We start from the raw sequence: 57,073 nt of genomic DNA, 5'->3' as shown, positions 1-57,073 counted from the left end.
GCAGGCAGGGAAAGACGATTCGTGAGGTAGCGCTGAAGACAGCGCGGGGACGGCGCAGGGGCGCGGGGATAGAACGCCCGGAGAGAGCTACAAGGAGCTCGGGGCGAGTAGATCCAGCGCGTCAGCCACCACGGCGGCGCGGCGGATCCAGTGGTCCAGCTCGGCGAGGTCAGTGCTCGTGAGGACGCGGGCACGGACCTCGGGGGGAATGGACAAGCCGCGGGATTCAAGGATGGCGATCACGTCCTGCGCCCTGCCCTGCAGGATGCCCTCGCGAAGGCCCTGCTGAAGGCCCTGCTGAAGGCCCTGCTGAAGGCCCTGCTGAAGGCCCTGCTGACGACCCTGTTGAAGACCCTCTTCGAGGCCCTTCTTCACCCAGTTACCGACCAGCTCGGTCTGGTACACGTATCCGCCTTTCATCATCGCTTCCAGGCTCCTCCGTGCGGCTTCGTTGAGGAAGGCTACCACCAGATCCGCGTAGATGGAGGAGCGCTCTGGGTCGATGCCGTCGAGGTCGACGATGGCGGCGGCGGTCAGGAAGGCTTTGCCAATGGCTTCGCCGGCATCGCTCTGGCCGTGCGCCATGGCCGAGAGCACGGCGAGCTCGGGCAAGGTGCGCGCCAGTTCGACGTCGGCGACGATGGGCACGACTTCCGGGCGGAGGACCAGGGGGGTCAGGGTGTGTCCCGGGTGTCCCAGGTCGATGGGCGTGGCGCACCAGGCGGCGGTGGCGGGATCGATGGTCACGACCAGGAGCAAGGCAGGACACCGGTAGCGGGCACGCACGCCAGCGACGTACACAGGCCACGAGTACCGCTTGGCGGGGTCGCGGTGGAGCTGCGCTTCGATGACGACGGCGAGCGAGGCGCCTTCGTGATGGAACAGGATGACGAGATCCGAGCGGTGCTCGGCAGGGGTCACCTCGGTCAGATCGGCGGAGACGATCTGGGCTCCCGAGAAGGAAGGGAGTGGCAGGTGGAAAACGTCGCGCAGGAGCTCTGCAGCGAGCGTGGGACGGTTGCGGAAGAGAAGCAGCAAAGCTTCGTGGAGCATCGACGGCACGGGACCTCTCCTTGGCTCGGAGATGCGCCCAGGCAGCAGGAGTGCCAGCGACGAAGGTGTCAAAACCCAGGGATTTTGGGGGGGTGTGCGCGGGCTCGTGCCTGGCGGCGCCATGGCGGGCGCCAGGGCGGAAAAGGCGGACCGGGGGCGCGGGGGGGGCCGCTGGGAGAGGCGCGCGCGCTCCGCGAGGACTGAGCGAGGCGCACGCGCTCAGCGAGGCAGGGGGCGCAGACCAGGAGGCGCGGGAGGCGCGGGAGGCGCGGGGGACGTGGGGTCTTCCGGCGCCTTCAAGGCCTTGAGGGTCTCGGCGCGGACGATGTCGCGGATCTTGTCGTGGGGGGCGAAGACGCGGCGCATGTCGTCGGGGCGCCAGGCGATGTTTTCGAGGATCACCAGGGTCCGGCGCAGGCGGGGGTAGAAGGTCATGGTCGCGATGTAGCCGGGGAGGTAGCCGGTGTGGGCGATCTCGGTGAGGCCGTCTTGCGCGGAGAGGCGGACGCCGAAGCCGCCGCCGAGCTCTCCCCAGCGGTTCGGGAAGGTGGTCGAGGGCGTGGTCATGGCGGTGTAGCTCGCGGGAGACAGGATGCGGCCGCCGTGCAAGCAGAGGTTCCAGCGCACCAGATCGCTGGCGGAGGAGACCATGCCTCCGGAGGGGAGGTGCTCGCTCATGTCGAGGGGAGGCTCGCGCACGAGGGTGCCGTCCGGCTGTTCCGAGTAGCCAGGCACCAGGCCAGAGGGGGCGGGGGTGCCGAGGGCTCCGGTGTCGGTCATGCCGCAGGCCTCGAAGAGCCGCGCCGCGGCGTCGGGGAAGGGTCGCGCGGCGAGGCGGGCGAGGAGGGTGCCGAGGAGGTCGTAGCCGAGGTTGGAGTAGGCGTAGGTGGCGCCAGGCTCGGTGCGCAGGGGGGCGTCGAGGGCGGTGATGCCGGAGGTGTGGTTGAGGAGGTGGCGGACCTTGACCCGGGGCGCCCAGGGGGCGTCGAGGCTCAGGGCGGAGGCGAGGGAGGTGTCGAGGTCGAGCTTGCCCTGGTCGACGTGCTGCAGGATCAGCGCGGCCGTCATCTGCTTGGTGAGGGAGGCGATGACGAAGCGGTGCGCGAGGGTCATGGGCACGGAGCGCTCGCGGTCGGCGAAGCCGGAGACCCGGGTGGAGATGGGCCGGGGGCCGTCGGCGATGAGGACGACGCCGTTGAAAGGGCGCTCGGTGGCGTCGATGACGAGGGCCTGGTCGAGCGGGTGGCGAGGGTCCGCGGGCGGGGAGGCGCGCTCGCCGGGGCGCGGGTCCGGGGGCGAGGCAGCAGGAGGGAGGGGCGCTTCTGCCCGAGGGGTGCTGTCCGGGGCCGCAGCACAGGCGACGAGCGCGAGGAGCACGGGCGGGAGGACAGCCGGGAGGACAGCCGGGAGCCGCGCAGAGATGGGGGAGAGGGACATCGCGCGCGGTGAGCTACCACGGATGGGAGCTGCTTGGCGCGCAGGCGGGTCAGTCGCAGCCGGTGGGTGCGGGCACGGCAGGCTCGATCTCCGAGCCGGTGTAGGACTTGAACCTGCGGGAGTAGAGGGTGCTGTCGGGATCGGAGGTCCAGGTCTCGATGCGGTCGACGGTGGCGGGGAGGATGCGCGTGGCCCACATGCGGCCCGCTTCGCACTCCGAGACAGGGCTGCCGATCATGACGCCGGTGAGCTTGTGCGCGGTCGTGAACACGGTGCCCGAGGGGGTGGAGATCGCCTTCAGGTAGCTGTGGAAGACCGGGGAGCCGCTCTGGCCGCCCTCGCCGTCGTTGTCCACGTAGAGAACGCCGCTCAGGTAGTTGTCGGTGGGGTTGAGCCAGCGCCCCAGGAAGCTCTTGTTGCCCGTGTCCCACATGCTGCCGAGGCTCTTCGAGCCCGGGTAACCGATGGACCGGGACGTGGCCGACTGGAGGGTGGTCCACTCCGAGAAGCCGTACTCCATGGCCTGGGCGCCCACGGGAGAGGCGTTGAGCTTCACGACGGCGTAGTCCCAGGACTTGTTGGCCACCGTGGAGTTCTCGGTGCCGTACTCTCCAGGGAGGGTCACGCTGCTGACGTACTGCGCGCCATAGGGTTGCCAGCACTCGGCGTTGCCCGTGCGGGCGAGCGAGAAGCTGATGGGGCCCGCGCGGAAGGCGCTGCCGTAGAAGCAGTGGGCCGCGGTGAGGACGGTGTTGGGGCCGATGAGGGTGCCGGTGCAGCCGGAGCTGAAGCGGCCCACGTAGCGGTAGGGCGCCACGGTCTCGGCAGAGTCGTTTCTCTTGGTGCGATCGTCGCAACCGATGATCATCGTGTGGGCGTCGCAGACGCTGGTGCAGAGGGCAGATTCGGCGGTCGAGAACGTCTCGCCTTCTGCCTCGCTCTCGTCGGCGTACAGCTCGTCGTCGGTGAAGGGCGCTGGCTCCGATCGCGCGGTGTCGTCAAACTCCGCGGGATCGAGGCCGCCGCAGGCAGCGAGCAGGAGCGAGGGGAGCAGGAGCGAGGAGAGCAGGAGCGAACGTGCAGTGCGTGAAGCCATGAATCCTCCGGAGCGCGCCGAGACCCACACGGGGCGCAGGGATGCGGCGGCGCGGTGCATGTCCTCCGCGTCGTCATCCGGGTCGCGCTGCGGGAGGGCATTGCAGCGCGTGTGCCGGGCGATGCACGAGCGACGCAGCGGGCATGAAATCACGGTGAGTCGGGGAGATCTGGGGGGGGTGGTGAGGTGCGACGGTCCCGCTGTCACGGGCGCGTACCAGTTGGCGGGCTGGCAAGCGCGCGGTTGTCATGGGTGCGTGACACCGGCTGTCGCGCGCGCATGACAGCGAGGCGGCGCGAGGGACTCTGGATGATGGAGGGACCAGGGGGGTGGATCGGTGGGGCCCCACTCTGCGGTGGGTGCACGGGTGTAAGCGCCTGAAACAGCTCACTTTTGCTGCGGCACGGAGGTTGCGTTGTGCGCACGCTGGATCGGTGGCCGCTGCGCCGTCGGGCGCTGGACTGCTGCGGAGAAGCCATGCTGAATCACGGACCGCTGGTGGCGGGGGGAGCAAATGACGCGGACACGAATCGCGCGGAGGCGCTGATCGGTCGCGTGCTCTCCAACCGTTACCGCGTCGATGCGCTGCTCGCGCTGGGTGGGCTCGGGGCGGTGTACGCCGGCGAGCACGTGCACATGCACAAGCGGGTGGCGATCAAGGTGCTGCACGCGAGCGCGCAGCAGAACCCGGAGATGGTGCGGCGCTTCGAGCGCGAGGCGGTGGCGGGGGCGCACGTGCAGCACCCCAACGTGGCGGCGGCGACGGACTTCGGGGAGCTGGGAGGCGGGGCGCACTTCCTGGTGCTGGAGTACATCCAGGGGACGAGCCTCTCGGAGATGATGGGGCGGGGGCCGATGCCGGTGCCGCGGGCGCTGCACATCGCGCGGCAGATCGCGTCGGCGCTGGAGGCGGTGCACGCGATGGGGATCGTCCACCGCGACGTGAAGCCGCTCAATGTGATGGTGGCCGAGGGTCAGGGGGACCTGGTGAAGCTCATCGACTTCGGCTTCGCGAAGGTGCCGGTGGACCGGCTGGCTTCGGCGGGCGGGGCGCGGCGGGCAGAGGCGCCGAAGCCGCTGACGCGGGCAGGGGTCGTGTTCGGGACGCTGTCGTACCTGGCGCCGGAGGCGGCGGAGGGGATGGACGCCATCGATGCGCCGGCAGACCTCTATGCGCTGGGGTTGATGCTGTACGAGATGGTGGCGGGGAAGCCGCCGTTCGAGTCGGAGGACGCGCTGGAGCTGTTCGAGCAGCAGCGGTTCGCGCCACCTCCGATGATCGCGCAGCGGACGCCGGGCGTGGACGTGCCGATGGCGGTGGAGCTCTTGATCCTGCGGCTGCTCGCGAAGGAGCCGCGGCGGCGGCACGCGGACGCGACGGCGGTGATCGCGGCCATCGACGAGGTGGCCGCCGGGATGGGTCTGGATCTGGCGGGAGGCGCGCGGTCGTCGCGGCTGCCAGGGCGGGGGGGGTCGTCGATCCCGCCGTCGGGGAGGAGCCTGTTCGGGGTGCAGCCTCCGTCCATTCCGCCAGGGCCCACGGTGATGTCGGTGCCGCCGCCGTCGATGGCGGCGAAGGGGGCCCACGGGGCTCGAGGGCTCGGGGCGCTCCGGCAAGCGCTCCAGCAGAAGCGATGGCTCGGGGCGGCGACAGGTGGGGCAGCGCTCGCGCTGGGAGCGCTCGTGGTGGCGCTGCGGCTCGGGGGCGCAGGCGGGAGCGCGGTGGGCGTGAGCGCGGTGGGCGTGCATGCCGCAGACGGCGTGATGACGGCGATGCCGATCCGGTCACTGCCCGAGGTGAAGGTGGAGGCGCCGGCGGAGGCCTCCGCGGAGCCGACGGGGCCGGCGCGGGCCGAGCGGGCAGCGCTGCTCGATGCGGTGGGGCAGCTCGATCCGGTGGTGGGGGCCGAGGCGATCCTGGCGCTGATCGAGCGGGAGCCGGCGGCGCTGGGAGAGCGGGCCCTTTCGGCAGCGGCGCGGGAGTGCGCAGTGGCCATCGGGCGGGTGGGCGGCGAGATGGCCGATCAGGTCTTCGAGGCGCTGGCGCGCCGGGGCGGGAGCGAGGGGCTGGACGTGCTCTACGACGTGCTGGCGAGCCGCGGGGGGACGGAGCCTGCAAGGCGCGCGGCGGCGCTCCTCGGCGATCACCAGGTGGCGATGCGGGCGACGCCGGCGATGCAGGTGGCGTTCGAGCTGCGGGCAGCGAGCTGCAAGAAGAAGCTCACGCTGCTGGAGCGGGCGGTGGAGGAGGGAGACCGCCGGGCGCTGCTCGCGCTGGAGAGCAACGTGCGGTTCTGCTTCCAGGGTCACCCCGACGTGCTCACGGCGACGCAGCGGCTGAGAGACCGGCTGTACCGGCACTGACACGCGCGGCAGGGTCCGGGGGCCGTCCTTCGCTGGCCAAGGGCCTATCCCGGTGGGGCTCCGATCTGCGATAGACGGGAGCTGGTCCTGCGTACGGCAACTCAGGGACCTTCGGTCCCTACGCTCCCGATGGTCGCTACCCCCGTGACTTCGCTCGAACGCCGAACCGAGGACCCGGGACGAACCTGGGAAATGGGGTACTAGCCACCGCTCCATGCCTCTGCGTTGCCGCCTTGCCCTGCTGTCCGTCGCCCTGTGCGCGCCGCTCGTCGCGCGCACCGTGTGGGCCGATGTTCCCGCCCCCTCCACGGCTCGCGCTGCTCCCGCTGCTCCCGCCGTCTCCGCTGCTCCCACCGCCCGGATGACGTCCGCGCCGCCGGTGCGCGGGGAGCCGCTGCGCTTGCTGTCTGCGGCAGGGGGTGCGGTGTACGCGCAACTGGCGGACAAGACGGTGGTCGGCCTCTCCTCAGGGGAGGTGGTGGTCGATGCGCGCGCCCGCAGCGAGGCGCGCACGGTGGTGGGGCGGGTGCTCTGCGCCGCAGGGACCCACCCGCCGGCGCCGCGCGCGCTGGCGCCGGTGGTCGCGGCGGCGGTGCCGGGTCTTTCACCGCCGCCGCCGCCGCCGCCGCCGCCGCGCATCGTGTGCCTGCGCGCGGCGACGGTGGGGGGCGCGGGGGACGAGCCGACGCGGCGAACGCTCATGCTGCTCGATAGTGCGGGGGTGCGGCGGGAGGTGGCCTCGGGCTCGGAGGAGGGCTACCGGGTGGTGCCGCTCGGGATCCACCTCGACGCGCAGGGCAAGCTGCGCTTCGCGTACGCGGAGACGGGCGTGGCAGAGGGGCAGGCGGCGACGCGGTTCCACGTGGTGGAAGGGAGCCAGCGGAGGGAGATTGCGCTGACGCCGGAGGGCTTGCTGCCCGAGGGGTCCGAGGAAGGGGCGGAGGGGGAGGGGCGGGCCGAGGGAGAGGTGGAGCCCGTGATCCAGATGGTGGAGCTTGGAGGGCAGGCCTGGCTCGTCCACCGCGAAGGAAGCGCGCTCGTGGCGCGCCCGCCCGACGAGGAGCCCGTCGAGGTGGCGTCGAGTGCGTCTGGTGCGTTCCGCGCCGTGGTGGGGCCGGATGGATGGCTCTACGTGGTGCACCACGATCCGGCCAGCGGGACGGCGCGCGTGTCGTCGAGCAGGGATGGGCGGGCCTGGAGCCTGGCGACGATCGACGGCAGGGAGAGCGGGGAGGCGCTCGACGCGGCTGCGGGGAGCGACGCGGTGTACGTGGTGTTCTCGTCGACGCGGGGGTCACCAGGGGGAGGGCTGCGGGCGGCGACGCTGCGTGAAGGCAGGGTGGAGGAGGCGCCGATCACCGTGCACAGGGTCAGGGAGGGAGAGGACCTCCCGCGTCCGCTGCTCGGCATCGATGGCAAGGGCTTCACGTGGCTGACGTACCGGGATCTGGCAGGCGCGAAGGGCGGCGCGAAGGGCGAGGCGAAGAAGCAGGTGTGGTCGCGGTTCGGGCGCCCGGAGGAGCTGCTCGGCAGCGCGGGCGCCGCGGAGGAGCGCGGCATGGGCGGGAGGGGGAGCTACTTCCTGCTGACCGGCGCGGGTGCGCTCCCGACCTTCTGGCACCTCGCGAGCCTCACGCCTTCGCTGGAGGGCGCCGACGGGGTGCTCGTGGAGTCGCCGGAGACCAACGTGGGCTTCTCGCTGCTGCTGTCGGCGAACGTCGAGGCGCGGTGGAGGTCGGTCAACTTCGGGCTGAGCTACGCGCAGGGGATCGTGGACGAGGCGGCGGAGAGCATCGAGGACGCGGCAGGAGTCCTGAGCGGGTTCGTGCAGGCCGATGACGTGCTCTGGGGGCACGATCTCAGGCTGAGCGTGCTCTGGGGGCGCTACCGGGGGTCGACCACCGCGTTCGTGGCGAGCGGCGAGGGCGGGGAGATGGAGATCCGGTCGAGCTACATCGACACCCAGCTCCTCGCGCGCAACCGCTGGAACATCAAGTACGGCCTCGGATACACGCACCTGAACCTGCCGACGCTGGTGCACACCTGGACCTCCACGAAGGCCTCGGTGGAGTACGGATTCTCGGGGAGCTTTCTGCGCGACGTGAGCTTCAACAACCTGGCGCTGGTGCTCGGCTACGCGAACGTCGATCACGCTGCGGGATACACGTCACGCTACAATGGGCCCCTCGTGGACGGCCTGCTGGGAGGAGGGGTGGCGTTCTACGGGCACGAGCCGATCACCACGGACGGGGGCGGCACGCTGGAGAACGAGGTGACGTTCCACCTGCGGGGCAACGTGATGGTCGGGTGGCTGTACTTCCGCCGCTGGGCGTCGCTCGGGGGCTTCGGGCTGTACGTGCGGCCGTCCTACACGGCGGAGGTGGGGTTCACCGGGCTGCCCACCGAGCCTTCAGCGCGCGACGAGTCCAAGGGGATCGACACGCAGGGGGAGGTCTCTCTGCTCTGGGTGCGGCACGGCCCTTCACTCGACGTGGGCGCCGTGTGGTGAGGGGGTGTCCCGGTCGCGATCGGCGCGCGGCTGGTAGATCACCTCGAAGCAGGTCACCTTGCCGCCGTCCCGCTTGGGGCGCCGGGCCATCAGCAGCGTCGGGCGGGGCCGCTCGGCGCTGAAGCCGTCGCACACGCCGGTGATGGTGCCCTCTTCCAGGTGACACGGGTACAGGGTGCTGCTCTCGATCACCATCCTGCCCGGCTTGGACTCCAGGACCCGCCAGCCGCCGATCAGGGCAACCGGCGCATCATGATGCGCTGCGCTGAAGGCCGGGCCGAGGCCGATCATGGCGTCCGTGACGCTGCGGACCGAGGCAGGCCAGGGCATGGTGGCGTAGATCTGGCGCCCCACCTTGAACAGCGTGGCAGGCCCCACCTCTTCCTGGATGAGGTAGAAGGCGGCGAGAAGCTTCCACTGAGGCCAGGGCTCACCTTCCTCGTAGCCGAGGCGCACGAAGAGGCGCTCAAGGAAGGGCTTGAGCATGGTGAAGGCACGACGCAGGACCGTCGTGTTCAGGGGGGACGCCGTGAGACCACGGGGGAGCCGCTCACGGATCTGGGGAGGCAAGATCCCCCAGAGCATGGGGTCGATGGCCTCGATCTCTTCCCTGGTCACGAAGATGCTCATGACGGCTGCCTCCCGGGCTCACACTGCGCGAATTCTTCAACCTGCCGGTCGTCGTAGCTCCTACATGAACCACCCACAGGGAATAGTCTGAGTATAGCAGAATCTAACTCCCTGCACGGCGACCCCCCCGGATCCAGACCGCCGCGTCATGCGGTTGCTGGTGGCACTTCCTCGAAGACTTTCATCCCGTACTTTTCAAGACACCAGAGCACGCCGATCAGCAGGCTGCGGCGGTCGTCGACGAAGGACGGCTTCTTGCCCTCGAAGGCGTGCCCGACGAACTGGAATCCCCAGCCCACGGTGAACATCCCTGCAGCGAGCGGCAGACCGATGAGGGTCGCGCCCACCGGAAAGCTGCCGACGATGAGAGGGATGCCGATCTGGTGACAGAACTGGTTGCGTGGGTCCTGGTGGTCGTCCTTGTACCGGCGGAGCACCTCGCTCCAGTCGGCGTTCAACGGGATCTTGCCCATGACGTTTCCTCTGATGCTTCGACCAACCACTTGCGCTCGCTCCAGCACGAGATCTCGCACGGTTGGCAGCGCGGCGTATGGCCCGTCACTCAGCGCGCGTCCAGCATGACCTCGGCGAGGGCGTCGTAGGTGGCGGGGCGCGCTCTGCGGATGGCGTCGGTGGCGCGGGTGGGGTGTACGCGGTTCGTCAGGAGAACACCGACGAAGCGGGCGTCGGGATCGATCCACAGGCTGGTGCCGGTGAAGCCGAGGTGGCCGAAGGTGGAGGGGCCGAGGCGGCTGCCCGAGCTGGGTGAGGGGCCGCTGCGGCTGTCGAAGCCCGCGCGGTGAGAGCCGCCAGGGCGCGCGCGGAGCACGGGTACGAGGTCCGAGGGTGAGAGCCAGGTGGGCCGCTCACCGGCGAGGGCTTCGAGGATGGCCACGCCGAGGAGGGTGACGGCGAGCGCGTCTCCGAAGAGGCCCGCGTGGCCCGCGGAGGCGTCGGCAGTGAGGGCCCAGGCGTTCTCGTCGTGCACGGCGCCGCGCACCACGCCTCCCCGGAAGGCGACGCCCTCGGTCGGCGCCACGCGGTCGTCCCAGCGGGGCTCGACGGTGCGGAAGGCGCGGGCCGAGGCGATGGCAGGGGCGAGGTCGGCGGCGGCGGGGGCGAGGCCGAGGGGCGCGGTGATCTCGCGGGTGATCAGGGCGTCGAGGTCGAGGCCCGCGCGGCGCGCGAGGGCTTCGCCGAGGAGCAGGTATCCGAGGTCGCTGTACACCGGCGGGAAGCCCTCCTCGGGGGGCGCGCCCGCGCAGTCGTCGCGGCGGGCATCGGCGGCGATGGCGAGCGCTTCGCCGAAGACGGGGCGGCGACCTTCGAGCAGGGGCGCATAGAGCGGCCGGTGGCCATCGAGGCCGGCGCGGTGGGAGGCGAGGAGGTCGAGGGGGACCTCGGCGGAGCGGGAGGTGGCGAGCTCCGGCAGGAAGGCGCGGAGAGGCTCGTCCCCCCGCAGGGCGCCAGCGCGCTCCAGGCGCGCCAGGGTGAGCGCGGTGAGGGGCTTGGTGACCGAGGCGAGGTCGTAGACGGTGCCAGAGGTGACGGGGGGCGGCGCTGCGGGGGTGGAGCGGGGCGGGGAGGCCGGGAACCAGAGCTTTCCGGCAGCGCCGAGGCCCAGCGCCAGGGTGCCCTCGCGGAGAACGGCGGCGCCGACGCAGGCGCCCGGTGCGGCCCGGTGCTCGTCGACCGCGAGCGCTGCGCACCGCGACAGATCCTGGATGTCCTCCCGTGCCGGTCCCGCGGCGGTCTTGCGCGTCATGCAGGGGAGCATGCCAGGAGCGGCGGGTCCGGCGGTAGCGCGGTAGCGCGGTAGCGGGGTAGCGCCGTAGCCAGGGAAGCTCTCCATGGCGGGAGATCTTTCCGGATTGTCGCGCTGTGGCGGGTACGGGCGCCAGGCACGGAAGAACGGAAGGGCACGATCGAGGGTCAAGTTTTTGACCCTGCGGGCCGAGGACACCTATCCTGGCACCACCGGGCGACGCGGGTCCGCCGCGCCCAGGGAAAGGAACTGGAAAAGGGGTATGGCAGAGTTCGTTTGGGAAGCGCGAGGGCGGGGCGGGGAGGTCCGAAAGGGCACGATGGACGCCGAGAGCGAGGCCGCGGTGCTCAACCGCCTGCGCGCCCAGCAGCTCAGCCCCACGCGCGTGAAGAAGAAGGGCGCAGGGCTGAACCTGAAGCTCTCCTTCGGATCCGGCGTCGAGGCGAAGGATCTCGTCAAGTTCATCCGCCAGTTCGCCACCATGATCGACGCGGGCCTGCCGCTCGTGCAGTGCCTGGAGATCCTCTCGAACCAGGAGCCCAACAAGATCTTCCAGGCGGCGCTGAAGGACATCAAGAACACCGTCGAGCAGGGCGCGACCTTCAGCGATGCGCTGCGGCGTCACCCGAAGATTTTCGACGATCTCTTCGTGAACCTGGTCCAGGCCGGCGAGGTGGGCGGCATCCTCGACAGCATCCTGAACCGGCTGGCGATCTACATCGAGAAGAACGTGAAGCTCGCGCGGCAGGTGCGCGGCGCGCTCGCATACCCCACCGCGGTCATCTGCATCCTGATCATCGTGATGGTCGTGCTGCTGACCTTCGTCATCCCCTCGTTCGAGACGATGTTCGCGGAGTTCGGCGCGAAGGACGCGCTGCCAGGCCTGACGAAGATGGTCATCGCGCTCTCGAAGAGCTTCGTGACCTACCTGCCGCTGACGACGCTGGGCACGATCGCGGCCGTCACCGGGTTCGTCTACTTCTACCGGACGACGTCCGGCAAGCGCACCGTCCACCGGATCTTGCTCAAGCTGCCGATCATGGGGCCGGTGCTCCAGAAGATCGCGGTGGCCAGGTTCACCCGGACCCTCGGCACCCTGCTCGGGTCCGGCGTGCCCATCCTCGACGCGCTCGACATCGTCGCCAAGACGGCGGGCAACGTCATCGTCGAGGACGGGCTGGTGTACGCCAGGCAGAAGATCTCCGAGGGGAAGAACATGGCCGATCCGCTCTCGGAGGTGCGGGTCTTCCCCGGCATGGTGGTGCAGATGATCGCCGTCGGTGAGCAGACCGGCGCGCTCGATACCATGCTCAACAAGATCGCCGACTTCTACGAGGAGGAGGTGGACGTCGCCGTCGCTGCGCTGACCTCGCTGCTCGAGCCGATCCTCATGGTGGTGGTGGGTGGCGTCGTCGGCGTGGTGCTGATCTCGATGTACCTGCCCATCTTCGACCTCGCCGGCAAGATCAAGTCCGAGTGACCATGGAGCGAGAGCGCGCGGCGTACGAGGGGGCGCCGCTCGCCGCGCGTCTCACGTGGCTGACGGCGCTGCGCCTGCTCGTCCTCACCATCTTCCTCGTGGTGGCGGCGTTCACGTACCTGGGCGGCTTCACGAGCGGCGGCTTCTCCAGCCTGGTCGCGCTCACCACGGTCGCCGCCGCCTACGGCGTCGCGGGGATCTACGCAGCATTCCTCCGCATCAGGCGGGCGCTGCCCTCGATCGCGCGCGCGCAGCTCGTCACCGATCAGATCACCTGGACCGCGATCGCGTACATCACGGGCGGGGCCACGAGCGGGGCGACCTCGCTCTACGGGCTCACCTGCCTCACGGGCGCGATCCTGCTCGGCCTGCGGGGCGCGGCGGTGGCGGGCGCGGCGGGCGCGGCGGCGTACGCGGCGATGTGCGCGGCCTTCGTGCTCCGGTGGATCCCCGTCCCCCCCGACCAGCCCTTCGACGCCTACGAGACGCAGGGGAGCGATCTGCTCTACCCGCTGTTCGTCAACGTGATGGCCATCGTGGTGGTCACGCTGCTCGCGGCGTACCTGGCGGAGCGGCTCCGGACCACCGGGGGGCGGCTCGTGCAGGCCACGGCGCGCGCGGAGCAAGCCGAGCGCCTCGCCGCGCTGGGGAGGCTCGCGGCGGGGCTCGCCCACGAGATCAGGAACCCGCTCGGGGCCATCGCGGGCTCCATCGAGCTGCTCCGCACGGGGGGCACGCTCGCGCAGGAGGACCAGCAGCTCTGCGAGATCATCGAGCGGGAGACGAAGCGCTTGAACGAGCTGGTGAGCGACATGCTGGAGCTGTCTCGCCCGCGGGTGCCGGCCATGGAGCCCATGGACCTGGCGGCGACGATCCGCGAGGTGGTGGTGCTCGCCAGCCACTCGGGGCGAGGCGGGGACGTGGACGTGCGCTACGAGGGGCCAGCTACCGCGGTGGTGGTCGCCGATCCGGGGCAGCTCCGGCAGGTGGTCTGGAACCTGGTGCGCAACGCGGTGCAGGCCAGCTCCGCGGGGATGGCGGTGGTGGTGGGGCTCGCGCGCGAGGAGGGCCAGGGATACGCCCTCGAGGTGCGCGACCAGGGGCGCGGGATCGCGCGCGAGGCGCGGGACCGGCTGTTCGACGCTTTCTTCACCACCCGCTCGCACGGGATCGGGATCGGCCTTGCGGTGGTGAAGCGCATCCTCGACGACCACGGCTTCTCGGTGAGCGTCGACAGCGTCGAGGGTCAGGGGACCACGTTCCGGGTGCTCCTGCCCGAGCGCGTGGCCCAGCTCGACGCGGCCGCGAGCCTCCCGGTCTCCGAGCGTCTACCGCGGTCCCGCGCGACGCTTTGAGTCTCCACCCGTCGAGCCGGGCGCCGCGTCGTGCGCGCCGGCGTCACCGAAGCCCTCGGGGAGATCGAGCCTGAGGGACGAGTCTGGCAAGAGCTTCACGCCGTCCGGATCGAGCAGGATCTTGGGGCCATCGGGGCCCGCGTCGCCCAGGGAGAAGCTCGGGACCGGGGGCAGGAGCGGCGCCGAGGGAGGTGGCAGATCGGGCGGCGGCGCGCTCGGACGGCCGGCGACGAGCAGGCCGAGGCCGAAGGAGGCGAGGGCGAGCGCGGCGGCCCCGAGAGCGAGGCGGGTCCTCTGGGAGGGGGCCATCGGGCCTCGTGTTGTACCTCGGGCGGCCTCGGCCCGGGAGCACGAGCGCGCGGTGGGCGAAAGGGTACGGCGCGGGGAGCAGGGCAGGTGTATCGCCGGGTTCACGATCCACCGCAGGAGGGCTTGAATAAGGGTGCTCCCCTCCCCGTCTCTCTGAAGGCCGACGGATTGCATCTCTGGACACCGATTGCGCGACCCGAGGGGCGGCACTATCAAACCCGAGCCCCGGGTCGGAACGACGAGAGTCGATAGAAGGAAGGGAGAACCCCGACGTGACACGCAGCAAGGTCAAGCTCTTCGCAGTGGTGCTTTCGCTCTGCACCATGACGTTCGCAGGCGCCGCCTTCGCAGGAGAGGCGACGGACCTCGTCAAGGCGAAGCAGACGACGCTGTTCCAGGTCATGAAGCAGGACAAGGCGGCCAACAGCCCGAAGGTCTCTGCGCTCTTCGACGAGATGCTCGACTACAAGGCGCTCGCCGAGGCGTCGCTGGGGAGCGAGTGGGCCGGACGCACCGACGCGGAGAGGGCCGAGTTCAGCGAGTTGCTCAAGCAGCTCGTGCGCAGGTCTTACGAGAAGAACCTCCGCAAGACGCTGGACTTCGACATCCAGTACGTGGGCGAGAAGGCGACCGGGGAGACGGTCATCGTCGAGACGAAGGCGGTGCCCAAGTCGAAGACCGGGACGAGCGCCCGCAGGCCCACCGACGACGTGATCATCGCTTACAAGATGGTCAAGAAGGACGGCGCCTGGCGCGTGCGGGACATCGTGACCGACGACGTGAGCCTGGTGTCGAGCTACCGCTCGCAGTTCACGAAGATCGTCAAGAAGGACGGCTTCCCGGTCCTCATCAAGAAGATGAAGGACAAGATCGCGAAGGGCGAGAGCTGAAGCAGGACCGCGCGGACCCTCCGGCAGAGACAGGTCGGAGGTGGCGCGGGGAGCATGGCACGGCACACCTACATTGACCCCGAAACTCGCCCCTCCTGGTCCAGGGTTGGTAGCCTCGGCATGAATGGCGGCCGATCACAGGCGCGGGACAGGGGCGAGGGCGCTCGAAAGGGCGCCCAACCTGCGCGCGCCCGCGGTCGGGCCCAGGCGTCCCCCGTCCGAGCCTGACAGGCCCAGAGGCGACCGTCCCCTCCTGCGGCTGGCGCTGAACCGCGGGGCGCTGGCGCTGGAGCTGGCGGAGCCGTTCCAGCTCGGGCCGTTCTCGCTGACCGAGCTGGTGGTCCGGATCCCGGGCCTGCGCTTCCCCCTCGATCTGTCGGGTGGCGTGACCCGCTTCAGGCACCGGCGCGGGGAGCTGGAGCGGCTCGTGGTCGAGATCCGCGGCGGGGATCTCTCGACCTGGGCGATGCCCCGGATGCGGGGGCTGCTCGGGACAGGGCCTGTCGATCTGCTGATCGCACCGCTCCGCGGAGATGAGGGAGAGGGAGGCCGAGGAGAGGGAGGCCGAGGAGAGGGAGGCCGAGGAGAGGGAGGCCGGGGAGGGTCGGCCCCGCGGCCGGGGCTCCCGGGCTCTCCGGCGAGCGGGACGCGCACGCCAGGGGTGCTGGTGGCGCTGCGGGTGGGAGAGGCGGCGCTGGCCTTCGATGTGATCATCGCTCCCGGAGAGAGAGACCTGCGGCTCATTCCCGAGCGGGCGCGGGGCGTGGGGCTGGGGGCGCCGCCCCAGGCGCTGGCCCTGAGGGCGCTGCTCGCGGGAGCCGGGCCGGGGGCGCAGATCCTGGGTGGCGCCGTGGTGCTGCCCGACGCGGTGGCCCGGGTGGTGCGGGACGCGATGCCCGCTGCCGGAGCGAGGGCTCCCGCGGTCGATGCGGTCCGCTGGGCGGGGTTCACGGTGAGCGGGACGGCGCTCCGGTTCGAGGCGACCGCGCACGCGCCTCCACCTGCGCTGGCGGATCGGGCGCTGAGCGCGCTGGAGGCGGCCGAGATCGCAGGCGAGGGAGACCGCGCCGCGCTCGCAGGGGACCTGGACGCGGCGAGGCTCGCCTACCTGTCGGCGCTGGAGCGGGCGCCGAGGCACCGGGAAGTGGCGACGCGCGTGGCGTGGATCGACTGCGTGGTGGGAGAGCGCGCCGAGGCGGCGCTGGCGACGCTGGTGGAGGCGATGCCCGCGGTGGACGCGGGGCTCCTGGGCGCGGAGCTGCTGGAGGCCGTGGGGGACAGGGAGGCCGCGCTGGCGGCGCTGGAGCGGGCAGCGCACGACGAGCCGTACGGGCCACTCTCGGCGCTGGGATGGCTGCGGGCCGCGCGGCTGTGCGAGGAGCCCTGGGCGCGGCTGCGGGCGCTGGACGAGGGGGTGACGCGGGCGCCGCTGCTGGCCGAGCTGCGGTGGGCGCGGCTCGAAGCGCGCCTCGACGTGGCCGATGCGCGGGGCGCGCTCGCCGACGCGGAGCACCTGGAAGCGGCGACGCGGGGGGCGGAGGCGCGGCACGCGGTGTGGCGGCGCGCGGCGGAGGCGTACCTGTCGCGGGGGCACACGGCGGAGGCCCGGCGGCTGTTCGAGCGCGCGCTGCGGTATGCGCCCGACAGCCCGGAGGCGGCGCTGGGGCTGGGGCGATCGCTGCGCGCGGCCGGCGAGGGGCGGCGGGCGCTCGATCTGCTGGCCAGGGCGCGGGCGCTGGCAGAGCGGCGGGGGCGCGCGGTGGGGGCGCTGGATCTGGAGCTGGCGCGGGGTCTGGCCGAGATCGCGGGGGACCGTCCGGCGGCCATCGCGCGGGTGCACGGGATCCCGGCCGAGGCGGCGGAGGCGCTGGAGGCGCGCCTGCTGGAGGGGCGCTGGCGGGCGGAGCTGGGCGATCCGGAGGGTGCGTCGCTGTGCCTGAGCCGCCTGCGCGCGGCCGTGGAGGTGGGGAGCGCCGGGATGAGCGCGGGGCCCGAGGCGACGCGGGTCGCGGCGATGCTCGTGGAGGCTGCGGAGATCGAGGAGCGTGAGCGGGGAGATCTGCTCGCGGCGCAGCGGCACCTCGGGCTCGCGATGCGCCTTTCGCCCAGGAACCGCGCGTTCACGGCGGAGTTCCGGCGGGTGACGGCGGAGCTGAAGCGCCCCGCACCCGTGCCCGCGTCCGCACCCGTGCCGGAAGCCGGCGCCTCGTACGCCGGCAAAGCGTCCCACGTCGACGAGGAGCCCCAGGTCGACGACGAAGACCTGCACCAGGAAGAGCCCTCCTCGGACCGCGCCTCACAGCCCGTCGGCGCGACCCTGGGAGATCCCGCGCCGCTGCCTGCAGGCTGGTGGTCGCAGGCCGAGGAAGCACCGGCGCTCCCCGAAGAGGCGAGCGCCGAGGACGAGCAGCAGGTGGAGCGTCTCACGGATCGCCTCCGGGCCAATCCCCACGATCAGGAGACCACGCTCGCGCTGGCTGCCTTGCTCGCAAAGCTCGGCCGCGACCTCGATCTGCTGGCGCTCCTGTCTGCCCGCATCGAGGAAGGCGACGATGCCGTCCGCGAGGAACTCACCCCCTTGCGGCACGAGGTGCTGCTGCGCCTGGCCGCGCAGGCCAGGGCTGCCGGGCGGCACTCGGAGGCGGAGCTGTACGAGATGATGCGCGACATGCCCTGAGCGGCGAGCCCTGACGCGCGCTTGGCCCGCCGCAGCATCTCGTGATACGCGCGATGAAGAGCCCGCGGGGGCGGCCGGGAAGTCTCCGGCGCATCACCGCGCCGGCTGCAGCAGAGGTGGACCGTGGCCGAGCACGCTTCGAACCGGGGGCGCCCCATCGTCGTCCAGAAGTACGGGGGCTCCTCGATGGCCGACGTCGAGAAGATCGGCCGGGTCGCCGATCGCGTGGTCGCCACCCAGCAGGCCGGTAGCGACGTGGTCGTGGTGGTGAGCGCCATGGGCAAGACCACCGACGGCCTGCTCTCCCTGGCGCGCCAGGTGGCCGCCAGCGCAGGCGGCAGCGCCGAGCCGCCGCGGCGCGAGCTGGACATGCTGGTCTCCACCGGCGAGCGGGTGGCGATGTCGCTGCTCTCCATCGCCATCCACGCCCGCGGTCTCCAGGCGATCTCCTTCACGGGGTCGCAGTCCGGCATCCTCACCAACGACCGTCACTTCGACGCCCGTATCATCGAGGTGCGCCCCCACCGCATCGAGGACGAGCTGGCGCGCGGGAAGGTGGTCATCGTCGCTGGCTACCAGGGGATGAGCTACCGCCGGGAGATCACCACCCTCGGCCGCGGCGGCTCCGACACCACGGCGGTGGCCCTGGCGGCCGCCCTCACCGCGGACCGCTGCGAGATCTACAGCGACGTCGACGGGGTCTACTCGGCCGACCCGCGCGCGGTCCCCGACGCACAGCACCTGCCCGAGCTGGACCACGCGGTGCTCCAGGAGATGGCCGAGTGCGGAGCCAAGGTGATCTGCGCGCAGGCCGTGGAGTGGGCGCGGCGGGCCGGGATCGCGATCTACGCGCGCTCCACCTTCGATCCCGTGGGCAGCGACGGCCCGCGGGAGACCACGATCCGCAAGTACGCGCCCGGCGATGCGCCGCGGGCCCGCGCGGTGGTGGCGGAGTCGGGCGTGGTCCTGGCGCGCGCAGAGGGCGGCGCGCGGCTCGACGAGGTGCTCCACGCGGCCTCGACGCTCGGCCTTGCCTTCAAGGACCTCTCGCTCGGCCAGAGCGGCGGCGCGTTCCTCATTCCCCTGCTCAACGTCCCTGACTGGCAGGCAGCGCGGCGGCAGCTCACGGCCGCGCTCCCGACGCTGGAGCTCACCGAGGGGGTCGCGGCGGTGAGCGTGGTCGGCGATGGCCTCGCCGCCACCGCGGAGCCCCTGGCGCGGTTCACGGCGGTGCTGCGGGAGGAGGGCCTCGCCCCGAAGCTCACGGTGGCGGGGCCGCTGCGCTTGAGCGCCATCATCGACGCGGAGCACGTGGCGGCGGCGCAGCGCGCGCTGCACCGCGCCTTCGTGGAGGCCTGAGCCTCGGCGAGAGGACAGCGCCGGCCCGGGTCACCCCTCAGAACGCCGCATCGAACACCACCTCCCCGGTGACCCCCACCTGGTAGGCCGACGGGCGCCGCTCGAAGAAGTTCGTCACCTCCTGCACGTCCTGCAGGTCCATGAACGAGAACGGGTTCCGCGCGTGGTAGCGCTTCCGCAGCCCCAGGGTGACGAGGCGCTGGTCGGCGCAGTACTCCAGGTAGGTCCGCACGTCGCGCGCCGACATGCCCACCACCCCGCCGCCGAGGATGTCGGCCGCGAACTGCGCCTCGCAGGCGATCGCCTCGTCGAGCATCTCGCTCACCGACCGCTCCAGCGCCGCGTCGAACAGCTCCGGCTCCTCCTGGCGCACGGTCTTCACCACCTCGAAGGCGAACGCCATGTGCGCGCTCTCGTCGCGGAAGACCCAGCTCGTCCCGGCCGAGAGCCCGTGGAGCAGCCCGCGTGACCTGAGGAAGTACACGTAGGCGAACGCCCCGAAGAAGAAGAGCCCCTCCACGCAGGCCGCGAAGCAGATCAGGTTGAGCAGGAACTGCCGGCGCTGCGCCCGCGTCGCGAGCCGCCCGAGGTCCTGGATGGAGTCCATCCAGCGCATGCAGAACTCGGCCTTCGCCCGGATGGACGGGATGTTCTCGACCGCCGCGAAAGCCCGGTGCCGCTCCGCAGGATCAGGCACGTACGTGTCGAGCAGCGTCAGGTAGAACTGCACGTGCAGCGCCTCCTCGTAGAGCTGTCGCGACAGGTACATCCGCGCCTCCGGCGCATTGAGGTGCCGGTACAGGTTGAGGACCAGGTTGTTGGCCACGATGGAATCGCCGGTCGCGAAGAACGCGACCAGCCGCTGCACGAGGTGCCGCTCGGCAGGCGTCATCTTCTGCTGGAGGTCTCCGACGTCCGTCGAGAAGTCGACCTCCTCCACCGTCCAGGTGTTCTTGATGGCGTCCCGGTACATCTCGAAGAATGCCGGATAGGCCATGGGCCGGAGCGTCAGGCACAGGCCCGGGTCGAGCAGGCGCGCGGGTCGGCTGACGAGGCTCACTGGCAGGCCTCGCAGTTCTCGGGGTTCTCCAGCGAGCACGACACGTCGGCCGCATCCGACTGGGCCGCCGCGGGGGGCGCCTCCACGGTCGCCTTGGCGATGCGCGTCGCCGGCCGCGAGCGCAGGTAGTACGTCGTCTTCAGCCCCTTCTTCCAGGCGTGGAAGTACATGCTGGAGAGCTGACCGATGTTCGGGTTCTCGATGAACAGGTTCAGCGACTGGCTCTGATCGATGTACGCCCCCCGCTCGGCGGCCATGTCGATGAGCGACCGCATCGGGATCTCCCAGGCCGTGCGGAACACCGCGCGCAGCTCCTCGGGCAGCTCTTCCATCCCCTGCACCGACCCCTCCGCAAGCTTCAGCCGCGCGCGGAGCGACTCGGTCCACAGCCCCCGCTCCTTGAGCGCCGTCACCAGGTAGCGGTTCACCTGGAGGAAGTCGCCGGACAGGGTCTCCCGCTTGAAGAGGTTCGAGATCTGCGGCTCGATGCACTCGTAGCACCCGGCGATGGAGGCGATGGTCGCCGTCGGCGCGATGGCCACGAGCAGCGAGTTCCGCAGCCCGTCCCGCGTCACGCGCTCCCGGAGCGCCGCCCACCGCGCCCCCTCCTCGGGCTCCTCGGGCACCACCCCCCAGGCGTCGAACTGCAGCTCCCCCCGCGCCGCGCGCGTCTCCTCGAACGCCGGGTGCCGCCCCTTCTCCACCGCCAGATCGGCCGACGTGGACAGCGCGTGGAAGTACACCTCCTCCGAGATGCGCCTGGAGAGGGCGCGCGCCTCCGCGCTGTCGAACGGCAGCCGCATCTGGAAGAACACGTCCTGCAGCCCCATCAGCCCGATCCCCACCGGCCTCCAGCGCAGGTTCGACGCGCGCGTCGAGGGGATCGGGTAGAAGTTGCGGTCGATGACGCCATCGAGCTGGCGCACCGCGGTCCGCACCGTGCGCCCGAGCTTCTCGAAGTCGAACACCACCGCGCCGTCCTCCCGGCCGACCGTGTGGCGCGACAGGTTCACCGAGCCCAGGTTGCAGACGGCCGACTCCTCCTTCGAGGTCACCTCCAGGATCTCCGTGCACAGGTTCGACAGGTGCACCGTGCGCCCCGGGAGCCCCGTCTGGTTGCACGCCCGGTTCGACTTGTCCTTGAACGTCATCCACCCGTTGCCGGTCTGCGCCAGGGTCCGCATCATCCGCGCGTAAAGCTCCCTGGCCTTCACCACCCTCTTCGCGAGCCCTGCCTGCTCGGCCTCGGCATAGCGGCGCTCGAAGTCTTCCCCGTACAGGTCCGGCAGATCGCGCACGTCCTTCGGATCGAACAGGCTCCACGACCCATCCGCCTCCACCCGCCTCATGAACAGGTCGGGCACCCAGTTCGCCAGGTTCAGGTTGTGGGTACGGCTCGCCTCGTCCCCCGTGTTGTCGCGCAGCGCGAGGAAGTCCTCGATGTCCGCGTGCCAGCTCTCCAGGTACACGCAGCAAGCCCCCTTGCGCTTGCCGCCCTGGTTCACCGCGGCCACCGAGGCGTCCAGCGTCTTCAGCCAGGGGATGATGCCGTTCGAGTGCCCGTTGGTGCTCTCGATGAGCGACCCCCGCGAGCGCACCCGGTGGTACGCGAGCCCGATGCCGCCCGAGAACTTCGAGAGCATCGCCACGTCCGTGTACCGCTGGTAGATCCCGCGCAGGTGGTCCTCGGGTGAGTCCAGCAGAAAGCAGCTCGAGAGCTGCTCGTGCTTCGTGCCCGTGTTGAACAGCGTCGGCGAGCTGGGGAGGTAATCGAGCGACGAGAACAGGCCGTACAGCTCGATGGCCTCCGCGGCCGTCTCCGTCAGCGCGCACGCGATGCGCAGGAAGAACTGCTGGGGCGTCTCCAGGACCAGCCGCGTCTGCGGGTGCCTCAGGAGGTAACGGTCCTGGATGGTCCGCAGCCCGAAGTACTCGAACTCCCGGTCGCGCTCGGGCCGGATGGCGTCGTTCAGCTTGCGCGCGTTGCTGCTGACGAAGTCCTGCAGCCTGTCGTTGATCAGGCCCAGCTTGTGGCCCGCCGCCACCGACTGCGAGAAGGCGTGGATCTCCTGGTTGCGGACCTCCTTGTCGATGTAGGTCGCGAGCAGGCGCGCCGCGAGCTTCGCGTAGTGAGGCTCCTCCACGATCAGGGCCGCCGCCGTCTGGATGGACAGGAGGTCGAGCTCTCGCGTCGTCGCCCCGTCGTACAGCCCGCTGATGGTCCGGGTCGCGATCCGCAGCGCGTCCACGTCGGCGAGGCCGACGCAGCACCGGCTCACGGCCCGCACGATCTTGTCGAGGTTCACCGGCTCCGTCGCGCCGTTGCGCTTCTTCACCCGCATCGACGTCTGCGGGTAGGTCTCCTCGGGGAGGGCGCTCTTCGGGGTGGACGCGCGCAACGGCGCCACGCCGTTGCCCTTCGGCATCGTCTCGCTCAACATGGACGTCTTCTCCGCTCATCGCGCGGAGCGATGCCTGATCGCTCCGCATTGCATGCAGCGGGACCGAGAACGTCAGCCGATGCGCGCGCACGCGCCAGACCCGGGACATTGGGCCCTCGGACCGACCTCTCGCCCCCGCGGGCGACTGGAAACGACGCGGGGACGGGTCAGGGCCGAGGTGAGCACGGGAGAGGCCGCGCCAGCTCGAAACCTACCCGCCTCCCTCGAGGCTTCCAGGTCGAACCCGGCGCCAGATGTCTCCTGGCGCCAGGTGCTGGCAGGTCTTCGGGCTCACGAGCACGCCGGCGCGCCGGGTTCCTACTGTCCACCGCTTCCCAGCCCCCGAAGGGACCAGTGCCTGAGGTGAAGGTCGTTCTCGCTTACCGCTGCGGGGCAGCCCCGGAATCTCACCGGGTTCCCTTTTGAGCCCCTGGCCTTTGCCAGGAGCACCAGCATGGGCCCAACCTATTGGGGTGCCTGGTCCTCTGTCAACCAGATGTCGGGGTTATGCCCGCGCGTCCCCGTGCTGGTGCCGGGATCCGCGCTGCATGTTCCTCCTCAGTGCTCCGGCTTCGGCGCGACCGCCAGGAGCCCGAGCTGGCACGCGATCCATGCCACCTCGCGCCCCGCGTCCCACGCCAGCGCTGCCGCCCCGAACCCGAGATCCTCGTCCTCCTCGCTCTGCCGCGCCTCCCCCAGCGCCGCGATCCGCGTCGGCGCGCCTGACTCGGGCACCTTCACCAGCTCCGCGTGCGCCTCACCTTCCCGCGCGCACAGCGCGAGGAGCGGCGCGGAGGCTTCCTCCCCGGCGAACGCGAGCGCCACCACCCGGCCGAGCCCCCCCACCACCTGGAACGAGGTCCCCCCGTCGCGCGACACGCAGAGCACCTCCGCCCCTCCCAGGGCCAGCGCCCGCCCTTGCGCCCCCGCGGCGATCAGCGCACCGCGCACGGACGCCACGTGCAGCGCCGCGCCCGACAGCGCGATGTCCACCGGCAGCTCATCGTCTCCGCGCACCCGCATCAACTGCGCGGTCCCCTTCCCCTGCCACAGGGCGAGCAGCGCCCCTCCGCTGGCGGCGATCCCCGTGATCCCGCCCTCCCGGCTCGCCGCGATTGCCGGCGCGACCGCGCCTGCGCCCTCCGACAGCGACCACAGCGTCCCCTCCGACGCGATCCAGAGCCGCCCTGGCGTCGTCGCCAGCATCGCCGACGTGCCCCCGGTCGTGCGCCACCCGCCCAGAGGCGACGCCGAGACCCCCTGATCCTCGCTGCGCAGCAACCTCCCGCGCTGCGTCGCCACCACGATCGCGCCGTCCGCGCCGTCCGCCACTGCCACCGCCGACGCCATCGCGTCGAGCCCTGGCCGGCGCGCCACCTGCTCCCCGGCGGGCACCACCAGCAGCACGCTTCCCCCTGCCACCACCTGCGCGCCGGTCACCGCGAGCGCGCAGCACGGCACCTCCGCGCCCGCGCCCGCCACCGTGGCCCAGGGCGATGGGTCCCATGCGGGCGGCGGATCGTCGGGCAGGTCCGGCAGCTCCCCCAGCAGATCCTTCCCCTCGTAGTTCCCCTCGTCGTCCGCATCGAGCGCCGGCAGCTCGCCCTCGTCCACCGCATCCTCGGGCGCCTCTCCGGTCCCCTCGGCGCCGCCATCGTCCTCGCCCGCGTCCACGTCGTCGATGTCGTCGCCGTGCTGCCCGCCCTCCTGCTCGTCGCCCGCCCAGCCCCCATCCTCCTCGTCGAGCGACATCCCCTCGTCGAGCGGGCCGACGTCGATCTCCTTTTCGTCCTCGCTGCCCCCCTCGGTCCCCTCCGCAGGATCGACGTCGAGCTCGACCACGTCGAGGTCACGCGCCTCCGTGTCGTCGAAGGGGTCCCCCTCGTCCCCTGGCGTGTCCAGCAGGTCCGCCAGGTCGTCCTCGCGCGCCTCCGGTTCTTCGTCCATGTCGAGCGGCGGCAGCTCCAGCGGAGCCTCCTCCTCGTCACCCGCGCGGTCCTCGCGGCCGGGACGGTCTGGAGAGGCATGGAGCGCGACGCCGCGCGACAGCGCAGCGCGGGCGGGTGGGCAGCGGAGGTCACGAGACATCGGGGACGAGTCTAGCGCGCCGCACCCCTCCGGAGGCGTTCACGTCTTCACGGTCGAGGCAAGACCCTTCCACCACGTGCGGTGACCACGCCGGCGGAACCGACCGACCGTGGTGCACGGCCCTCACACGCAGCGCCCACGCAGGGCCGAAAAACGCGCCTTCACCGCCTTGCCGACGCCGCGTTCGCCGCGCGCCAGCAGAGGCGATGGGTAGATCTCTGGATCCCTCCATCGAGCAGTGCTTAGCTTGCGCGCCTCATGACGATGGGGCTCGAACGCAGCGCAGCGGCAGGAGGGGCCGATGGCGACGCCGACAGAGGGAGAGAGCCGCGCTCGAGGGCCCCTCGGCCCGCCGCACCGCGCCCCGGCCCCCCGCCCCTCTCCGCCGAGGAAGCCAGCCGGGGCATGCTCGTACAGAGCGTGCAGGTGCGCCCGGCCGACGTGGTGTTCCTGAAGGGCATCATCGAGGCCAGCGACGGCCTCGCCCTCGTGTTTGCCGAGCGTGGTGGCGAGCTGCTCCTCGCCGCCCCCCAGGGCCGCGCCGAGGAGTTCTCCGAGCTGCTCCAGGACCTGGAGCGTGACCTCGGCATGCGGCTCCTGCCGGCGGGGCACTGACCCATGATCGATCCCGACCCGATCGTCGACGACAGCGCCGACGACAGCGCCGATCATGGTGTCGAGCCCCACGATCCCGCGAAGCCCGTGACCGACAGCCGCATCGTCGCTGCCTGGCGCGAGTGGCTCGCGGCCCTCGCCACCGACGCCGAGGCGGCCATCGCCGCCGCGCACGTCTACGGCGAGCTCACCTCCGAAGCGCGCGACGCCTGGCTCGACGTCCTCGTCGAGGATGGCCCGCGCCTCGCCGTCCCTCCCATCGCCATCTACGCCCCTCTCCTCGCCGTCGAGACCGACGATGCCCGCCGCGCGCGCATCGAGAAGGCCATCGGCCAGCAGAAGAGGAGCCCCCAGGGCGGCACCGCCCTGCGCGGCGTCACCCCCTCCGGCGAGCGCATCGCGGCCCTGATCACCCCCCTCTACCTGCGCTTCGTGCGCGTCCTCTGGTGCCGCTACCAGCCCGATCAGGGCATCCGCTGGGCCCAGTACGAGCCGCTCCTCCGCGACGACGAAGCCCCCCAGGCCGGCGCCCAGATCGACGGCGTGAGCCTCGAAGCCACGCCCGTCAACCCGGTCATCGAGGAACTCTGCCACGCCATCCTCGCCCACCAGCGCCGCGGCGCCGAACTCCCCGGCGCGCTCAGACACTGCGCCGACCTCTTCGACGCCCAGCTCGAAGACACCCAGCTCGACGACCTCCAGCTCGGCGACCTCCCGCTCGGCGACCTCCCGCTCGGCGACCTCCAGCTCGACCATCTGCAGCACGAGGACCTCGTTTGCGACGACCCGCACCACCCTCACGACGCGCGCCTCGCCCCGCGTGACCCCCTCCTCGCGGACGCCGCTCCGCGCGACGCGGCCCGCAAGCCGTGACCCCGCGCCGGTCAGCGCGCGTGCCCCTGCGCGCCACAGCGCTCGCGCTCGTCGCCGTCTTCCTCTCTGCCTGCGGTGGTGGCGAGGAAGCCGCGCCCCCGGCCGAGGCCCCCACCTCCGTCCCCGACCGTCCCCTCGCCTCTCCGCGGCCCGTCCCGCCCTTCGCCTACGAGACCCTCGACGGCGACGAACTCTCCTCGGGCACCCTCGCCGGCCGCATCACCGTCATCGGCTTCCTCTCCACCTACGACGCCGCGTCCCAGGCGCAGGCGCGCATCCTCGCGGACCTCCTCCGCCAGCACACGCCTCGCATCAACGTCGCGGCCCTCGCCCTCGAACCGCCCCAGAACCTCCCCCTCGTCGAGGCCTTCACCCGCAGCCTGCGCCTCTCCTACCCGGTCGCCCTGGCCGACGCCGAGACCATCGCCGGCACCGGCCCCTTCGCCGGCCTCCACCACGTCCCGAGCGTGGTGATCCTCGATCGCCGCGGGCGCGAAGTGCACCGCCGCCTCGGCCTCGCCCCACGGGGCGTGCTCGAAGAGATCCTGCGCGCCGTGGAGCGCGCCTCTCCTCCCTGACCTGACGGATGGGGTGTGTCTCCGACGAGCGCTGACGCGTCGTGCGTCATGCGCCGTGCATCGTGCGTGATCCGCCGTGCGTCACGCGCCGTGCGCTGCGCGGGGGGCAGGAGCCTCGGCCCGTGCCCCCGGGCCTCTCGTCACTCGGCCGCGATGGGCTCGGCCTCGCGGGTCACGGTCCGCGTCTCCCGGTTGTTCTCGAAGTACGCCTTGACGGCGAGCTTCTCGACCAGCGGCCCGAAGCGGTCCTTCATCTTCCCGCGCACGAGGTCGCTGACGAGCGACACGTCCTCGCGGAGCTGCTCCATCGTCTCCGGCCTGGAGAACACCTCGCGCGCTGCCGCCACCTTGGCCGGCGTGCTCTCGACGAGCGCCTTCACCGCGCCCGCTGCCGACCGCGCCCGGTCTGCCGTCCGCTCCGCCAGCGTCTTCTTGATGAGCGGCGCCACCTCGTAGACCAGGTTCGCCGCCGACCCTGCCACCTTGTGGGGCGCGAGGTGGAGGGGGTTCCCGTACTTCGGGTTCTTCGCCAGGAACGCCCGCACTTCCTCCTCGGTCACCCCGGCGTCCACGTACGCGCGCTTCAGCTCCTCCTCGGCGAGGATGCGCGCCTTGAACATGTACATCTGCACGCGCGAGTAGAAGTTCGTCGCCCCGTCGCCGCTCGTCTCCACCGCGCAGAAGATCGTCCCGGGGAAGCGCGCCGTCACCAGCGACTGCACCCCGTCCGACACGCCCGACGACGGCATGCACCCGAACGGCTTCACGCTCACGGTGATGTGCGCCTTCGCGTGCACCGAGTTCACGATGAGCTTGCCCACCTCCATGTGGCCCTCACCGCCGCGCAGATCGTTCGAGTAGTACTCCTCGGCGACCTTCGCCACGAGGTCCATGTCGGGCAGGTGGTAGTCGAACAGACCGATGGGCTGCGCGAACGCCTGGAACCCGAGCCGCAGCCCCTGCTCCGCGAGGCGCATCGTGGCGAGCCGCTTCGCCACGTCCATCCCCTCCATGCCGTGCAGCCCGTACGCGCCCCCGTCCTGACCGCGCAGGTGCTTCCGCTCCCGCGTGTCACGGGCCACCTCCCAGATGTTGTAGAGCAGCCAGGCCGTGGTGAGCTGGATGTCGCACTCCCCGCCCTCGGTCTGCAGGAACTTCTGGAGCTGGTAGTTCCCGTCGCCCTCGGTGGTCATCGCCCAGAACTCGCCGATGATCGAGGTCTTCGCGCGCGGCCGGAGCTTGTCGACCTCGACCCCCTCGAACACCTTCCGCGCCTTGTAGAGCGCCTTGAAGATGTTCTTCTTCGTCTGCAGCGCCTCGTAGAGGATGCGCTTCACCTCCTCCTTCGCCTCGTCCGTCGCGCCCGGCGTCACCTCGTAAGGCCGGATGCGGTACGCGAGCGCGTTCACCACGTCGCCGCAGACCAGCGCCTTCACGATCGCGATGAAGAACTCGGGGTTCATGTCGATCCCCGTCTCCTCCCCGGTCCCCTGGCTCAGGCCACCCTGCTGCTGGAAGAAGAAGATCCGGAACCCATCGAAGCCCGCGTCGCGCAGCGCCTTCCGGTACTCCGTCACGTACATCCCGAAGCGGCAGGGCCCACACGCGCCAGCCGTCAGGTAGACGTAGTTCTTGATGATGTCCTCGGTCGACATCCCGTCCTTGTCGCGGAGGTCGATGAGGTGCTTCACCAGGCCGCCCACCGTGAAGTAGGTCGGGTTGCACTGGCCGCGGTTGCCGAACTCCTTGCCGACCTGGAGGCCCGCGTTGTCGACCATCCCGAAGTACTTCACGTTGTAGCCGACGCCGCGCAGCGCGCCCTCGACCAGGAACATCTGCGCGTCGGTGAGGCCGTTGATGAGCAGCGTCACCTTGTCGCGCTCTTCCCGCTTCATCTCCGAGGTGAGCATGCTGTCTGCCCACTGCCGGCGCGCGGTCTTGATCCCGAGCCGCTCCCGCTCCGCCTCCTCGAAGGCGCGCAGCTCGGCCTCGATGTCGATGTCCCCGTCCGCGGCGCTCTGGCCCTGGCCGTTCCCGTTCGCCGCGTCCGAGTAGAGCGGCAGGCGCGTCTTCTGCGTTTCCGTCGTCTGATCCATGGTCATCCTCCCGTCGCCCTTCACGCCCCGGCCGGCACAACACTGCCGTCGGCGCTCTTCTTCTTCAGCTGAACCAGTCCCCGCGGCACCTCGGGCTTCGCAGGTGGCGGCGCCTGGTAGCTCCGCACCTTCTCCCCGAGCTCCTGGATCTGCCGCTCGATCTCCGGATCGCTCATCTTCCGCCCCGCGAGCTGCGCCTGCTTCGTCTTGAGCAGCTCCAGGCGCTTCTCGTCGAGCCGCTGCACGAGCTCCATCTTCTTGCGTGCCGTGTCCTCCAGCGCCTCCTGGTGCAGCTTCAGGCTGTGCGCGTACGTCTTCACGCGGATCTTGATCGACCCGCCCGGCTTGTTCGCGTCGATGTCGTGCAGCGCCGCGTACGGCACCGCGCTCTCGCCCACGATGCCCTCGATGATCCCGTAGGTCGGCGCGTCGTGGCCGCACTTGAAGCTCGACAGGTCGAGCAGCGCCACGTTCGGGTGCCGCGCCGCGAACTTCACCGCCCACACCTTCTGCGCGCTGTTCGCCGAGTAGTTCTCGGGCCACACGTCGTTGATGTCGAGCGGGTGCTGCCCCCGCGCCACCTCGTCCTTGAAGTAGCGCCTCAGGAAATCCATGTCGCGCGGGATGGAGCGCACCGAGATGATCGGGTAGCCGAGCACCTGGAACTCCTCGGGGATCCCGTGGTTCAGCCCTGGATCCGAGTGGTAGGGCCGCCCCACCATCAGGATCGCCACCCGGTTCTCCGCCTCCACCGTCTCCAGGATGGCGCGCCCCTTGTCCTGGATGTCGCGCTCGAACGCTTCCAGCGCCCGCGTCCCTTCCCGGTGCGCGTGGTCGCTCTCGTCCTCGGTGATCCCGAGCCGCGGCCCCCACACCTCGAACATGCGGCGCGCCGTCAGGTTCAGCTCCGAGAAGGTCAGCGCCGGGTCCAGGTACTCGATCGACCGCGTCTTGAAGAAGTCCATCTCCTTCGTGAACGCGGCCTTCATCACGTCCGGCACCCCGGCCACGATCGGGCAGCTCGCCTTGTCCATCACCCCCTCGCCGAAGCTCGGCACGTGGGTGAGGATCGGGAAGAAGATGTAGTTGAGCTTCCGCTCCTCGTGGTGGTGGAAGAGCAGGTTGTGGATGTGCGCCTGCGCCACCTTCGAGGGGAAGCACGGATCGACCGACCCGTATTTCCCGCCCTCGACCCACATCTCCTCGGTGGTCTCGTCGCTGAAGACCACGTTCTGCTTCTGGATCCCCAGCGCCTCGAAGTACGCCCGGAAGTACGGCGCCGTCGAGTACAGGTTCAAGACCCGCGGGATGCCGATGCGCGTCCGCCGCAGCCGCTCCTGCGCCTCTGTCCCGCACCGCTTGAAGGGCCGCGTCGTCTCCACCCGGCGGATGCCGAGGAAGCCCTTCTTCACCACCGTGTCCTTCACGGGCGTCCCCGCCGCCGGCATGGGCGCGCCCTTGTAGAAGCTCCGGAACGCGAGCTTCGACTCGTGGTCCACGACGTTCGGGAACTGCTTCGCGATCTTCTTCCGCTCCGCCACCAGCGACAGCATCGCCGCCTCGCTCTCCACCGTCCCCTTCTCGCAGGAGAAGCCGGAGATGTAGCGCGACGTCTCCCCGTCGGGCGTCTGGGTGTCGATGAAGGTCCGCTTGCACTCGTTCGGGCAGAAGTGGCAGACCGTCTCCTCGTCGTTCTTCGTGGTGAAGGCCAGGTCGATCGCCGCGTCGATCCCGATGAACGTCGACTTCCCCCGCCGCTTCACCACCCGCAAGGTCTCGAACGCCGCCCCGATCGCCCCCGCCTCCCCGGTGTGCGGGTGCACGAAGATCTCCGCGCCCGGCACGCGCTCCTTGATGTAGTCCACCTGGGCCTTCACCGCGGCCAGGTTGTACTGCGTGCCCCCTTGCAGCACGTACCGCTTCCCGAGCGACGCGAGCCGCGGGATCTGCACCACGTACTGCCACACGTTCTTCGGCAGCACCTGCGCGAGCCCCGCGAGCAGCTCCTCCTTCGAGAAGCCCTCCTTCTGGAAGTTCACCCGGTCGGTGTCGAGGAAGACTGCGCACCCGTAGCTGAACTTCGGCGCCAGCTCCGCCTGGAACGCCGTGTTCGCGTACTCCGTCACCGGGATGCCGAACTGGTCGGCCATCGCCTGGAGCAGCATCCCGTTCCCCGCCGAGCACGAGTTCGAGAGCCGGAAGTTCGCGATGTCGCCGTTCTTCATGAACAGCACCTTGATGTCCTGCCCGCCGATGTCGCAGATCACGTCCACGTCACCGAAGAACCGGACCGCGCTCATCATGTGCGCCACCGTCTCGACGATGTTCACGTCTGCGCGCATGCACTCCTGGAGCACGTCGGCCGCGTAGCCGGTCGCCCCGAAGCCGAGCACCTCCAGCGTCGCCCCCCGCTCGCTCACGTACTCCCGGAGCTGCCCCAGCAGCTCCTTCGTGTCCTGGATGGGGTTGCCCTTGGAGAGCTGGTACGCCTTGCAGACGATGTTCTGGTCCTCGTCGATCAGCACCGCCTTCGACGACGTGGACCCCCCGTCGACGCCGATCACCCCCCGCACCACCTGCCCCGGCTCGAGCTTCATCGGCGTGAACTTCGGGATGGCGTAGAGCTGCCGGAAGTCGTCGATCTCGACCGTCGTCCGCACGAGCGGCGGCCCCGCGCTCTCGCCGAGGCGCGCCTTCCTGCCGTTCGTCATGTACTCCACGAGCCCGGTCTTGCCCGCGTAGAGCCCCGCCGTCGCCGACTCCTTCAGCCCGTACACGCAGGCCCCGAACGCCGCGTAGTACTGCGCGTTCTCGGGCACGAAGATCGTCTCGTCGATGGGCGCGTCCTTCGGCCAGGCGTACCCGCGCTCCTCCCAGGTCTCCGGGATGCGCTTCCGCCAGCACTCCTGCAGGAACGGCAGGTACGTGTTGGGCCCCCCGAGCAGCAGCACCTTGTGCTTCAGGGTCGAGCCGCGCGTCAGCACCGAGAGGTTCTGCAGCACGATCGCGTCCGCCAGCGAGCACAGGATCTCCGTCGCCGGGATCCCGCTCTTCACCAGATTCACGATGTCCGTCTCCGCGAACACCCCGCATTTCGCGGCCACGTGGTGGAGCTTCGAGTCGTCGAAGTGGATCTGCACCACCTGCTCCGGCGGCAGCCCCACCTTGATCATGCACTTGTCGATGGTCGCCCCGGTCCCCGAGGCGCACTTGTCGTTCATCGACGGGCTGCCCGTCTTTTCGCCGGTCTTCTCGTCCTTCTTGAAGATGATGATCTTCGCGTCCTGCCCGCCCAGCTCGATGACGCTCCCCACGTCCGGGTGCAGGTTCTCCACCGCGAGCGTGACCGCGTTCACCTCCTGGACGAACTTCGCGCCCAGGCTCGGGCAGAGCGGCGCCGCCCCCGAGCCGGTCAGGAAGACCCGCCACTCGGCCCGCGGCGAGGCCGGGAAATCCGCCTCGATGCGGTCCAGGAACTCCAGCACCTTCTCGGGCTGCTTGGTCTGGTGGCGCTGGTAGTCGCTCCAGAGCACCTCGAGCGACTCCGGGTCCAGCACCACTGCCTTGACCGTCGTCGAACCGACGTCGATGCCGACCACCACCGCGCTCTGCCGCTGCGCGTTCGTCTGCGCGTTCATCAAGGCTCCTTCTTCACCGTCCAGCGAAACTTCACCTTCCAGCGAGCCCGCAGGCGAGCGCACCCGCCCCCACCCACGGCCTTCGGGCGGCCGTCCCCCGGCGCCCCCGACTGACTGGCCAGTCAGTCGCTCCAACGGCTACACGGTCCCCTCCTCGAAAGCAATTCTCCTCCGCCCCTCTCTCGCCCGCGCAGACGTGCTTTCCGGCCTGCATCGGACGCAGCCCGACCCGAGGACCAAGACAATTCCCCACGTGACGAGCAGTCCTCCGCGAAAGATCCACTCCATCCCCGCGCGACCGACTAGAACCCGGGCCACATGGCCCAGAAGCTCGATCGCCGTCAGGAGCTGCTCCGAGCCGGCCGCGCCGTGTTCGCGGAGAAGGGCTACCACGAGGCCAAGATCGACGACATCGTCGCCTCCGCCGGCGTCGCCAAGGGCACCTTCTACCTCTACTTCCGCGACAAGCGCGCCCTCTTCGCCGAGCTCGTCGACGGCCTCTTCACCCGCCTCGGCGGCGCCATCCTCCGCGTCGACACCGACGCCGACATCGAGTCCCAGATCAAGCACAACATCCGCGCCATCGTCGCCGTGCTCCTCGACGATCCCGCGCTGACCAGCATCCTGCTCTCCTACTCCGCGGGCCTCGACCAGGCCTTCGTGAGCCAGGTCCGCTCCTTCCATGAAGGCGTGAAGCAGCTCCTCGCCGGGAGCCTCCGGTGGGGCCAGCAGCTCGGCATCGTCGCGAGCGGCGACCCCGCCCTCTACGCCACCTTCACCATCGGCGCCCTCAAGGAGCTGCTCTTCGAGAACGCCCTCGGCGAGCACCCCCGCCCGCGCGAGGCCATGGTGACCGCCCTCTTCGACCTCCTGCGCCAGGGCTACCTGCGCACCGGCGAGGCCTCCGCAGCGCTCACCCCCGCCGCGCCCTCCACCGCCGCGCCCTCCACCGCGGCACCTTTCACCGGGGCGCCCTCCGGCGCGGCCCTCTCCACGCCCGGCGCGCCCTCCGCGCTCGTGGCGTCCACCGCCCTCAGCGTCTCCTCCCCGCACGCGGCGTCTCTGCCTGCGAGCCCCTCCTCCCCTGCCCTTTCGTCTGCGGCGCCGCGCGCTGCACGGCGCAAGAAGGCAGCCCCGCGGGCCTCCGTCGCCGCCTCCGCCCCGCAAACCTCCCCTGCCGCTTCCACCCCGAAGCGCCGCCGCGCGCGCGACTGACCGACCGAGCGACTGACTGGCGCGTCAGTTCTCTGCGGAAACCACCTGGTCAGCCGTCTCCACGGAGCGCCCCAGCACCACGTGTCGCAGGAAGTTGTGGAGCGTCCGCTGCCCCGCCTCCGGCGTGGTCACCGCCCCCTCCAGCGCCTCGACGTCGAACCCCTCCGACGCGAGGATCTCCCGGCGCGACCGGATGTAGCTGAGCATGATCTCCGCATCGATCTCGGGGTGGAACTGCACCCCGTAACAGGTCGGCGTGAACCGGATCGCGTGGTGCTCGTCCCCGTCCGACCGCGCCAGGCTCACCGCCCCCGGCGGCAGGCGCCCCACCGTGTCGATGTGCGTCACGTTCGCCTGGAAGTGCTGCGGCAGCCCCGCGAACAGGATCTCGCCCGCGTGCCCCGGATCCTCCGTGCGCCGGTGGATGGTCACCGTCCCGATCTCACGCCCCCGCGGGTTGCGGATGCACTCCCCGCCGAGCGCATGCGCCAGGAGCTGGTGCCCGAAACAGATCCCGAAGGTGGGCGTCCCGGCCGCGACCACCTCGCGCAGCCAGGCCTCGGTGCGCACGATCCAGTCGTCCCGGTTCGGCACGTTCGACGCCGAGCCCGTGATGATGAACGCATCCGCCTCGCGCGGGTGGGGAAACGCCTCCAGGCGCGCATCGAAGCCGGCATAGTCGCCGGTCCAGAGATGCCCGATGGCCTGCTGGATCATGGCGGCGAACGACCCCCGCTTCTCGATCATGTCGGGGATGGGATCGCCGGTGGTGACGATGATGATCTTCTTGCCGATGGCAGACACGGCGCGATGGTAGCTCGACCCGCCGAGGACGGGAGCCTGGTGGGTGTAGGTCTCCGTGAGAGGAAAGAGCACCCGAGAGGCGCGTAGGACCGTGCGCACGTCTCGGATCGGGCCCGTTTCCGGAGAAAACGGCGCTGCTCCGCGGGGGAACTGCAACCCAACCGCTTGGGTCGACATTGCTCCCGGTGGGAACTGCAACCCAACCGCTCGGGTCGACATTGCTCCCGGTGGGAACTGCAACCCAACCGCTTGGGTCGACATTGCTCCCGGTGGGAGCTGCAACCCAACCGCTTGGGTCGACATTGCTCCCGGTGGGAACTGCAACCCAACCGCTTGGGTCGACATTGCAAATCGGAGGAGAGCCGAGTTCAGAGGCTGGAGCGGCATTGCACGCCCGGCCCCGCGCGCTGGGAGGTCAGTCCACCCAGTCGATGCTGGTGATGGTCAGCTTCGAGGCGGGATCGGTGCGCTCGGTGTTCGTGAACGGCGCGTACACCCGGCTCGACAGGGTGCCGGCGGCGGTGTCGATCTCCATGACGCGGGTCGGGTTGGTGGTCCCGTCGTGGTAGCAGTTGAGGAGCTGGTAGATCTTGTTGCCGTTCACCCCGGTATCCATGCGGTAGGCCGCGTTGCCGACGTGCCCCGAGAACAGGAGGCGGACGTTGGCGTACTGCTTGACCAGGTTGTCGTACACGTACTGAGGGCTGTTGTTCCCGTAGCCACCAGCGCTCTGCTCGATGCCGCCGCCGCTGGTCAGGTGCGAGTGGGTGATGATCACCACGTTGTGGTCGGGGTGCTGGGCGAGCACGGTCTTCGCCCAGGTGACGGCGCCGGTGCGGGGCCAGAGCTCCAGGTTCAGCACCATCCACTGGAGGCCCCCGGCGGTGAAGGTGTGGTAGGCGTTGTCGATCTTCCCGGGCTCGTAGACGCCGCTCAGCGCGCTGAAGCGCGAGGTGGGGAAGTAGGTGTTGAAGGTGGTGGTGTTGCGCAGGTTGGCGTTGACGTTGCCGGGGCAAGCGCTGCCCCCCTGGCACACCGCGGCCGTGTCGTGGTTGCCGATGGCAATGGCGTACGGGATCTGCGCATTGTCGAGCCCGAGGAGCGCATTGCTCGCGCGCACGTAATGGATGTGGTCCGGCGTGTCCCAGTCCACCATGTCCCCGGTGTGGGCGACGAACCGGAGGTCGAGCGCGGTCTCGTTGTTCACCAGCCAGTCGATGCGGTTCGTGAAGCGCGTGGGCGCGTAGACGATCTCCTGCTGGGTGTCGGGGATGACCACCAGCGTGAACCTGGTGTCGGTCTCGGGCGCGGCAGCCTCGGGCGCGGCGTGGAACTTGACGCCCTCGTCGGTCCACCCCGCCGCGGCCAGGCTGGCGCGGTCCGCGGCCGAGACCGCAAAACGGTGCTTGTGGAGGGTGTTGTTGACGAAGCGGTGGACCGGGACCAGGCAGGGCTGGCTGGTCTTCGCGGCGTAGAAGCGAATGCCCTCGTCGGAGGTGTAGCCGTGGTTCGCGGCCGCGCTGACGCGCTCGTTCTCCTCGATGGTCCACAGGAAGTCGCCGGTGGTGGGGTTGTAGAGGCGGTACACGGGTGAGAGCCCGGCGGCAGCCCCCGCGGCGCCGTAGAAGGCGACCCCGCGGTCGTCGGTGAAGCCGTAGTTCGTGCCGGCATTGACCGCTTCATTCAGGTTGCGCGTGTAGAGGCTGGCGCCATTGCTGGGTTTCACCCGGTGATAGACGGCATCCGGGAGGGCCGGGCAGGCGGAGATCGCGCTGGAGGTTTCGGAGACCTCGTCGATGGCATCGTCGGCCGTCCCCTCACGGTCGACCTCGTCGCCCCCTTCGGCCATCACGCAGGCCACGAGAGACGCGGAGGCAGCCAGACACGCAGCCCATTGAATGAACTTCATGATCGCCATTCTCCTCGCATTGCGCGCGCAAAAAATTCCCCTGGCCCACGGTGGGCCGGGCGTGAGCGATGTGCGGACCTCTCGTAGCATGTCTGGGCGCCGCGACAGTCACGGGTTCACCACGCGCGATCTCCACGGCGCGTGGTGGGACAAGCGCGCCTCGATCTCCCGCGTCTTTTGCGCCTCTCGCGCCGCCCTTTGCCGCTGCGCCTGGAAGCGTGCAGCGTGCAGGCGGCACGCTTCTACCGCGGCATCACGGCTTCGGCGGCTGCGCGTTGAGGGCGCGCAGGTTCTCGTTGAAGCGAGGGATGGCCGCGGTCGGGAGCACGACGAAGGTCGCGCTGTACGAGGCTTTCTCGATCGAGCCCCCGCGCTCGCCGGGGTACGGCTGGAGCATGCCCAGGATGGCGGAGAGACCTCCCGACAGCGTCTTGACGTTGTTGGTGTCGGCAGGGTGCTCGCCGGAGCCGCCGAAGATGGCGATCTCCTCGACCGGTCCCGGCGCGGCTCCGGGCTCGGTGAATTGCACGCGGAGCTTCGCCACGCCGGCCTGCTCGCACTTGCTCCCGGCGGGGCAGCGCTCGTCGCTGATGACCTCAAGGAAGGTGATGCGAACGCCCTCCTTGGAGGTGGCCGACATGCCGTAGGGGACCATGAGGAGCGGCGCGCTCGGCGCAGCGGCGGAGGACTGGGCGGACGGCGCGAGCGCCGCGGCGGAGGCGGCGGCGCTGGGCGACGGAGAGGGTGACGGGGGAGCCGGCGCGCGGTCACACGCGGCGACGAGGAGGAGCAGGGAGAGCCACGTTCGCGACAGGGGCATGACGCCAACCATAGGGCAGATCGGCGCCGGGGAGCGAACGTTGCGGGGCGGCGTCAGCGCAGCTCGCCAGCGCAGCTCGCCAGCGCAGCTCGCCAGCGCAGCTCGTCAGCGCAGCTCGATCGACGTGGCGAGGTCGAGCGCCACCAGCGGGTCGTCGAAGGTGAAGAGAAAGTTCTTCCCGGTGGCCTCCTCCTTCACCGCCATCTTCGTGCGTCCCAGCTCCTTGCTCCCGGAGTCGCGCGCGATCAGGGTGATGTCGCCCGCGAAGGGCTTGTCGAGGATCAGGTAGACCTTCACGGAACGCTTGCGCTTCGCCGCGTCGGGCACCTCCTCGGCGAGGGGCATGGAGGCGCGCTCGATCTTCACCCCGGCGGCGGTGAGCTGCTCGGAGATGGTGGGGGCCAGCTCCACGATGCCCTGCTTCGCGCCCTGGAAGCCTGCCTTCACCACGCCGGTCGCGCCCTTGGCCACCGACTCGCCTGCCTTCTTCCCTTCCCCCTGGAGCCCGTCGCCCACGCCCTTGACGATGCCGGCCTTCTCCTCGGTCATCTCCCGGCCTTTCTCCTCGGCCTCCTGGATGATCTGCTCACGGGTTTTCTTGCAGCCCGTGGAAGAAGCGAGGAGCACGAGCGCGAGGGGAAGGAGAAGGGCCGTCGACTTCATGAGGCCACTCTAGCGGCAACGCCTTCGGCACGGCCAGAGGGGCGAGGCGCGCCATCGCGGGGGTGGCGCCGACCTGGGGGTGAGGTCACCGAGGGGCGGCGGATCTCCAGCAAAGGCTGGAGGATCCGTACCGGCGGGGTGGAGATCGGCGCCGCCGCTGTTCAGCCCTTGGGGCGGCGCGAGAAGACCTGGGCGGTCAGCCCGGCGAAGAGCTGGTCGAGCTCCTCGCGGGAGGCCTTGCGGGCCTTCTCGGCGAAGCCGTAGCCGATCTCCAGCTCGCCCTCGTCGAGGCGCTTCATCACGGCGTCCGCGTAGGTGTCGAGCGGCTCGCCGAAGGTGTGCAGGCCCTTGCCGCCGAGGTCGGTGTTCACGGCCGGCGGGACGATCTCCACGACCTCGATGGGCGTGTCGGCGAGCTGCGCGCGCAGGGACATGGTGAAGGAGTGGAGCGCCGCCTTGGTCGCGCCGTACACGGGCGCGAAGGTCGACGGGACGAAGGCGAGGCCCGAGCTGACGTTGACGAGGGCCGGCCTCTGCTGGCGGATCAGGTGGGGGATCATCAGCGACGAGAGGTGGATGGGCGCCTCCAGGTTGATGGCGATCTCCTGGGCGGCGTCGCGCCACGGCTCGCGGGTCTCGAGGAAGTCCGTCCGGCGCTGGATGCCGGCGTTGTTCACCAGCACGTTGAGATCGGGGAAGTCGCGGGTGACGCGCTCGACGAGGGCGATGCGGTCGGCCTCGGTGGCGACGTCGGTGGCGTAGGTGTGCAGCCCGGGGTGCTGGCTCTTCGCCTCGTCGAGCTTGTCCTGCCTGCGCCCGCAGACGATGACCTTGCTGCCCGCAGCGAGGAAGCGCTGCGCGAACGCCAGCCCGATGCCGCTTCCACCGCCCGTGATGAGCACCGTGTTGCCTGCCAGTTTCATGCGTCGATCCTCGTTTCCATGTGCCGTTCGTGGCGCGCGGGCGTCTGTTCACCAGCGCGAGGGGGCGCATGGTAGTGCTTCGGGCGGGGCTGCGGGAGGTGACGTGAGGCGAGGGGCTGCGGGCTGGTGGGAGGCTGGCGCGGCTCAGGGGACGCAGACGCCGCAAGCGCACGCCCCGGGACCGCACGCGCTCTGTGCGCACGCGGCGCCGGTCGGACAGGGGGTCTGCAGGCACGGCGCCGGGAAGACCGGCGCGTCTCCAGCGCTCGGGTCGAGGCATTCACGGAGGCGGTTGCCACGTTGAACCACCTGTCGCACGCGCACCACGGCACCTGTCATGCGCGCGTGACAGGCGCGCTCGTCTGGGCGCCCGCGCAGGCCTCATCGCAACGGAGAGGGCGTTCGGGGCATCGGTACCTCTACCCACCTCCGGAGAGTTCCCATGACGTACGAAGCTCCCAGGTTCTGTGAAGTGAAGATGGATGCGGAGATCGGGTCGTACCAGAACGACTTCGACGATCGCGGAGACCATGCGCCGGCAGGGGTCACGGCCGAGGCGCAAGGGGCCGGCAGCGAGCGGGTGGCTGGCGCGCCGGAAACCTGACGGGATGCGGCTGCGCATACTCGGCTCGGGCGCGGGCGGAGGGGTGCCGCAGTGGAACTGCGCCTGCGCGAACTGCACCGCGGCGCGGCGCGGCGGGGGGCGGGTCTTGCCCCGCACGCAGGACGGCCTCGCGCTCGGGGTCGGTGAGGGCGACGAGGGCGACTGGTTCCTCGTGAACGCCTCGCCGGACGTGGGGCGGCAGATCGAGGCCACGCCCGCGCTGTGGCCGCGGCTGCGCGAGGGCAGCGCGGGACACACGGGTCGCGAGGGACACATGAGCACCGTGCGCTCGGAGCGGGCGTCGCCGATCCGGGGGGTGGTGCTCACGAACGGGGATCTCGATCACACGCTCGGGCTCTTCTCGCTGCGGGAGAACACGCCGCTCGTGCTCTACGCGACCGAGGCGGTGCGGCGGGGGCTCGTGGAAGGCAACACCCTGTTCCGCACGCTCCAGCGCTTCCCGGAGCAGACCACGTGGCGCACGCTCGCGCTGGGGCAGCCGGTGGATCTCACGGATGCCGCCGGGGCGCCGACGGGGGTGACGGTGACGGCGCGGCCGCTCCCCGGGAAGGTGCCGAAGCACCTGGAGGGCGTGGCGCCGTCCTCGCCCGAGGACAACGTGGGGCTCTGGGTGCGGGACGCGCGGAGCGGGCGGCTGGTGGTGATCGCCACCGCGGCGGCGTCGCTCGGGGACTGGGTGGCGGAGGTCGACGGCGCGGATGCGCTGCTGTTCGACGGGACCTTCTGGTCGAGCGACGAGCTGCCGCGGCTCGGCCTGGGGACGGCGCGGGCCGAGGACATGGCGCACCTGCCGGTGGGCGGCGAGGACGGGAGCCTCGCCAGGCTCGCGGGGGTGCGGGTGGGGCGGCGGATCTACACCCACATCAACAACTCGAACCCCATGCTGGTGGAGGGCTCGGCGGAGCGCCGGGCGGTGAACGCCGCGGGCTGGGAAGTCGCCGAGGACGGGCTGGAGCTACAGGTATGAGCGAGGACGCACCGCTGTCGCGTGAGGCCTTCGTGGAGCGGCTGCGCGCGGAGGGGGCGCGGCGCTACCACGACGGTCACTCCTTCCACCAGCGCATGCACCGCGGGGAGCTGTCGCAGCGCGAGATCCAGGGGTGGGTGATCAACCGCTACTATTACCAGACGCGGATCCCCATCAAGGACGCGCTCCTGCTCTCGAAGAGCGAGGACCCGGGCTTCCGGCGGCTGTGGATCCACCGCATCACGGACCACGACGGGGCGCGCGAGGGCGAGGGGGGCCTGGCGCTGTGGCTGCGGCTCGCGGCAGGGGTCGGGCTCGATCCGGCGGAGGTGGCGGGCCTCGGGCGGGTGGAGCCGCCGGTGAGGTTCGCGTGCGATGCCTACGTGACGCTGGTGCGGGAGCGGAGCCTGCTGGAGGGGGTGGCGTCGTCGCTGACGGAGTTCTTCGCGCCCGACCTGATGAGCCGGAGGGTGGCGGCGTGGGAGGCGCACTATCCCTGGGTGGATCAGGGGACGCTCGACTACTTCAAGAGCCGGGTGACGCGGGCGCGCACCGATTCTCACGAGGCGATCGACTTCGTGACGGCGCACGCGGTGACCCGGGCGCAGCAGGAGGCGTGCGTGGCGGCGCTGGTGAGGAAGTGCGAGATCCTGTGGGCGCTGCTCGACGCGGTGGAAAAGGCGTACCCCCCGGCCGAGAAGAGCGCGCGGGGAGCGTGCCGGGGGTGACGGTCAGTCGCGGGGAGGTGCTGCGGCTCGCGCCCAAGGTGCGGCTCGCGCGGGACCGGGTGACGGGGCGGGCGATGCTGCTCTATCCCGAGCGGGGCCTCGATCTGAGCGCGGTGGCGGCGGCGATCGTGGAGCGGCTCGACGGGCTACGCTCGGTGGAGGGGATCGCGGAGGAGGTCGCGGCCGCCTTCGGGGGAGCGCCGCGCGCGCAGGTGGAGCAGGACGTGGTGGCCTTCCTGGAGGCGCTGGAGGCGCGGGCGCTGGTGGTGAGGGTGACGGGAGGGGGAGGTGCAGGAGAGGCCGGGGCGGGGCACAGAGCGGCCTCCGCGGGGGTGCCACCGGGAAGGCTGGGGAGGGAAGCGGAGCGCGCTGACACGCTGGCGCCAGCGAACAGGGCGGAGCGCGCGGGCACGGACGTCATGGTGGAGCGTCCTTACACGCTCATCGCGGAGCTGACGTACCGCTGTCCGTTGCGCTGTCCGTACTGCTCGAACCCGGTGGCGCTGGACGAGCGCGCGGAGAGTGCGGGCGAGCTGTCGACCGAGGAGTGGCGGCGGGTGTTCGCGGACGCGGTGGGGCTCGGGGTGATGCAGCTCCACCTGACCGGCGGGGAGCCGCTGGCGCGGCGGGACCTGGAGGACCTGGTGCGCGCGGCGCAGGCGCTGGGGCTGTACACGAACCTGATCACCAGCGGGATCCCGCTGACGCGGGAGCGGCTCGCGGCGCTGCGGGAGGCGGGGATCGACAACGTGCAGCTCAGCTTCCAGGACGAGAGCGCGGCGCGGGGCGATCTCATCGGGGGGTACGCGGCCCACGCGCGGAAGCTCACGGTGGCGGGGTGGGTGAAGGCGGAGGGGCTGCCGCTGACGGTGAACGTGGTGCTGCACCGCCGGAACATCGACCACGTGGCGGGGCTCGTGGCGCTGGCAGAGCGGCTCGGGGCGGACCGGCTGGAGCTGGCGAACACGCAGTACCTGGGGTGGGCGCTCGCGAACCGGGGAGCGCTGATGCCCACGCGGGAGCAGCTCGATGCGGCGTTCGCCACGGCGGCGGCGGCGCGGGAGCGGCTGCGGGGGGCGATGGAGATCGTCTACGTGACGCCCGACTACTTCGCGGACCGGCCGCGGGCGTGCATGGAGGGGTGGGCGCGCCGGTACGTGCACGTGACGCCGGCCGGGAAGGTGCTGCCGTGCCACGCGGCGCAGACGCTGCCAGGGCTCGCGTTCGAGGGGGTGCGGGAGAGACCGCTGCCGGAGATCTGGCGGGGCTCGGCGGGGCTCGATGCGTTCCGGGGAGAGGGGTGGATGAAGGAGCCGTGCCGGAGCTGCGACCGGAGAGGGGTCGATTTCGGGGGGTGCCGGTGCCAGGCGTACCACCTGGCGGGGGACGCGGCGGCCGCGGATCCGGCGTGCGCGCTGTCGCCGGACCACGGGCTGATCGAGGCGGCGCGGCTCGGGGGGCGGAGGGGCGGAGACGCGGCGATGGAGAGCGACAGGAGCAGCGCCACGGAGTGTGCAGAGGTGTCGCCGCCGTACCGCTACCGCACCATGCCTGCGCGACGATCGGCCTGAGTCTCCGCCGACGTGCGCGACGAGGGAGGGTCCGAGCCGGAAGACGGCGCGGGCACGGGTTGAAGGTCAGGGGGCGACGATGTCGAGGCGGCGGGTGAGCACGCGCCAGGTGCCCAGGTCGGGGGCGGCGCGGAAGGCGGCGTAGGCGGCGAGGACGGCGCCGGCGTCGGTGACGGCGAGGGAGGGGGTGCCGTCGCGGTGGGCGTCGGAGGTCACGGGGAACCGGGCCTGCACCACGCCGTCGGTGCCGATGAGGGCGCCGGTGACGTCGTCGCTCGCGTCGCCGCAGGCCTTCCAGGCGAGCACGAAGCGCTGGCCGTCGAAGACCAGGCCGTTCGCGCCGAGGTCCACGGCATTGGCGGGGTAGGACTGGGCGTTGTAGGTCGTGGCCGGCGCGGGGCACTCGGGGTGCTCGGCGACGACGAAGGGGTCGGCGTCGAGGAGGATGCCGTCAGGGCTGACGCGGCGGGCGAGGATGCGTGAGGCGCCGGTGGTGATGTCGTGCCAGGCGACGAGGAGGGTGTCGCCGCTCGACGCGACGGCGACGGAGCGGGCCTGGGCGGTGGGCGCGGAGATGGGGAGGAGGCCGCTGAAGTAGTCGCCGTTGAAGATGGACACCACGGCGTTGACGGGGCCGCTGGCGTAGGTGCCGGGGATCCAGGCGACGAGGTGGAAGGGGCCGCCGGCGTGGGCGCTGGCGACGCGGGTGCTGGCGACCGGGGGGAAATCGCCGGGGTAGATGGGGGTACCAGGGACGCCGTCGGGGCCGACCTCGGCGCCGATGGGCATGTCGATCAGGGTGTCGATGAAGGCGTTGACGGTGACGCTGCCGTCGCCGGCCGAGAGGGCGGGCGGGGTGTGGGAGACGTTCTGCAGGTGGAACGGGAAGCTCATGTCGGTGGAGGCGCTCGGCGTGAGGTGCTTGCCGGCGATCTCGCAGTCGAGGAACCCACCGTCCTCGCAGTCCCACCAGGTGACCAGGGTGCTCGCGCCGCTCTGCACGACGCGGGGGAGGCTCTGGCGCTGGTTGCCGATGCCGAGGGGGGTGGCCGCGTCGAGGAGGCTCCCGGAGGGGCTGACGTGGAGGGCGTAGAGGTCCTGGTCGTGCTGCTCGGAGACGTCGCGCTCGTCGCCCCAGGCGAGGACGAAGCTCTCGCCGTCGAAGGCGAGGGCCGGGTCGTGCTGGGCGTTGGCGCTCTGGGAGACGAGGAGGCCCTCGGCGTCGAGCACGGCGCCGGCGGCGGTGAGGCGGGCGCCGTAGATGGACGCGAGGTCGTCGCGGATGCCGCCGTGGCGCTGGTCACTCCACAGGAAGAGGGCGCCGGAGGGGGTGGAGGAGACGGCGGCCTGGGTGGCGTCGTCGGTGAGGGTGACGCCGCCGACAGGGTTGAGGACGGCGCCGCTCGGGTCGAGGCGGCTGTACATCACCCGATCGGGGCCCCCGACGTCGGGGTAGATGCCCGTGCTCCAGGTGATGACGGCGTTCGCGCCGTCGTGGCCCGCGGCGAGGGTGCTGTCTTCGTACTCCCTGGCGCCCACCACCACGCCGGCAGGGTCGAGGAGGACGCCCGCGGGCGTCATGCGGGAGGCCCGCACGTTGGGGCTCTGGGTCTGCATCCAGGCGACGACACAGGCACCGGCCTGGCAGCTCAGGGCCTCGGGGAGGACGGAGAGGCTCGTGGTCTGGGTGATGAGGTTGTTGGCGGGATTCACCACGACCATGCGGCCCGCGGGGCTCGCGTTGTTCCAGGCGATGATGTAGTTCGTGCCGTCGAAGGAGATGCCGGCAGTGTCGCGCATGTGGTCGTCGACGAGGTAGCCGCTGGGATCAAGGTTGGCGCCGGCAGCCGTGATCCGGCTGCGGAAGAGGTAGTTCCGGTTGCTCTGGAAGCTCTGCCAGGCGACGAGGTAATCGGCGCCGTTGGAGGCGACGCCGACGTTGAAGGCGTCGGGGGCGGTGGTGACCGTGGTGCGGCCGAGGATGACGCCGCTGGCGCTGACGCGGACGGCGACGACCTCGTTCGCGCCACTGGCAGGATTGGCGCCGGTGAGGCTGCCATTGCCGGCGCGGCCGACGACGAGGAAGCCATCGCCATTGGAGGCGACGTCGACGGGGCCCGAGAGAGAGAGGGGAATGCCGACCGGGTCGAGGAGCTGCCCACTGGTGGTGACGCGGCTCCCCCAGACGCCGCCGGGGCGGGCGTCGGACCAGGCGACGAAATGGACGGTGCCATTGAAGGCCGCAGCGGGTGACCGCTGGGCGCCGGTGGCGGGGCCGAGGACAGGAGCGTCGAGGCGGCTCTCGGGGCTGACCGCGACGGTGTAGGGCGAGGGGTCGGGAACGAGCGCGGCGGTCTCGCCAGGGTCGGAGGCGGGATCGGCGTCCGACACGGGCGTGTCGATAAGCGCGGGTGTGCCGATGGGCGCGGGCTCGGCGATACGCGCGGGCTCGGCGATACGCGCGGGCTCGGCGATACGCGCGGGCTCGGCGATACGCGCGGGCTTGGCGATACGCGCGGAATCAGGGTCGGCGCGGAGGGCGTCGGAGTGTCCCTCGGCGGCGCAGGCGAGGAGGCAGGTGGCGAGGGCGAGGGGTGCCCCCAGGCGCAGGATGCCAGGCGCAACGCTCACCGCAGTCGTTGCTGTCGGGACGAGGTGGGTTCGGTCCTGGGAGATGCCATGGGTGGGGCTGTGAAGGCGGCGCAGCCAGGGGCTTCGAGAGGTCATGGGAGGGCTCCGGTCGGGAGTGAGACCAGCACGTGGTTGATCTCACACCATCGTCGACCTCACCCGTGCTGTGAAGCCCGTTCGTGGGACCTCAGACGAGGTCCAGGGGAGGTGGTCGCGGTGCTCCGGAGCCTCTCGCTCACCCGGCAGGGGTGCTTGCTGCCGCCGGGGGCTTCGAAGAGGCTCGCTCTGCACACAGCCGGCAGGCGCGGATGCAGGGCGCGTGGTGTCTGCGCGTGGTGTCTGCGCGCGGTGTCTGCGCGCGGTGTCTGCGCGCGGTGTCTGCGCGTGGTGTCTGCGCGCGGTGTCTGCGCGCGGTGTCTACTGGCGGCCGAAGTTCTGGGTCCAGTGGTGCACGTAGGTGGAGCCATCCTTGCGGTAATAGCCGACGCCGAGGTGCTTGAGGGTGGCCTTCATGATGTTCTGGCAATGGCCGACGCTGCCCATCCAGCCATTCACCACGGCCGCCGGGCTGTTGTAGCCGACGGCGATGTTCTCGGCGGCCTGGGTGTAGGCGTAGCCGGCGTCCTCCATGCGGTCCCAGGGCTCGGAGCCGTCGGAGCCGATGTGGTTCATGAAATTGTTGACGCCCATGTCGCGGGAATGCCGCCGGGCCGAACAGCGCAGGCGGTTGTCGACGGCCAAGGCAGGCGCCGGAGGGTACGTGGTTCCACCGCACTTGGCGCCCGCAGCGCGCTTCTGGTTGACCAGGGTGCGCACCTCGTCCTCCCAGGTCTCCCAGGCCGCCTGCCACGCGGGCTGGCCGGCGCAGGCAACGAGCGCGTCGCTGGCCTCGCCAAGCCTCTCCACGGCGTCCGTGTCCTCGGACGCGGAGAGGTCGTCTCCCTGCAGGTCGAGGAGCGTGTCGTCGCCGGTGTCCTCGTCCGAGCCGGGCGCGCCCACGCAGCCGAGGGAGCCGATTGCAGCGAGCAGGATGATCGAGGAGAGCGTGGAGATCGTCTTCATGATGGAAACCCCTCCTGCGCCGCGGGCATGCCGTGAGGGCATTCGTCCATGCGGCGGGGGCGGGAGCCTAGCCTGATTGCGGAGAAATGCCTCTCCTGATGCGAAGATACCGTTGCACCCCGAAAGTTCCTCGAATGACGGGCCATACCGTCCAGCAACGTCGAAGAAGATGCAGCGAGATCTGCGCGCCTCTTCCATGGCTGACAGCGCACCTCGTTCCATGGCTGACAGTGCGGCGCTCCAGGGCGAGCGCCACGCGTCGGGAGATCTGGACATTTCAGGTGATTGAAGTGCTCAATGGCGCTTGCCGTGGGCGCCCGCCCTCTTGCGACGGGCGACCAGGCTGGCAATGCCGAGCGCGAGGAGTGCCGGAGCCATGGGGGTCGTGGAGGTGAGGTCGGTGCGTCCACCGGTCGGCCTGGGCGCGCGCAACGACGCTGCGAGGGGTGCGGGGTCGTGCTCCGGGTCCGGGACGTCGCTGCAGGCAGCGAGCACGGCAGCGAGCAGGAGATACGAGGAGGAGGGGAAACGGTTGGGCCTGTTCCCCGAGAGGAACGGCCGTTGACGATGGGTCAGCATGCCCTCAATCGTACGGGCGCCCACGTGAGCAGAGAGCAAAGGAAGCGAGACCAGGATAAATCCGCCAGGTCGGTTCCGAGGCTGGCCCTCCGGAGGCCGACGCGGGAGGACAGGCCCCGCTCCTTCGCTGGGAGGCAGGCATTTGCCGGGCTTTTGCGGAGGAAAGTGGAGGGGATCGGGGGGTGGAGAGATTAAGTTCGCAAAGTTCGTAGGGAGGCCCCGGGCCGCCACGTCCAAAGAGATGAACCTACCACGCGGCTCCAACGAAGCCGCTGGCTCGAAAGGAAGATCATCCATGAACGCACGTGGTTTTCGGTCGCTCGCCTCCGTCGCTCTCCTCGGCATCGCGTCGGTCATCGCCGCCTGCCAGGGCCAGTCGGGCGCGGATCTGGACGGACCGCAGGTGCAGGAGCAGGGCGCCGCAGTGGAGAGCGCGGCGGCGGACCAGGCGAACGCGAAGGACGACGCGAAGGACGACGCGAAGGACGAGGACGAGGACGCCGAGAAGGGTCCCCGGCACAAGGCGGGGCGCGGTGGGCATCACGGCAAGGGTGGCCCCGCCGGGTTCCTGATGGGCGCGGTCGAGGCGCTGGACCTGTCGGACGCGCAGCGGAGCACGGTCAAGGAGCTGATGGGTGAGCTGCGCGGGAAGGGTGGCCCGGCGCAGGGCAAGGCTGACAAGGGCGGCGCGGCGTTCTCGACGCTGGCCGCAGGGGTGCGGGCGGGGAGCATCGACGAGGCCGCGGTGCTGAAGCAGGTCGGGGAGGCGAAGGGCGAGGACCGGCGCGAGGCGTTCGCGGCGACGCTGCAGAAGCTGCACGCGACGCTCACGCCCGCGCAGCGCCGAGAGCTCGTGGCGACGGTGTCGGAGCGGGCCGCGGAGCACGAGGCGCGGTTCGAGGCGATGCAGGAGCGCAAGGGCGAGGGCGCGCCGCGGCCCGAGGTGGGTCACGGCAAGCGCGGCGGCGTGGAGATGATGCTGCGCGGGGTGACGCTGCGCGACGGGCAGCGGGAGCAGATCGAGAAGGCGCTGGCGAGCGCCGGGATCGGGGACGAGGCGCCCCGCGGCGAGAAGCCCGACATGAAGGCCATGCTCGCCAGCAAGAAGGCCATGCTCGACGCCTTCGCGGCCGACACGTTCGACGCCAAGGCCGCGCTCTCGGCGCTGCCCGCGGGTGGCGGCAAGGGCGAGGGCGGGCGCGAGGCGCACCTGCAGCGGATGGTGGCGTCGCTCAAGGTGGTGGTCCCGCTCCTCGACGAGGCGCAGCGGAACGAGCTGGCCGATCGGCTGGAGCGCGGCCCGATGCAGGGCGGGATGAAGCGCGGCCGCGGGGCGCACCGGTTCGACGGGGATCGCCGTGGCGGAGCGTCGCGGCGCGCGGATGGGGCGCGGCGCGAGGGCGGCGAGCGGCGGGGCAGTGAGGTGCGGCGGCCGGACGGCGCGCGACGCGCCCCGAGCGGGATGCTGTGATGCTGGCGCGCGCGGGGAGCCTGCAGGAGGGATTCATCCGGTGAGCATCGACCTGCGGCTCCTCGCGGCGCGCGTGGCGCGCGGTGACGCCTCTGCGTTTCGCCAGATCGTGGACCACACCCGCGCGCCGCTCTACCGGCTCGCGGCCCGCATGCTGGGGAACCTGGCGGACGCGGAGGACGTGCTCCAGGAGGCGTACGTGAACGCCTTCCGGGGCCTGAGCGAGGGGCGCTACGACGGCCGCTCCAAGCTGGAGACGTACCTGCACCGCATCGTGGTGAACGCCTCGACGGACGCGCTGCGCAAGCGGCGGGAGTCGCCGAAAGAGGTGGCGCGCGAGCCTCGCTTCGACGGGCGGGTCCCGGCCGAGGCGCGGCTCGCGCTGCGTGAGCTGGACGCGCTGCTGCAGGCGCTGGCGCCGCAGGACAGGGCGGCGCTGGTCCTGGTGTCGCTGGAGGGGATGTCGGCCAGGGAGGCCGGCGAGGTCCTGGGGTGCTCGGAGGGCGCCATCGAGCAGCGCCTGGTGCGGGCACGCGCAGCCCTGCGGCAGGGGCACGGCGAGGAGGTCCGAGATGGCTGACGATTCCGACGCAAAGCTCCTGAGGCTCGGGCAAGCGACCGAGGGGCTCGCTCCCTCCGAGGAGATCTCCGAGGCGGTGATGCGCGCCGTCATGGGCGCGGGCAGCGGGGCAGGCGAGGTGGGGGACGAGGGCGGGGACGAGGCCGACGAGGCGCTGGCGCGGCTCGGGCGCGCGACGGGAGCGCTCGTGCCGGACGACGGGTTCACCGAGGCGCTGATGGCGGCCGTCGGGGCGGGGGCCGGCGGCGTGGAGGCTGACCCGCTGGGGCGTCTGGGGCAGGCGACGGAAGTCCTGGAACCCGACGCTTCGTTCTCGGATGCCGTGATGCGCGCCATCGAGGCCGAGGCGCGTCCCAGGGGCGCCGAGTCGTGGATGGACGGGGTGGCGCGCTCGGGGCGCCTCGGGGTGCTCCTCGCAGCGGTGGCGGCCGCGGCGTGCGTGCTCGTCTCGTTCCAGGACGCGCGGGCGCTCGACATGGAAGCGCTCGCCACCATCGATGCCGTGGAGGTGAGCGAATGAGCCCGCAGCTCAAGCCCATCGCGGTCCTGGTCACGGTCTTCGTGCTGGGTGGTGTGTCGGGCGCCGGGGTGACCCACCTGGCCGCGACGCGGCACCTGCGGGCGACGGTGGAGGGACCTCCCGGGGAGGCGCGCATGCGCATGCGGCTCGCGGCCATGCAGCGCCGCCTCGACCTCGACGGAGACCAGGTGCAGCACATCAACACCATCCTGCGCGAGAGCGAGGCAGAGCGCGACAGGCGCATGGCGGCGTGCCACCCGGCCCTCGAGGAGATCCGCAGCGAGACCGACGCGAAGATCCTGGAGGTGCTGCGCCCCGAGCAGCGCGCGGCGTACGAGTCGCTCGACCGAACCAGGGGCCGGCACCGGGGCCCTCCAGGGCCTCCACGGCACTGACAGGGATCAGGACTTCGGGAACTTGCGGTACAGGCCGCCCTTGATGGGCTGCCGCACGGGGGTGCGCGCAGGAGGGGGCGGCGCCTCGGGGGGAGGGGCATCCTGCCGCCAGGGGCCAGGGTTCTCGGCATCCGCGCGAGGCGCCTCTTCCAGCGCTGCGGCGGGAGGAGGCGGCGGGGTAGAGGCGATGCGCTCCGGCGTGGGGGTCTCCGGCGCGGCGGAGGGCTGCGCTGGGAGGCGTGGGGCCGCGAGGGTGGGCGGGTCCTCCGACAGCGGTGCCGCCCCGCGATCAGGCGCGGCGAGCGTGGGTGGCTCCTCGGGTACCGGCACTTCCCCGCGCGCCTCCCCGCGATCGGGCGTGGCGAGCGTGGGTGGCTCTTCCGACACAGGGGCCTCGCTCCGCTCGGTCGCGGCGAGCATCTGAGGCGCGATGGGCTCCGCGCTCACCATGAACGCAGGCTCCTGAACGAGCAGGGATCGCTCCGGTGACGGGAAGCGGGAGGCGTCGAGGACAGGCAAGGCCGCGACGGGGCTCAGGTGCCCGAGCGCCATGAGCTGTCCGATCGTGGCATGTACGGGCTCAGGTGCAGGCGCAGGCGCGGGCGCAGCGGCCGCGGCGAGGTCCATGGTGGCATTGAGGGGGACGTTCAGGCGCGGTGGTATCACTGCATGCTCGGGTGACCACGGCGCACCGGGCAGGGCCGCGGTTCCCCGCGAAGGCGCGTGCGGCTCGGGCGATTCCTGGTGCTGGAAAGGCAAGGGGTCGCGCTGCGCAGTCTCCGCGAGCATGGTGTCGAGCGGCAGCGACACCGTGAGCTGGGCTCGGATCGGGTGGGCTGGCACCACGCCGATCGGGACCTCTCCCGGGGGGATTCCGCCGGACGGCACGGCGCCCAGGGACTCCGCGCGAGGAGGCGCGGGGTCGGCGCCGGGAGCCGCGCTCGCCCCGTCCAGCACGAGAGTCCGCTCCATGCGCAGCAGGTTCGGGGTCGTGGCAGGCAGCGGGACCTTGACCTCGACCACCTCCAGATCGCTGTCGTCGATCTCCATGGTGGACATGACCGCCGCGCGGCCGAGCGGCGCACCCAGCGCCACCTTCGGCGCCGCCACCACGTCCGGCCATGCGACCGGAGCGCCGTGCAGCTCCACGCCGGCCGCGAGCCGCAGCTCCGCGAGCGGGACCTCCGCCGGCACCGGTATGCCAGCACGGAAGGTGACGGTGCATCGCTCGGCGTCGGCGTCGATGTAGAGGGTGTCGGCCCGCAAGAGCAGCGGCGTCTCCGCGCCCAGGCCGTACAGCCGCGCGGATGCGCGCACGCCGGGGAGCTGAGCCTCGATCCGCGGCCGTGTCGCGTGGACCCCCTCCAGGATCAGCCACTCGTCGCCCGCGAGATCGTGGAGCTGCTGGTCGCGCGGCGCCGCCTGGAAGTACGCCCAGTCGAACCCCTCGTCGATCTCTGGCGGGGTCGTGTCCACGGCGCGGCGCTGCTCCAGGGTGAGCAGGCGCCGGCGCACCGGCCAGGTCTCCGAGATGGGCCCGAAGCCCGCGGTCTGCATCGGCCGCGCCGGGTCGACGAGGTTCGGGGGATGCGCCGCAGCGCCAACGCCCTTCCCGAGCGGGTTCTCCGCGTGCCCGTTGCCGCCGAACGCGTGCTCGTAGGTGAGCGGCATCCGCGCGAAGGGGGCGATGCCGTGGTTCCCCTGGTCGCCGACCACCTCGAGCACCTTGTCGAGGAGAGGGCCACCACGGTGCACGCAGAGGCGCACCTTCAGGCGCTGCGTGGGCGTGCCTCCCGGCGCGCACGCATGCCCCACGAGGAGCACATCCACGCGCTGTCGGTGGGGGGCGAAGTCGCTGGTCGCCACCACGCTCAGGGAAGGGTCATGGTGGTGGTGAATCTCCTGCTCCACGAGAGGAGAGGGAGCAATGGCCGGCATCGGCCCGTCGTGCGCGAAGGAGAAGGTCGCCTTGACGATGGCGGTGACCCGGGCCCGCCCCCGCTCACGCCAGAAGGTGGCTGCGCACGCGACGGGACCGACCGGGACCACGGAGAGGCGCGCGGGCTGGGTCACCCTCGGGTTGTATCATGGGGACAGGAGCGGGGCAGAAGCAGGACAAGCGCGGCGCCGGGAGCGGGGCCGTGGACGGTCGGCGTTTGCTGCTGATAGCGTCCAGGGACGATGCAAGAGGACCGCATTCCCGTCCGCATCTCCCTCGACTCGCCCGATTTCTCCTGTGACCACGTGCAGGTGCGCGAGGTGCAGGGCAAGGAAGCCATCGGCCGGCTGTTCTCGTTCGACGTGGAGATCGTGTGCATCGAGGACACAGAGATCCCCGTCGAGCAGATGCTCGGCGCCAGCGCCTCTCTGGTCTTCCTCATCGACGGCGTCGAGCAGCGCACCCTTCACGGCATGATCGCCGCCGTCGAGGACCGGCTGGACGCTCCGGGTCCCTTCCACCATTACCGCCTCCGCCTCGTGCCGCGCCTCCACCGCGCGACCCTCATCGAGACGCAGGAGGTCTTCCTGAACACCAGCGTGCCCGATCTCATCCGGCAGAAGCTGACGCTCGTGGGTCTCGCGGGCGCCGATGTGGAGATGCGTCTCTTCGGCACCTATCCGGAGCGAGAGATGATCGTCCAGTACAAGGAGACCGATCTCGCCTTCATCTCCCGCCTCGTCGAGCACCTCGGCATCTCGTTCTTCTTCGAGCACGGCAGCGGCCGCGATGTCCTCGTCTTCACCGACGGGCAGCAGGGCTTCGCGCCCCTGCCGGCGAAGGAGACGGTGACCTACCGGCCGCGCGGCGAGCAGATCGACCTGTTCGAGCTGAGCGCGCGCGCCGAGGTGCTCCCGGCGTCGTACGTGATGCAAGAGTACAACTACCGGACCCCGCAGCTCGACCTCACCTCGTCGCACGAGTCGCCCGCCGGGTTCGCGGGCGGCGTCGTGGAGTACGGCGCCCACTTCAAGACCCCGGAGGAGGGCCAGCACCTCGCGCAGCTCCGCGCCGAGGAGCGCGCGTCGCGAGGGACCTACTACGTGGGCAGGAGCGACGAGTGCCGCTTCATCCCGGGGGCCACCTTCAAGATCGATGGTCACCCGCGCCTCGACGGCACCTCGTTCCTCGTGGTGGAGGTGGAGCACCACGCCGTGCAGCCCGTGGCCATCGTCGACAGCGATGGGCGCGAGCACGAGTACCGCAACACCCTCCGCCTGAACCTCGCCGACAAGCCGTACCGCCCCACCCGGGCGACCCAGCGTCCCCGTATTCACGGTGTGGTCACCGCGGTGGTCGAGCCGGAGGCCGACGGCGAGATCGGCAAGATGGCCCAGCTCGACGAGCAGGGGCGCTACACCGTGCGCTTCACCTTCGACAGCAGCGACGTCGGCGCGCGCAAGCTCTCGTCCCGACCCATCCGGATGATCCAGCCCCACGCCGGGCCCAACTACGGGCACCACTTCCCGCTCAAGCCGGGGATCGAGGTGCTCATGGTCTTCCTGGATGGTGATCCCGATCGGCCCCTCATCCTCGGCTCGGTGCCCAACCCCATCACCCCGTCGCCGGTGACGCGCGAGGTGAACCTGATGCACCGGATCGAGACCTCCACGGGCATCATCATCGAGATGCGCGACGCTCCCCCCCGGGGCTGATGCTGCCCGTCGGGGGGTGGCGCCGAGGGTGCGGGGAGCCTGGTCTCAGGCGCGCTGGACGCGCTGAGTGCGCTGGCCACGCTGGCCGCGCTGACCAGGGTGGTGGGCGTGGCTCAGGGGATCGCGGCGGCGAGCTTCGCGATGTCGGGCGAACCCCAGCCGGTGGGGTAGTCCCAGCCTGGCCCCGCGCTGAAGAAGGGCGTCGCGCCCTCAGTCATGTCCCGGAACGCGGCCTGCACCTTCGCGTCCCGGTAGAGCAGCGGGTTCAGGAGGCCCACCGGGGGCAGCCCGCGCGCGCGCCGCTCGCTGTTCAGGCAGGTGATCATCCCGGCGAACGCCGGGGTGGCGAGCGAGGTCCCGCCGACCTTGGACCACTCGGAGAGGTAGTAGACGATGTACGGGTGGTCCGGCGAGGCGTTGAGGGCGACATCGACCACGGCGCGCATGCCGGTGCTGTCGGGCACGACGCCCTCCTGCCACGAGGGGCGCCGCATCGAGAGCGACGGCCCTGACCCCGAGCGATCCCAGGCCACCTCGCCGAGCCGCTGCCCGTTCTCGTCCAGCGAGAGGACCGTGCCGCCGATGGCGGTCACGTAGGCGCTCGACGAGGGCGTGTCCGTCTCGGCGGAGTTGCCCGAGGCGACGACCACCGTGATGCCCATCGCCGCCGCCTGCATCGCCGCCATGTTGTACTGCTCCCGCACCGGCGCCGGCTCCGCGTCCTCGCGGCGCGCGAAGGAGTTCGAGACCACCGAGACCTCGCCGCGCGCGATCATCTCGTTGAAGGCGTAGATGAGCGAGGTGTTCCGGGCGTCCGCCCCCTGGTAGACGGTGAGGTCCGCCTCGGGCGCGAGGCCGCCGGCCCACTCCACGTCGATGGTGGTCTCCAGGTAGCGGATCGAGGGATCCTCGCCGAGGTTCACCACCTCCGGCGCGGCGCGGGTGACGCCCATGGAGGTCCAGAACGACTGGAGGTCCCGGAAGAGGAACGTCGCCCCCACGAAGATCCCGAGCTTCTCCCCGGCGCCCTTGTGGCCGGCGGCGTGGAGCTCGGTCAGGTTGTAGGCCCCGGCAAGCTCGGTGAGGGTGTGGGAGGCCGCGTCGTCCGGCGGCGCCTCGGTGACCACGTCGTCACCCTCGTTCTGGAGCGGCGTGGTGTCGGCTGGTTCGTCGGCCGTGACCACCGCGAGCATGCGCTCGGCGATCTGCTGAGGGACGCGCAGCGCAGCGCCCTTCACCAGGCCGTAGGAGTAGACCATCGACCCGCCGGTGTGGTTCTCGCGCCCCATGGAGCGCAGCTCCGTCGTGAAGGCGGTGTTGAACGTACCGACCGTGCCGCTCACCTGAAGGATCAGGCGGTTCGAGGCCTTGCGGTCGACCGAGAAGCCCTGCTCCTCGAGCCATGAGGCGACCTCCTCCACGTCCTCGGCGGCGGGCGCATACTGCGCGTTCCAGTCGTCGGGCGACATGTAGTCGCGGAACTCGGCGCTCTCCGGGTCGTACATGCGATCGATGCGCTGTACGAGTCCCTGACGATCGCGGACGTCGAAGCCGACGAGCACCCGGAGTGCGTCGTCGTCCTCGGCCGCGCCGAAGTCGAAGTACACGCCCTCCATCGGGCGCGGCAGGCCATCGGCCAGCGTCGTGAGATCACCATCGCCGCCACAGCCGATGGCGGCAGCGCCGAGCGCCGCGGTGAGGCCGAGGCAGACGGCGCGGGACAGACCAGCACGTGCGATGCGGGAAAACGGTCGAGCCATGGGGGAACCCCTCCAGATACACGCGCTGCTGGGGTGCAGCGCGCTTTGTCGCGGTGAGACCTTCGCGAGAAGGTACGATGTCCCACCCAGGCTACGCCCCCTCGCCCGCTGATCACAACCCCTGCCGGTCAGGAGAGGAGCGCGTTCCAGTCGAGGAGGTCGACCTGGTCCTCGGCGAGCCGGTAGTCGACCACCTCGCGCATGCCCAGCCTGTCCCCGCCCACCTGGAACGGAACGGGCCTGGAGAACACCGCGCGGCACCGCGTCACCAGCCAGTTGTGCATCTTCGGCATGGGGTGCTCGCCGCGCCACAGGCGGGGGATCCGCAGCGTCGCTTCGCCGGCCCCTGCGCTGTAGATGCGCAGGTGCATGCGCCGGGGCACCAGGGTCGCGAAGGGGAACGCGCGGAACCCGAAGCCCCACTCCGGGGCAGTGCCAGCACCGCACACGCTCGCCGGACCGCGGTAGAGCACGGCGCCGTGCTCCCCGCCCAGGAGCGGGATGGCGCGTCCCTCGTCGTCCACCGTGAGCGCGTCAGCCCCCGTGTTGGTGATCTCCACCTCCACCCGCTCCCGCGCCAGGTTCCTCGGGATGGTCCGCAGGAACAGGCCCTGCAAATACCCCGCGACCCCCTGGCGGTAGCGCGACGGGAGGATGCCTGGCCCCGACTTCTGCGCGTTGAAGTCGTCGATCAGCTCTGCGTCCCAGCCGGTGCCGGCGAAGGGTCCGACCAGTCCCTCCACCTCGACCAGGCCGAAGCGGCGCCGCGGCAAGGTGTGCGGCTCCTGCCGCGCCAGGGTGCCCAGCTCCGCGATGGCCTTGCGCCAGCGAGGCGCCCCCACCGCGTTCGCCCAGCCATTCCCCGTGCCCAGCGGGAGGAGGCCCAGCGCCGCCGCGCCGGGCAGCTCCGCCTTCCCCGCAGAGGCCCGCAGCGTGTTCAGCAGCGCGAGCGCCGTGCCGTCTCCGCCGGCCGAGACCACCAGCTCTGGCGGCGCGTCGCGCAGCTCCGCCGTGAACCGCTCGAGATCGCCAAGGGAGCGCGACATCAGGATCCGCGCCGAGGGCAGCTCCGCTTCACAGGCACGGGCCACGCGCTCGCTGCCGCGCCGTGCCTGGAGGTTCACCATGACCGCGATGTCCACGTTTCTGTCGGGAAACCTAGGGTCTCGATCCCCGCAAGCCCCGTCATGTTCGTGTCACGAACGGCAGTGCAGGACGCACGTATCTGCGACGCAACGCCGTCGACGCGGCGTGACATGTGCAGCGCGCAGTGCGTCAGGATCACGTGCTTCCGGCATCCTCGATCCAGCACCGCGGGCGTGTGCACGGCAAACACACCGCGAACGCACGACCGCACCCGCGAGCATCACTCCGAACGTTCAGGCTTCATGGCGCAGGCAGAGGCCTGGGCATGGCTGCCCTCCAGGATCACCCGGAAGAGGCGCTCGGCCAGGTCGCCGGGGACGCCGAGCGCTTCGGCGAGCGCGCGGCGCTGGGCGAGCAGCGCGCTCTCGCGCTCCGGATCGAGGAGCGGAAGCGCCTGCCGGAGCTTGACCTCGAAGAGGGCCTCCACGACGGCGCGGCGCTGGGCGATCAGCTCGAGCAGCGCCCGGTCGAGGCGGTCGAGGGTGTCGCGCGAGGCGAGGAGATCGGGGGCGTGGGTCGAGGGATCGTCCATGAGCACGGAGGGTTCCTGGGGAGAGCGCTCGCGGAACCTGGCGGGACTTCCCTGGTGCGTCAACGATCACCCGACCGGCGTACGCACGGATGTTCGCCTATCCTGGAGGGGTGGAGCGCGGCGCGTGACCTGTGAGACCCGAAGGCGACCGGGCGCCGCGCAGGCCGGCGCGCTGGCGCTCGCGCTGATGGGATGCAGCAGCCAG

The 57,073-nt window shown here is 71.0% G+C and carries 45 protein-coding genes, 1 pseudogene and 1 riboswitch (1 of these 47 cut by a window edge); of the genes and pseudogenes, 22 read left to right on the top strand and 24 right to left on the bottom strand.

Annotated elements, in window-relative coordinates; all coding sequences use genetic code 11:
* A protein-coding gene (gene eutC, locus CAP_RS15745) for an ethanolamine ammonia-lyase subunit EutC (protein ID WP_044241396.1) crosses the window boundary here: on the top strand, positions 1-25 show its final stretch. 749 nt of this gene lie to the left of the window's left edge; only the last 25 of its 774 coding nucleotides appear in the window; its start codon lies beyond the left edge, outside the window; it ends in the stop codon at positions 23-25.
* 62 nt (positions 26-87) lie between these two features.
* On the opposite strand, the gene CAP_RS15740 is transcribed toward eutC, so the two are convergent.
* The 3 genes from CAP_RS15740 to CAP_RS15730 form a co-directional block, all read right to left on the bottom strand.
* On the bottom strand, positions 88-1,053 hold the full coding sequence (locus CAP_RS15740) for a hypothetical protein (RefSeq protein WP_052375342.1): 966 nt from the start codon (positions 1,051-1,053) through the stop codon (positions 88-90).
* A 219-nt stretch (positions 1,054-1,272) separates the two neighbouring features.
* Positions 1,273-2,490 carry a serine hydrolase domain-containing protein gene (locus tag CAP_RS15735; RefSeq protein ID WP_044241393.1) on the bottom strand — a complete coding sequence of 406 codons (1,218 nt, stop codon included), beginning with the start codon at positions 2,488-2,490 and terminating at the stop codon, positions 1,273-1,275.
* 49 nt (positions 2,491-2,539) lie between these two features.
* On the bottom strand, positions 2,540-3,586 hold the full coding sequence (locus CAP_RS15730) for a trypsin-like peptidase domain-containing protein (RefSeq protein ID WP_197041196.1): 1,047 nt from the start codon (positions 3,584-3,586) through the stop codon (positions 2,540-2,542).
* Between the two features lie 477 nt (positions 3,587-4,063).
* Here CAP_RS15730 and CAP_RS44700 point away from each other — a divergent pair, with 477 nt between their 5' ends.
* Both CAP_RS44700 and CAP_RS15720 read left to right on the top strand, forming a co-directional pair.
* Complete coding sequence (locus tag CAP_RS44700; protein WP_052375341.1) at positions 4,064-5,950, top strand: serine/threonine-protein kinase; 1,887 nt, start codon at positions 4,064-4,066, stop codon at positions 5,948-5,950.
* Between the two features lie 214 nt (positions 5,951-6,164).
* Positions 6,165-8,459, top strand: coding sequence for a hypothetical protein (locus CAP_RS15720; RefSeq protein ID WP_156040845.1), 2,295 nt, complete (start codon positions 6,165-6,167; stop codon positions 8,457-8,459).
* Here CAP_RS15720 and CAP_RS15715 read toward each other — a convergent pair.
* The 3 genes from CAP_RS15715 to CAP_RS15705 all read right to left on the bottom strand — a co-directional run bounded on the left by CAP_RS15715 (position 8,433) and on the right by CAP_RS15705 (position 10,854).
* Complete coding sequence (locus tag CAP_RS15715; protein WP_044241387.1) at positions 8,433-9,089, bottom strand: hypothetical protein; 657 nt, start codon at positions 9,087-9,089, stop codon at positions 8,433-8,435. The genes CAP_RS15720 and CAP_RS15715 overlap by 27 nt on opposite strands.
* 146 nt (positions 9,090-9,235) lie before the next feature.
* On the bottom strand, positions 9,236-9,562 hold the full coding sequence (locus CAP_RS15710) for an Mpo1-like protein (RefSeq protein WP_052375340.1): 327 nt from the start codon (positions 9,560-9,562) through the stop codon (positions 9,236-9,238).
* Between the two features lie 89 nt (positions 9,563-9,651).
* A complete protein-coding gene (locus CAP_RS15705; RefSeq protein ID WP_081864936.1) occupies positions 9,652-10,854 on the bottom strand; it encodes a serine hydrolase domain-containing protein in 1,203 nt (400 codons plus the stop codon).
* Between the two features lie 262 nt (positions 10,855-11,116).
* Between CAP_RS15705 and CAP_RS15700 the strand changes: the two genes are divergently transcribed.
* On the top strand, positions 11,117-12,334 hold the full coding sequence (locus CAP_RS15700; protein ID WP_044241386.1) for a type II secretion system F family protein: 1,218 nt from the start codon (positions 11,117-11,119) through the stop codon (positions 12,332-12,334).
* Between the two features lie 2 nt (positions 12,335-12,336).
* The gene (locus CAP_RS15695; RefSeq protein ID WP_081864926.1) at positions 12,337-13,689 is read left to right on the top strand and encodes a sensor histidine kinase; all 1,353 of its coding nucleotides are present in this window, start codon (positions 12,337-12,339) and stop codon (positions 13,687-13,689) included.
* Here the strand turns inward: CAP_RS15695 and CAP_RS15690 are convergent.
* Positions 13,663-13,998: a hypothetical protein gene (locus CAP_RS15690; protein ID WP_044241385.1), complete on the bottom strand. Its 336-nt coding sequence runs from the start codon at positions 13,996-13,998 to the stop codon at positions 13,663-13,665. The genes CAP_RS15695 and CAP_RS15690 overlap by 27 nt on opposite strands.
* 272 nt (positions 13,999-14,270) lie before the next feature.
* Here CAP_RS15690 and CAP_RS15685 point away from each other — a divergent pair, with 272 nt between their 5' ends.
* The 3 genes from CAP_RS15685 to CAP_RS15675 all read left to right on the top strand — a co-directional run bounded on the left by CAP_RS15685 (position 14,271) and on the right by CAP_RS15675 (position 18,924).
* On the top strand, positions 14,271-14,888 hold the full coding sequence (locus CAP_RS15685; RefSeq protein ID WP_231511499.1) for an MlaC/ttg2D family ABC transporter substrate-binding protein: 618 nt from the start codon (positions 14,271-14,273) through the stop codon (positions 14,886-14,888).
* A gap of 124 nt (positions 14,889-15,012) precedes the next feature.
* Positions 15,013-17,565, top strand: a complete 2,553-nt coding sequence (locus CAP_RS15680) for a tetratricopeptide repeat protein (RefSeq protein WP_044241383.1) — start codon at positions 15,013-15,015, stop codon at positions 17,563-17,565.
* Between the two features lie 123 nt (positions 17,566-17,688).
* Positions 17,689-18,924: an aspartate kinase gene (locus tag CAP_RS15675; protein ID WP_231511498.1), complete on the top strand. Its 1,236-nt coding sequence runs from the start codon at positions 17,689-17,691 to the stop codon at positions 18,922-18,924.
* Between the two features lie 37 nt (positions 18,925-18,961).
* Here CAP_RS15675 and CAP_RS15670 read toward each other — a convergent pair whose 3' ends face one another.
* From CAP_RS15670 to CAP_RS15660, 3 genes are all read right to left on the bottom strand, one after another.
* Positions 18,962-19,921, bottom strand: a complete 960-nt coding sequence (locus CAP_RS15670) for a ribonucleotide-diphosphate reductase subunit beta (protein WP_081864935.1) — start codon at positions 19,919-19,921, stop codon at positions 18,962-18,964.
* A gap of 59 nt (positions 19,922-19,980) precedes the next feature.
* Positions 19,981-22,425 (bottom strand): ribonucleoside-diphosphate reductase subunit alpha, encoded by a 2,445-nt coding sequence (locus CAP_RS15665; RefSeq protein ID WP_044241379.1) that lies wholly within the window; start codon positions 22,423-22,425, stop codon positions 19,981-19,983.
* A gap of 259 nt (positions 22,426-22,684) precedes the next feature.
* A riboswitch (cobalamin riboswitch) is annotated at positions 22,685-22,894 on the bottom strand.
* Between the two features lie 89 nt (positions 22,895-22,983).
* On the bottom strand, positions 22,984-24,513 hold the full coding sequence (locus CAP_RS15660) for an ICP22 family protein (RefSeq protein WP_052375339.1): 1,530 nt from the start codon (positions 24,511-24,513) through the stop codon (positions 22,984-22,986).
* Positions 24,514-24,918: 405 nt separating this feature from the next.
* Between CAP_RS15660 and CAP_RS53640 the strand changes: the two genes are divergently transcribed.
* Genes CAP_RS53640 through CAP_RS15645 form a run of 3 tightly spaced genes read left to right on the top strand, consistent with a single transcriptional unit; the run spans position 24,919 to position 26,579 of the window.
* Positions 24,919-25,128: a DUF4911 domain-containing protein gene (locus CAP_RS53640; RefSeq protein ID WP_044241377.1), complete on the top strand. Its 210-nt coding sequence runs from the start codon at positions 24,919-24,921 to the stop codon at positions 25,126-25,128.
* A 3-nt stretch (positions 25,129-25,131) separates the two neighbouring features.
* Positions 25,132-26,001: a hypothetical protein gene (locus CAP_RS15650; RefSeq protein ID WP_063748698.1), complete on the top strand. Its 870-nt coding sequence runs from the start codon at positions 25,132-25,134 to the stop codon at positions 25,999-26,001.
* A 20-nt stretch (positions 26,002-26,021) separates the two neighbouring features.
* Positions 26,022-26,579, top strand: coding sequence for a TlpA family protein disulfide reductase (locus CAP_RS15645; protein ID WP_044241497.1), 558 nt, complete (start codon positions 26,022-26,024; stop codon positions 26,577-26,579).
* A gap of 140 nt (positions 26,580-26,719) precedes the next feature.
* Here CAP_RS15645 and CAP_RS15640 read toward each other — a convergent pair whose 3' ends face one another.
* Positions 26,720-28,675: a 2-hydroxyglutaryl-CoA dehydratase gene (locus tag CAP_RS15640; protein ID WP_052375354.1), complete on the bottom strand. Its 1,956-nt coding sequence runs from the start codon at positions 28,673-28,675 to the stop codon at positions 26,720-26,722.
* Positions 28,676-28,695: 20 nt separating this feature from the next.
* Positions 28,696-32,313, bottom strand: a complete 3,618-nt coding sequence (locus tag CAP_RS15635) for a BadF/BadG/BcrA/BcrD ATPase family protein (protein ID WP_044241376.1) — start codon at positions 32,311-32,313, stop codon at positions 28,696-28,698.
* A 318-nt stretch (positions 32,314-32,631) separates the two neighbouring features.
* Here CAP_RS15635 and CAP_RS48120 point away from each other — a divergent pair, with 318 nt between their 5' ends.
* Entirely contained in the window at positions 32,632-33,528 is an 897-nt protein-coding gene (locus tag CAP_RS48120) for a TetR/AcrR family transcriptional regulator (protein WP_081864925.1), read from the top strand.
* A 24-nt stretch (positions 33,529-33,552) separates the two neighbouring features.
* On the opposite strand, the gene CAP_RS15625 is transcribed toward CAP_RS48120, so the two are convergent.
* From CAP_RS15625 to CAP_RS15605, 5 genes are all read right to left on the bottom strand, one after another.
* The gene (locus tag CAP_RS15625) at positions 33,553-34,404 is read right to left on the bottom strand and encodes a glutamine amidotransferase (RefSeq protein WP_231511497.1); all 852 of its coding nucleotides are present in this window, start codon (positions 34,402-34,404) and stop codon (positions 33,553-33,555) included.
* Between the two features lie 343 nt (positions 34,405-34,747).
* Positions 34,748-36,241 carry a metallophosphoesterase gene (locus CAP_RS15620; protein ID WP_231511496.1) on the bottom strand — a complete coding sequence of 498 codons (1,494 nt, stop codon included), beginning with the start codon at positions 36,239-36,241 and terminating at the stop codon, positions 34,748-34,750.
* Positions 36,242-36,494: 253 nt separating this feature from the next.
* Positions 36,495-37,061, bottom strand: a complete 567-nt coding sequence (locus CAP_RS15615; protein ID WP_044241374.1) for a hypothetical protein — start codon at positions 37,059-37,061, stop codon at positions 36,495-36,497.
* Between the two features lie 105 nt (positions 37,062-37,166).
* Positions 37,167-37,724, bottom strand: a complete 558-nt coding sequence (locus tag CAP_RS15610; RefSeq protein ID WP_044241372.1) for a hypothetical protein — start codon at positions 37,722-37,724, stop codon at positions 37,167-37,169.
* Positions 37,725-37,885: 161 nt separating this feature from the next.
* Complete coding sequence (locus CAP_RS15605) at positions 37,886-38,647, bottom strand: SDR family oxidoreductase (protein ID WP_044241370.1); 762 nt, start codon at positions 38,645-38,647, stop codon at positions 37,886-37,888.
* A 442-nt stretch (positions 38,648-39,089) separates the two neighbouring features.
* On the opposite strand from CAP_RS15605, the gene CAP_RS50430 reads away from it, so the two are divergent.
* The 5 genes and pseudogenes from CAP_RS50430 (at position 39,090) to pqqE (ending at position 42,538) form a co-directional block, all read left to right on the top strand.
* Positions 39,090-39,251 (top strand): hypothetical protein, encoded by a 162-nt coding sequence (locus tag CAP_RS50430; RefSeq protein WP_156040844.1) that lies wholly within the window; start codon positions 39,090-39,092, stop codon positions 39,249-39,251.
* A gap of 4 nt (positions 39,252-39,255) precedes the next feature.
* A complete protein-coding gene (gene pqqB, locus CAP_RS15600; protein ID WP_044241369.1) occupies positions 39,256-40,239 on the top strand; it encodes a pyrroloquinoline quinone biosynthesis protein PqqB in 984 nt (327 codons plus the stop codon).
* A complete protein-coding gene (gene pqqC, locus CAP_RS15595) occupies positions 40,236-40,967 on the top strand; it encodes a pyrroloquinoline-quinone synthase PqqC (RefSeq protein WP_044241367.1) in 732 nt (243 codons plus the stop codon). Before pqqB ends, pqqC begins: the two co-directional genes overlap by 4 nt.
* Before the next feature lie 74 nt (positions 40,968-41,041).
* A pseudogene (locus CAP_RS55755) lies at positions 41,042-41,173 on the top strand (PqqD family peptide modification chaperone); the annotation flags it as partial.
* Between the two features lie 213 nt (positions 41,174-41,386).
* Complete coding sequence (gene pqqE, locus CAP_RS47075) at positions 41,387-42,538, top strand: pyrroloquinoline quinone biosynthesis protein PqqE (protein ID WP_370865980.1); 1,152 nt, start codon at positions 41,387-41,389, stop codon at positions 42,536-42,538.
* A 66-nt stretch (positions 42,539-42,604) separates the two neighbouring features.
* Here pqqE and CAP_RS15585 read toward each other — a convergent pair whose 3' ends face one another.
* From CAP_RS15585 to CAP_RS15575, 3 genes are all read right to left on the bottom strand, one after another.
* A complete protein-coding gene (locus tag CAP_RS15585; protein WP_044241365.1) occupies positions 42,605-45,169 on the bottom strand; it encodes a hypothetical protein in 2,565 nt (854 codons plus the stop codon).
* Positions 45,170-45,586: 417 nt separating this feature from the next.
* Entirely contained in the window at positions 45,587-46,231 is a 645-nt protein-coding gene (locus CAP_RS15580; RefSeq protein WP_052375338.1) for a CAP domain-containing protein, read from the bottom strand.
* Positions 46,232-46,525: 294 nt separating this feature from the next.
* The gene (locus CAP_RS15575; RefSeq protein ID WP_044241363.1) at positions 46,526-46,810 is read right to left on the bottom strand and encodes a hypothetical protein; all 285 of its coding nucleotides are present in this window, start codon (positions 46,808-46,810) and stop codon (positions 46,526-46,528) included.
* Between the two features lie 295 nt (positions 46,811-47,105).
* Here CAP_RS15575 and CAP_RS15570 point away from each other — a divergent pair, with 295 nt between their 5' ends.
* Genes CAP_RS15570 through CAP_RS15555 form a run of 4 tightly spaced genes read left to right on the top strand, consistent with a single transcriptional unit; the run spans position 47,106 to position 49,776 of the window.
* Complete coding sequence (locus tag CAP_RS15570; protein WP_052375337.1) at positions 47,106-48,281, top strand: Spy/CpxP family protein refolding chaperone; 1,176 nt, start codon at positions 47,106-47,108, stop codon at positions 48,279-48,281.
* A 40-nt stretch (positions 48,282-48,321) separates the two neighbouring features.
* Complete coding sequence (locus tag CAP_RS15565) at positions 48,322-48,861, top strand: RNA polymerase sigma factor (protein WP_231511495.1); 540 nt, start codon at positions 48,322-48,324, stop codon at positions 48,859-48,861.
* A complete protein-coding gene (locus tag CAP_RS15560) occupies positions 48,854-49,381 on the top strand; it encodes a hypothetical protein (protein WP_052375336.1) in 528 nt (175 codons plus the stop codon). The genes CAP_RS15565 and CAP_RS15560 overlap by 8 nt, the downstream gene beginning before the upstream one ends.
* Positions 49,378-49,776: a hypothetical protein gene (locus CAP_RS15555; protein ID WP_044241362.1), complete on the top strand. Its 399-nt coding sequence runs from the start codon at positions 49,378-49,380 to the stop codon at positions 49,774-49,776. Before CAP_RS15560 ends, CAP_RS15555 begins: the two co-directional genes overlap by 4 nt.
* A gap of 6 nt (positions 49,777-49,782) precedes the next feature.
* Here the strand turns inward: CAP_RS15555 and CAP_RS44690 are convergent, their stop codons facing one another.
* Entirely contained in the window at positions 49,783-51,849 is a 2,067-nt protein-coding gene (locus tag CAP_RS44690) for a DUF2169 family type VI secretion system accessory protein (RefSeq protein ID WP_052375335.1), read from the bottom strand.
* 108 nt (positions 51,850-51,957) lie between these two features.
* On the opposite strand from CAP_RS44690, the gene CAP_RS15545 reads away from it, so the two are divergent.
* Positions 51,958-53,430 carry a type VI secretion system Vgr family protein gene (locus tag CAP_RS15545; protein ID WP_044241360.1) on the top strand — a complete coding sequence of 491 codons (1,473 nt, stop codon included), beginning with the start codon at positions 51,958-51,960 and terminating at the stop codon, positions 53,428-53,430.
* A gap of 113 nt (positions 53,431-53,543) precedes the next feature.
* On the opposite strand, the gene CAP_RS15540 is transcribed toward CAP_RS15545, so the two are convergent.
* The 3 genes from CAP_RS15540 to CAP_RS15530 all read right to left on the bottom strand — a co-directional run bounded on the left by CAP_RS15540 (position 53,544) and on the right by CAP_RS15530 (position 56,868).
* Positions 53,544-55,190: a S53 family peptidase gene (locus tag CAP_RS15540; RefSeq protein ID WP_081864921.1), complete on the bottom strand. Its 1,647-nt coding sequence runs from the start codon at positions 55,188-55,190 to the stop codon at positions 53,544-53,546.
* 128 nt (positions 55,191-55,318) lie between these two features.
* Positions 55,319-56,332, bottom strand: coding sequence for a diacylglycerol/lipid kinase family protein (locus CAP_RS15535; RefSeq protein WP_044241358.1), 1,014 nt, complete (start codon positions 56,330-56,332; stop codon positions 55,319-55,321).
* Positions 56,333-56,556: 224 nt separating this feature from the next.
* The gene (locus CAP_RS15530) at positions 56,557-56,868 is read right to left on the bottom strand and encodes a chorismate mutase (protein ID WP_044241356.1); all 312 of its coding nucleotides are present in this window, start codon (positions 56,866-56,868) and stop codon (positions 56,557-56,559) included.
* Between the last annotated feature and the right edge of the window lie 205 nt (positions 56,869-57,073).

The sequence above is a fragment of the Chondromyces apiculatus DSM 436 genome, assembly GCF_000601485.1.
Classification (GTDB): Bacteria; Myxococcota_A; Polyangia; order Polyangiales; family Polyangiaceae; genus Chondromyces; species Chondromyces apiculatus.
Note: the sequence above shows the minus strand (reverse complement) of the source record. Positions and strands in the feature narration are given on the sequence as shown.

Excerpts from the sequence above, each read along its gene's own strand:
- CAP_RS15740 (WP_052375342.1), bottom strand. The coding sequence starts at position 1,053 with ATGCTCCACGAAGCTTTGCTGCTTCTCTTCCGCAACCGTCCCACGCTC.
- CAP_RS15735 (WP_044241393.1), bottom strand. The coding sequence starts at position 2,490 with ATGTCCCTCTCCCCCATCTCTGCGCGGCTCCCGGCTGTCCTCCCGGCT.
- CAP_RS15730 (WP_197041196.1), bottom strand. The coding sequence starts at position 3,586 with ATGGCTTCACGCACTGCACGTTCGCTCCTGCTCTCCTCGCTCCTGCTC.
- CAP_RS44700 (WP_052375341.1), top strand. The coding sequence starts at position 4,064 with ATGCTGAATCACGGACCGCTGGTGGCGGGGGGAGCAAATGACGCGGAC.
- CAP_RS15720 (WP_156040845.1), top strand. The coding sequence starts at position 6,165 with ATGCCTCTGCGTTGCCGCCTTGCCCTGCTGTCCGTCGCCCTGTGCGCG.
- CAP_RS15715 (WP_044241387.1), bottom strand. The coding sequence starts at position 9,089 with ATGAGCATCTTCGTGACCAGGGAAGAGATCGAGGCCATCGACCCCATG.
- CAP_RS15710 (WP_052375340.1), bottom strand. The coding sequence starts at position 9,562 with ATGGGCAAGATCCCGTTGAACGCCGACTGGAGCGAGGTGCTCCGCCGG.
- CAP_RS15705 (WP_081864936.1), bottom strand. The coding sequence starts at position 10,854 with ATGACGCGCAAGACCGCCGCGGGACCGGCACGGGAGGACATCCAGGAT.
- CAP_RS15700 (WP_044241386.1), top strand. The coding sequence starts at position 11,117 with ATGGCAGAGTTCGTTTGGGAAGCGCGAGGGCGGGGCGGGGAGGTCCGA.
- CAP_RS15695 (WP_081864926.1), top strand. The coding sequence starts at position 12,337 with ATGGAGCGAGAGCGCGCGGCGTACGAGGGGGCGCCGCTCGCCGCGCGT.
- CAP_RS15690 (WP_044241385.1), bottom strand. The coding sequence starts at position 13,998 with ATGGCCCCCTCCCAGAGGACCCGCCTCGCTCTCGGGGCCGCCGCGCTC.
- CAP_RS15680 (WP_044241383.1), top strand. The coding sequence starts at position 15,013 with ATGGCGGCCGATCACAGGCGCGGGACAGGGGCGAGGGCGCTCGAAAGG.
- CAP_RS15670 (WP_081864935.1), bottom strand. The coding sequence starts at position 19,921 with ATGGCCTATCCGGCATTCTTCGAGATGTACCGGGACGCCATCAAGAAC.
- CAP_RS15665 (WP_044241379.1), bottom strand. The coding sequence starts at position 22,425 with ATGTTGAGCGAGACGATGCCGAAGGGCAACGGCGTGGCGCCGTTGCGC.
- CAP_RS15660 (WP_052375339.1), bottom strand. The coding sequence starts at position 24,513 with ATGTCTCGTGACCTCCGCTGCCCACCCGCCCGCGCTGCGCTGTCGCGC.
- CAP_RS53640 (WP_044241377.1), top strand. The coding sequence starts at position 24,919 with ATGCTCGTACAGAGCGTGCAGGTGCGCCCGGCCGACGTGGTGTTCCTG.
- CAP_RS15650 (WP_063748698.1), top strand. The coding sequence starts at position 25,132 with ATGATCGATCCCGACCCGATCGTCGACGACAGCGCCGACGACAGCGCC.
- CAP_RS15640 (WP_052375354.1), bottom strand. The coding sequence starts at position 28,675 with ATGGATCAGACGACGGAAACGCAGAAGACGCGCCTGCCGCTCTACTCG.
- CAP_RS15635 (WP_044241376.1), bottom strand. The coding sequence starts at position 32,313 with ATGAACGCGCAGACGAACGCGCAGCGGCAGAGCGCGGTGGTGGTCGGC.
- CAP_RS48120 (WP_081864925.1), top strand. The coding sequence starts at position 32,632 with ATGGCCCAGAAGCTCGATCGCCGTCAGGAGCTGCTCCGAGCCGGCCGC.
- CAP_RS15620 (WP_231511496.1), bottom strand. The coding sequence starts at position 36,241 with ATGAAGTTCATTCAATGGGCTGCGTGTCTGGCTGCCTCCGCGTCTCTC.
- CAP_RS15615 (WP_044241374.1), bottom strand. The coding sequence starts at position 37,061 with ATGCCCCTGTCGCGAACGTGGCTCTCCCTGCTCCTCCTCGTCGCCGCG.
- CAP_RS15610 (WP_044241372.1), bottom strand. The coding sequence starts at position 37,724 with ATGAAGTCGACGGCCCTTCTCCTTCCCCTCGCGCTCGTGCTCCTCGCT.
- CAP_RS15605 (WP_044241370.1), bottom strand. The coding sequence starts at position 38,647 with ATGAAACTGGCAGGCAACACGGTGCTCATCACGGGCGGTGGAAGCGGC.
- CAP_RS50430 (WP_156040844.1), top strand. The coding sequence starts at position 39,090 with ATGACGTACGAAGCTCCCAGGTTCTGTGAAGTGAAGATGGATGCGGAG.
- pqqB (WP_044241369.1), top strand. The coding sequence starts at position 39,256 with ATGCGGCTGCGCATACTCGGCTCGGGCGCGGGCGGAGGGGTGCCGCAG.
- pqqC (WP_044241367.1), top strand. The coding sequence starts at position 40,236 with ATGAGCGAGGACGCACCGCTGTCGCGTGAGGCCTTCGTGGAGCGGCTG.
- pqqE (WP_370865980.1), top strand. The coding sequence starts at position 41,387 with ATGGTGGAGCGTCCTTACACGCTCATCGCGGAGCTGACGTACCGCTGT.
- CAP_RS15580 (WP_052375338.1), bottom strand. The coding sequence starts at position 46,231 with ATGAAGACGATCTCCACGCTCTCCTCGATCATCCTGCTCGCTGCAATC.
- CAP_RS15575 (WP_044241363.1), bottom strand. The coding sequence starts at position 46,810 with ATGCTGACCCATCGTCAACGGCCGTTCCTCTCGGGGAACAGGCCCAAC.
- CAP_RS15570 (WP_052375337.1), top strand. The coding sequence starts at position 47,106 with ATGAACGCACGTGGTTTTCGGTCGCTCGCCTCCGTCGCTCTCCTCGGC.
- CAP_RS15560 (WP_052375336.1), top strand. The coding sequence starts at position 48,854 with ATGGCTGACGATTCCGACGCAAAGCTCCTGAGGCTCGGGCAAGCGACC.
- CAP_RS15555 (WP_044241362.1), top strand. The coding sequence starts at position 49,378 with ATGAGCCCGCAGCTCAAGCCCATCGCGGTCCTGGTCACGGTCTTCGTG.
- CAP_RS15545 (WP_044241360.1), top strand. The coding sequence starts at position 51,958 with ATGCAAGAGGACCGCATTCCCGTCCGCATCTCCCTCGACTCGCCCGAT.
- CAP_RS15540 (WP_081864921.1), bottom strand. The coding sequence starts at position 55,190 with ATGGCTCGACCGTTTTCCCGCATCGCACGTGCTGGTCTGTCCCGCGCC.
- CAP_RS15530 (WP_044241356.1), bottom strand. The coding sequence starts at position 56,868 with ATGGACGATCCCTCGACCCACGCCCCCGATCTCCTCGCCTCGCGCGAC.